Genomic DNA, 57,671 nt, shown 5'->3' with positions numbered 1-57,671 from the left:
TTCTATTGTATTTCGTGACCCGAAAGAGTATGATGAGGAACGTAGATTTCTAGAATCGAGGTATTCAAAATGAAAATAAGAGATTGGGATACAAATCTTAAAATACGATTATTTGGTGAAGCCTTGATGAACATAACATTTTGGATGTTCTTCCCGTTTCTAACGATTTATTTCGCTGATGAATTCGGCAAAGCACAAGCCGGCTTATTCCTTATTATATCGCAAGTTTTCTCAGTTATTGCCAATTTAATGGGGGGATATTGTGCTGATCGATTCGGAAGAAAAACCATGATGGTGATGGCTTCATTTGGTCAAGGTTTATCCTTCATGATATTTGCATTATCGAACTCTCCTTGGCTCGATTTGCCTATTCTCGGCTTTATCTGTTTTGCGTTCGCAGGAGTATTTGGTTCCTTTTACTGGCCAGCCTCTCAAGCAATGGTTGCTGACGTAGTTGAAGAAAAGCATCGTAGTAGCGTTTTTGCTATTTTTTATACATCTATTAATATCGCTGTTGTTATTGGACCTATTTTAGGTGCTATTTTTTATGTTCAGTATCCATTTGAAGTATTATTAGTTGCAGGATTCATTTGTATGTTGCTTTCTTTTTTATTAGCAAAACAAACAAGAGAAACTGCCCCTCCTTACAATGCTGGTTCAGCTGGTGAAAACCGTAGATGGTATAGCCCAATACTACAGCAAATCCAGGATTATCGAATAATCTTCCGTGACCAGACATTTTTGCTTTATATCATTGCGGGTGTTCTTGTTGCACTTACCTTTATGCAGCTAGATATGATTATTCCAGTCTATATGACAGACATGATTCAACAACAAGAAATGTTCCGCTTTGGTGATTGGTCCTTAACATTAAACGGTGAGCAAGCATTCGGCGTAATTCTTTCAGAAAATGGTCTACTTGTGGCTCTATTTACGATTTTCATTACAAAGTGGATGGGAACATTCAAAGAGAGGAATGTGTTTGTTCTTTCTTCTTTCATCTATGGAATCTCAATGGTTGTTTTCGGTTTTACAAGTTCTCTTTGGCTCTACATCCTAGCAATGGCAATTTTTACTTTTGCCGAGCTTATGACAGCTGGAATTCAACAAACGTTTGTTTCAAAACTTGCTCCTGACCATATGCGGGGTCAATATTTTGCCGCTGCTAGCTTGCGATATACAATCGGACGAACGATAGCACCAATAGCGATTCCAATGTCTTTATGGTTTGGATATCAAATTACCTTTGTGATCCTTGGAGCACTAGCAGTTGTAAGTGGATTCTTATATTATGTAATGTTTCAAAAAGCCGAATTAAAACAGGTTAAACATATAGAAGCTAGTTAAAAAAAGCTGTAAAACGAAGAGAAGTATCTCGTTTTACAGCTTTTTTGTATAAATATTTGGTAGTATCATGTTATGAATTTGTTTGTCTCAAATTCTCAGCCTTTACCGACGTTTCTTCCATTAATCGTGCAATTGTCTTGTTATCTTCTGTTAAATTTTCAACAGTTGCACTCATTTCCTGTAGACTTGCTGAAGATTGTTCAATAATTGCTGCTAGCTCATTCGTTGATAATTGGACATCATGTGACTGACCTTTCACAAGATCCGCAAACTTTGTAAATTGTTCAAACTGTGAAGATAGGTTTTCCAATGTTTTTTTCACATGTTGAATCGATGTACTTACCTTGTCCGATGACTTAACACTTCGGTCAATAAAAGAATAACTATTCTCCATCTTTGTAACGGCAGCTGCATTACTTTCATTTAAAGTATGAAGATTTTCATTTATTTTTTCTGTTGTTGCCCTTGTTACATCTGCTAACTTTCTAATTTCTGAAGCTACAACGGAAAACCCTTTGCCAGATTCACCTGCTCTTGCAGCTTCAATAGACGCATTTAAAGCAAGCAAACCTGTTTGGTCAGTAATCTCTTTTATTGAATTTGTTAACTGATTCATTTCAGTTATTGTGCCTGTTAATAATTTAAACGTCTGATCTAACTCAGTAATCATTGCTTTTAACTGATTCATATCTGAGTTTAATTCAAAAACCTGCTCGTTACCTTCAATGATAATGTTACTTGCACGGCTAGAATCTTCTTTCAAATCCTTTGAAATAGAATGGAGCTTCTCCATTGATTTCATCGTTAGCTTTGAATTTTCCGATATATCATTAATTTGCTCTGATTGATTTTGACTGCCGGCTGATACTTCCGTAATAGCCTGTTTCATTTCTTGTTGCGCTTCTAAACTTTCCTGAATTTGCTTGTTAACAATAGAAACGGCTTCAACAATTCCAGAAACATTAATTTCAAGATGTTGCTTTTGTTTCTCTTTCTCACTTGCTTCACTTTCAGCTTGATCAAGAAAGTGCTGTAGCTGACGGAATTGCCTGCTATTCAAATGAATAACAATTCCAAGAACTAACCCTGATAAAACATAGACAATCCCTGCTGAAGCAAAAATAGTTGATAAAGCTAGGTTATCTTCTTGTTTTAGGATAAATGATAAAACAAAAGCGATAAACCCTAGGGTATAGCCTAACGCAAAGATATTCCTCTTCATATGGATAGAAGAAATTAATGTTAAAAATAGAATAATAATAATAATTTCAGCATTTGGCCCCCATATAAAAAGAGCAGAAATTAAAAATAAATAGATTGAAATAATACTAGTGTATGGGAAAAATACAGGTTTTTTTAATAGTTTTTGAAAAATAAGATACAATAATGTAAACGCTACCAACTCTCCCCCATAAAAAATTCCCTTGGATATATCTTGAACTGCTATTGTTTTAGCCATAGCCAAGATCAAGGAAATGGAGAAACTAATAAACATTAATGTATTTTTCTTCGTCATATCAGTCATAACCATTTTTTCTATCGAATTCATACATATCCCCCTTATGTTTATCTCTTTTATAAAGAAAATATATCATGAATAGGCAAAATTTCCTATTATATTTTACGAAATAGTTCGACTCTTCCCTAAAAAATATAGTATTTGTCAATTTTTAATGCTTTTTATCATAAAATTTTTCTACGCTTTAAAAATCGCTCTACGGCAGTTTTTAAAGAAAAAAATGAAAAACCCCCCCTTTTCACACAGTTTTATAGATGTTACAATGACACCACAAAACTTAAAATGGCTTCTATTCTTATCGGAATAGAGGCTATTTTTGTTACGTTCTCTTGAACGATGCTCTATATATTCTAAAAAATTCAGCTGAAAGGGTGATTTCAATGCATTACGGAAGCAAAGGATGGTATGTTGAAGAACTTAAGAAATTAGGTGTTCGCCGTCATGAAGAGAGAAAACTCGAAAGCTACAAAAAACATTTTCTAGCTAATCTTCTTGAAAAACACAGCAAATAATTTTCTTTTAAGTAGAGATAGAGGCACACCTGTAATCCGTGTGCCCCTACTTAATCATATGGTAAAGCTTGATAAAAATAATTTGGTTTGATCACTTTATTTTCATAACTTTGATGAAAAACATGTGTTGTTGCAGGTGAGACTGGAGGAATCAACCACGTCCAGTCACCAGTAAGATCTCTGGAACTTTCACGTTCGTTTTGTTCGAATCGTTTGAATTGCTGAGCAGCTGTATGGTGGTCAACAATACTTACACCTTCATTTTTAAAGGAATGAAGAACTGCAACATTTAGTTCGATAAGCGCTCGATCTTTCCATAGATTCGCGTGACTTCTTGTATCTAAATTCATAACCGAAGCAATTTTAGGCAGAAGATTGTAGCGAAACGAATCAGCTAAATTTCTTGCACCGATTTCAGTTTCCATATACCAGCCGTTAAACGGGGCAGCTGTATACTCAATACCACCAATCTCCAGCTTCATATCGGAAATTATCGGTACACCGTACCATTTCAAATGAAGATCTGCGATAGCTTCTATTTCAGGGTGGACAATGGACACCTCTAGTACCTTGTCTTCTGGTATAGCAAATAACTTCGGATGTTGATTATTGACCTGAATAATGAGTGGCAGAACATCAAAATTCGTTCGCGCTCCCCGCCAACCTAGTTCCTCACATTGCTTTGTAAACGAGATAGAAGCTGGATCTCCTAGAAGTCCATGTTCTGTTTCATATCCTGCATAGCGAATTAACTGGTGATTCCATATTCGAACACCGTTTTCTTCTCCTAATGACGGTTTAAAAATGGTGATAGCTGGCCGGATTTTTCCAGCATTTGTTGCAAAGGAAAGATGATTTTGCAACGCATGAAAAATATCTTCTTCGGATTCTGCATGGCGTTGATCAAATACAGTTAATGTATTCCAAAATAGTCTCCCTATACATTTATTACTGTTTCTCCAAGCCATTTTAGCTCCATGCTCGAGTTCTTCAAATGTATGGTCGTAATAGCCTTTGTTTTTTATTTGAGACTTTACTTCCTTTATTCGTTCATCTATTTGTTTGCTTGACTTTCCAAGTTCTTTATAAGCGATTTTTATAAAATCAATTGCTTCATATTCTAGCTGCACGTTTGCAACCAATCTGGTCACCTCTTAAAAGTTCTTACATATTTTCTTATATTTTACTTCCTGTCCGTTCCCTGCGTCTAATAAAAACACTCATTAATTACTTTTCTTTCTTTGAATACTTAAGTTCCCAAAGTTGTTTTAATACTGGCATTTCAATCATTTCTTCCTCTGTAACATGATTCCACTCAACACCAATAGGTTTTTCATATGGAGAATTGGTTTTTGTTAGTCCCTTTTCAGTCGCAATCCAATCAACCGTTAAATCATATGTATCCCTAGGAATTTCATCACTAACTAATTGGGTACTATGGATAGTCGTTACAATTGGAACAGGTGGATTACCTAACTCACGGATAATGGCATATTCACGATCAGCATAGCCTTCCCCTTTTCCCAATCTTCTTCCGTCCGAATGAATCGCTACCGAACCAACTACCATTAAATCAATAGGCGGGATTTCTGTTAAAGGTATTTCTTTTCCATAGGATTTAATATGACTTAAGCTTGCAGCTTTACGCTCCTCTCCAGCTGGCACCCATTCCGGCTTCACTATAATAAACCCAGCCTTGAGACGTGGAGTGGGGACAAGCAATACCTTCCCATCTAACAGAATTTGTTTACGTAACGGAAGCTGTGGAGCATCAGGATTTACTTTTATCACTTTTGCTTCTTTATATTCCTGCAAGATTGTAATATGGGCTGCAGCAATTTCCGCTCCTTTAAAGTTAGGAATCCGATTTACGAGAGGAAAAGGAAATCGCCCGTTCTTCTCTTCCGTAAGCTGATTCCAAACCTTATGCCTAATTTCGTCCTTTGTTTTCATATCATATAGTACTCCATTCTATTAACGTTTGTTAACTGTATTATAAACAAGCTGAAAAGGATAGACACGTAATGAGGTTTATATGAAGTTTATGTTTTGAACGGGATTGTTTGATTGAATAGGGTGAACTATTTATTTTTAGAATGGAGTAGGGCGTGATTATTTGTACTTTTGACGGGACAACTGACAATTGACGTGATTCTTTGTTCTTTTGACGTGACCCATCTTTGTTTTGACTTAACGTCTTGTTATTTTGACTTGATGGGAGGGCATTTTGACGGGACAACTTACATTCGACCTGATTTTCCGCTCTTATGACGTGATCAATCCTCTTTTTGACTTAACATCTTATGATTTTGACTTGATAAGTGGGCATTTTGACGGGACAACTTGCAATCGACCTGATTTTACTCTCTTTTGACGGGACCCATTCTTGTTTCGACTTAACATTTCATGATTTTGACTTGATAAGTGGGCATTTTGACGGAACAACTTACAACCGACCTGATATTACCCTCTTTTGACGTGACAAACCCTTGTTTTGACTTAACGCCTCATGATTTTGACTTGATAAGTGGTCAAATTGATGGAACAACTTACAACCGACCTGATATTACCCTCTTTTGACGTGACAAACCCTTGTTTTGACTTATCGACTCATGATTTTGACTTGATCAGAGACAATATTGACGGGACAACCTGCATTCGACCTGATTTTCCGCTCTTTTGACGTGACCCATCCTTGTTTTGACTTAACATCTTGTAATTTTGACTTGATAAGTGGGCATATTGACGGAACAACTTACAACCGACCTGATATTACCCTCTTTTGACGTGACAAACCCTTGTTTTGACGTAACGCCTCATGATTTTGACTTGATAAGTGGGCATATTGACGGAACAACTTACAACCGACCTGATATTACCCTCTTTTGACGTGACAAACCCTTGTTTCAACTTAACGCCTCATGATTTTGACTTGATCAGAGGCCATATTGACGGGACAACTTACAGCCGACCTGATTCCCCGCCATTTTAACGTGACCAATCCTTGTTTCAAAATAACGCCTCACGATTTTGACTTAATCAGCTACAATATTGACGGGACAACGAAAAAACAACTCGATTTTCCGCACTAAACAAATGTTTAATTAAAAAAGACCTTACCCCTTTCAAAACAATACCCAAGAACCATCAAAAAGTAAAAAAGACTTAATACATTCCATAGGATGCACTAAGTCTTTTCCATTATTTACTCTGTTCAATTTCTTCAACTAGAAGCGATAATTCTTCCCAGCGTTCCATTGTTTCGTCCAATGTTTGGTCGACTTTCTCTTGCTCTTTATATAGCTCTTGTACTTTGCCGAGGTCACTTCCAGCTGCTGCAATTTCCTGTTCCAGCTGCTCTTTTCGTTCCTCCAGCTCAGCAATTTTATCCTCAATTCCTTCCCATTCCTGCTGTTCTTTATAGGAAAGGCGTCTTTTCTTATCTTTTTTGTATGAGGATTTCTCAGCTGTTGGTTCTACTTTTACTGCATTCATTTCCTGTAGTTTTTTCTCTTCCATGAATTCTGAATAACTGCCTTGGAATCGAGTAATAGTTCCATTGCTTTCAAAAACGATTAAATGATCCACAACACGATCAAGAAAATAGCGATCATGTGATACAGTTAGCACAACTCCTGGAAATTGATCCAGATAATCTTCTAGTACACTTAATGTTTGCGTATCAAGATCATTTGTTGGCTCATCAAGAAAGAGAACATTTGGCTCCTCCATTAAAACTTTTAATAAGTAGAGCCTTCTTCTTTCTCCACCTGATAGCTTCCGAATGTAGGTCCACTGAGCTGAACGAGGGAATAAGAAGCGTTCAAGCATCTGCTCAGCTGTTATGACTTGATTATCAATCGTATAAACTACTTCAGCTGTTTCTTTAATATATTCTATCACACGAAGGTTTTCGTCCATCTCTTCATGCTCTTGTGTATAAAAACCAATTTTAACTGTTGTGCCTACATCAATTGTTCCCTCATCAGCCCCAATACGGCCAGCCATAATATTCAAAAGAGTTGATTTTCCTGTTCCATTTGGACCGATGATGCCTAGCCTTTCACCAGGGGTAACTAAATAACTAAAATGATCAATAAGCTTTCTTCCGTCATAAGCTTTTGAGATATGTTCAAGCTCCAACACCTTTTTTCCTAGTCGAGTGGAGCCAATCGCAAAATCTAAATCTTGCTTTGCTGCAGGACCTTTTTGATCCTGTAGTTCCTCTACTCTACCAATTCTAGCCTTTTGTTTTGTTGTCCTTGCCTTTGCACCTCGTCTTAGCCAAGCTAATTCTCGTCTTAACAGGTTTTGACGTTTTTCTTCAGCAAGCTCTGCGTTACTTTCCCGGTCAGCCTTTTTCTCTAAGAACACCTCATAGTTACCTGAATAGGTATAAAGCTGACCTTGATCTAATTCAAATATTTGATTTGTTACACGGTTTAAAAAGTAACGATCATGCGTGATCAGAACAATAGAACCTTTATATTGTGCTAGAAAACCTTCAAGCCATTCAATTGTCTCATTATCAAGATGGTTGGTCGGCTCATCGAGGATGAGTATGTCTGCAGGCTGAATTAGAGCTTTAGCAATCGCAACCCGTTTCTTTTGCCCACCAGATAAATGGGTTACTGGCTTTTGGAAGTCAGTTATACCTAGTTTTGTTAATACTGTTTTAGCTACAGTGTTTGCTTCCCAAGCATCGTGCTGATCCATTTTCTGTTGCATATTCATAAGATGCTTGAGCTTTGTTTCATTTTCTGGATCCTGTTCAAGCTCACTTTGAGATAGTTCATACTCTCTCATTACCTGCATAATTGGGGCATCACCATAATAAATTTGTTCTAAGATTGTTAAGCCCTCAGTTAACTCTGGCTGCTGTGGTAAATATTCAATTCGAATCGTATTTGAATGTGTAATCTCACCAGAATCAGCTGATTCTAGTCCCGCAATCACCTTTAATAGTGTTGATTTTCCTGTTCCATTAACTCCTATTAATCCAATTCGCTGCTTTTCTGCAATGGTAAACGAAATATGGTCAAATAACACCTTTTCACCATATGTTTTATATAAATTTTCTACCTGTAATATGCTCATATTATCCAATCCTTCAACAGTTTTATCTATTGTATAGCATAACAGGTAGTTAATAGTAAGAAAAGTAGGAGAGAAGGAGGGAAAATGAGGGACTTCATTTTTTATCTATCAACTTCTTGAAAAAATCTATCAACTTTCAGCTTAAATCTATCAACTTCTCCCGATAATCTATCAACTTTGCCATATAATCTATCAATTGACAAAAATAGCCCGAGTAAGCATCTCAACAAAAAAGCAGCATTACGCGGCTTCTCCTACATTCTACTGTTGACCATCCTCAGCCTTCTCTAATAAAGAGTTAGCTAATACGGATAAACTGCTCGTTGTATGATTAATCTCTTTAATAGAAGAAACAATAGAATCTAGATCATGTTTGTTACGATCAAACATTGATAAATAGTTCTCCATTTCCATCTTTACAGTAAGTAGTCCGCCTTTTACCTGCTGAATTTTAGCTTGTGATGCGTGAGTTGAGTCATTCATAGCTTTCATATTTTCAACTAAATGTTTAGTTGAGTTATTATTTCTTTCAACTAATGTTTTTATTTCATTGCTCATCTTTTTAGAGTTTTCAGCTAGTTTCCTTACCTCTGATGCAACAACGGCAAAGCCTTTTCCTTCTTCACCAGCTCTAGCTGCTTCAATTGAGGCATTTAATGCTAATAAATTTGTTTGGTCCGCAATTTCTTCGATGCTTTTTGTCATAGCCAGGATCTTTTCTGAAGTATCTTTCAAATTCAGAATTCCCTTGATCGACTTGTCCATTCCACCGATAACATCATTAAAGGTACCAATCATTGAGCCCATTTGCACTTCATTTTCGTTAGTTAAGCTAACTAAATTTTGACTGCTTTTCTGAGTAATTTCTGTTTCCTGGCGAATTTGGTCAGCCTTCGTACTTGTTTCATAGATCGTTGCTTCCGTTTCTTCTACTGAAGCTGCGACTTCTTGACTAATGGCTACTAATTCTTTCTGTAGTAGCTCTTTGGTTGCATTTAATTGCTTTAGCTCATTCATTCTTGATCCAATATAGTTTTCTACTACTAGTTGTGAATCTAGGTTCGTTACATGTGTTATAGCTAGAAGAACTCTTGTTAGCGTTTCAGGATCTTTTTCAAACTTTTTCACAATTTGGGGAATTAGCAGTGTATTCAATGCCGAATAAGTAGCAATAAACCATGATGCTGGTAGATTAGCCCCATTATGTGTACTTCCGATTCTTTTTCTCATTTGAAAATATTCTTCATCAAGCTTTCCACTTAAAATACTTTTAAAATAATGGACAAATACCTGATACAAACGCTCTCTAGTTGAATGCTCTGTGGCAATCTTTGTTAGAAGTGGTTGCTTGAAAAGATGATTTAGTACTTTTTGTAGTACCTCATCAATAATCTCCAGTAAAAATGGTTGTGATTGTTGCAAAACTTCAAGATATTCAGCCTTAAAGCCCATATACTGAAGCCTTAAAGAAATTTCTTTATCAGAAACTACTGCAATTTCATGGTCTTCAGGAAAATTAATTATTGGTTGAAATGTATATAAATCTTCTATTGATTTCTTCTTTAATCCAAACATCAGTCTTCCACCCTCTCGGTTTAACGTATATCCTATTGTATAACATTTGTTGCATCTTTGTATATCTTTATACCTACACAATGACATAATTTTATCTAAATTTATATTGCATAATCTTCCTTAACACTTTACCATTAACTGTATTAAGAATATTAATACAGTTAAGACGAAGGGGGTTACGAATGTTTCAATTAGATGTAAGAAGCAGAAAGCCCATATATGAGCAATTAGTCGACAAAATCAAAGAACTGATCATTAATAGGATTCTAAAGCCTGATGAGCAATTACCTTCTGTTCGAATGCTCTCAAGTCAATTGACCATTAATCCAAATACGATACAAAGAGCTTATCGTGAACTTGAAAGTCAAGGATACATCTATTCAATTAAAGGGAAGGGAAATTTTGTCTCGGCAATAGAACATATGCCAAGTAATGAACAATTGAATGATCTAAAAAAAGACATCAGAAAACTCATTGCCGAAGCGATTTACTTAGGCTTAACAAAAGAAGATTTATACGTATTATTTGACGAAGCACATCACCAAACAAAGGGGGTCAAAAAACATAATGATTCAGGTAAATTCCATAAGTAAAAAATATAATGAACACCTTGCTGTAGATGACCTTACCCTACATGTTAAAAAAGGATCAATCTATGGATTGTTAGGCTCTAATGGAGCTGGTAAAACCTCACTTTTAAAAATAATCGCAGGCATTAATCGAGCTGATAAGGGTACGATACTGATTGATGATATCCCCTCATATGAACATGTTCAAGTAAAGGAACGGGTTATCTTTATCCCTGATGTTCTTTATTTTTTCCCACAAGCGACAGTGGCACAAATGGCATCTCAATATAGAGAGTACTATCCAAAATGGAACCAGAAACGTTTTGAGCAGCTAAGTTCAGCGTTTAATATCGGCTTAAATAAAAAGGTACATCGATTATCTAAAGGAATGAAGAGGCAAGTAGCTTTTTGGCTGGCTTTATCGGCAATGCCCGATGTTATGATTCTCGATGAACCAATTGACGGACTTGATCCTGTTATGAGGCAAAAAATTAAAAATCTATTATTTCAAGATGTAGCTGAAAGAGAAATGACGATCATTATTTCTTCTCATAACCTTCGAGAAATTGAGGACTTATGTGATCATGTGGGGATTATGCATAAGGGAAAAATTATGATCGAAAAAGAAATAGATGACTTAAAATCTGATACACACAAGGTTCAACTAGCTTTAGCTGATCCTACACATGAGGAGCATCTATTAAATCAGCTAAATATTTTACATTATGAAAAACGAGGAAGCGTTTCTCTTTTAATTGTTCGAGGTAGTGAAGAAAAAATCAGCAAAATCATTCATTCAACAGATGTTTTGCTTTATGATTTATTGCCACTAACTTTAGAGGAAATATTCATTTATGAAATGGAGGATGTGGGTTATGAAATCGAAAAAATCCTTCTATAAAAATGCTGTAATCAAGCAGGACTTCAGACAATTTGGATGGATTAGCCTTGTCTATTTAGTCAGTCTATTATTTACATTACCACTTGGCCTCCTTCAAATCGCATCTAGAAAATATGTCATTTTTACAGATTATAAAAATTATCTAATGGTGAATCCAGAGATACAAATTGTTCTATATTTTGCAGTCCCAGTTGCTGCCGGATTATTACTGTTCCGCTACATCCAAAACGAAGCTTCAGTAGATATGGTCCATAGTCTTCCAATTAGAAGAGAAACATTATACTTCAGTCATGTAATAAGCGGCCTACTTCTATTAATTGTACCTATTCTATTAACCGCTGTTATTACATACTTTGTAACAAATACAATTGAAGGGTTTTCGGGAATCTTAACCATTTTAGATCTATTGTCATGGTTTGGTGTAGTCACTTTATTAACATGCATGATGTTTTCTTTTTCCATTGCAGTTGGTTTTATCACAGGGATGTCAACTGTACAGGCAATTTTAACTTATATTTTTCTGTTTTTACCAATTGGTATGGTTACGATGGTTACTTATAATCTATCCTTTCTTCTCTTTGGTTTTACGACAGCCTTTATAGAAGAAAAGCTTATGTACCTATCTCCATTTCTACGATTTGTTGGAACTTGGGATGAACCTCAACCATATTCAACACTTGAAATAATGATTTATATTATTTTTACGGTGTTCTTTTTTGTTATTGGTTTAGTTTTATACAAATTAAGACAGCTAGAACGGGCAACCGATGTTATTGCCTTTCCTTTCTTAAAACCGATCTTTAAATATGGAGTAACCTTCTGCAGTATGATTTTAGGTGGTAGTTATTTTTCTGCTACAGGTGATCTAAATTGGAGTTGGATTATTTTTGGCTATATTATCGGAGCATTAATTGGCTACACAGTAGCTGAAATGGTTTTACTCAAAACATGGCGTATCCTTCGCCTCCATTTCTTTACAGGCATTATCATTTACAGTGTTGTTTTTATCGTCGTACTATTAGGGATTAAAACAGACTTAATCAATTATGAAGCGAATCTTCCTAGAATGGATCAAATCGAAGAAGTGTACTTCGGTAATAAATATGATATGCAGGAATTGATGAGGAATGAAATTGATCCATTTTCGGATAATAAGCTTTATATCCAAGACGTTAGAAACTTGCATGAAGAAATTATCAATCAAAAAGATTTTATAGAATCACAGAAGCATTCAGAAATAAACAAAGTACAAGGATTCATTACTTACCGAATGAAGAATGGTAAACAATTTACACGTGAGTATCAATTACCTGCTGATGCATTCCAAAAACAACTTACACCAGTTCTGGAATCGGATAGTTATCTTGTTAACCAACCCCATTACTTCCAGTTACAAAGAAATGATATTTTGAACATGAGAATTAATCCAGTTGGTCCTAGCCATCGTTCTAGTTCGATTACGATTTCAGACGAAAAAGAAATTGAAGAGTTTAGAAGAGTTTTAGAAAAGGATATTCTCACTCAATCTATTGAAGATATTGTTAGTCCAGCTTCTCCTTGGGCTTATATCGACATAGAATTCAAGCGTAGTAACAACGAAGAATATATTTTTGATGGCTACTCAATTGAGTGGAAAAAATCCTATGAAAATGTTACGAAATGGTTAGAGGAGCATGATTATTTAGAAGATGCACGCATTGATGCTAACGATATTAAAGAAGCCGAAATGACAAGTGTAAACCCCCAAAATCCAGCTGAAGAAATGCTCTCAGCAGAAGAGTATTATCAAACAGGGCAAAAGCATGCAACAATAACTGATCAAGAGTCTCTAACAACAATTATTCGCCACTTTACTGAGTATTCATCAGATCATACTTATTATGTGAAACTCATTTTAAAAGACGGGAATGAGTGGTATGGTTCTATTCCTGATCAGTACATGACAGATGAGATGAAAGAAAAATTGAAATAGGAACCAAAGAAGCAGCTAACTATTTAATTAGCTGCTTCTTTATCATTTCAATTTATTTTTTATTTACCTGTATACCACTTTTCTTTTGGCTCTGGTGCTGACTATTTCCTATCTGAACATCTGTACCAAATTCAATATCATTTTTTCCTTGTTGCTTTGCAATTTGCTTACTTGATTGTTCTGAATTCTGTCTGCCTTCTTTAGACATAAGTGTAACCCTCCTTACAGCAATATCATTTTTAATATGTACAATTAGCTTATTTTAATTCGACAAATTCCGAGAAGTGCCAGGCACCAAAAAAGGCTAACCAAATGGTTAGCCTTTTCCTCACGACGCTTGATCTTGATCCTTCTTGTATTCAGTTTCCCAATAGTCAGCATTCTTAATGCCTAATGCTTTCGGATCGAAAACAGGGTCTTTTCCTTGTTTTTTCTGTTGTTCATAATCTTTAAGCGCTAGTAATGCTGGTTTTGCAAGAATTAATATTGCAATAACGTTTAGCCATACCATAATTCCTAATCCAACATCACCTAGAGCCCAAGCTAAGCTTGCTGTTTTAACTGCTCCGTAGAAAGTAGCTCCTAAAATAATAACTTTTAAAAGAAACATTGGAATTTTGTTATTTTTACCACGGATTAGGTATGCAATATTTGTTTCAGCAATATAGTAGTAAGCCATAATGGTTGTAAAAGCAAAGAAGAACAATGCAATCGCTACAAACCCTGCTCCAAATCCTGGAATAACACTATCAATTGCTGCTTGTGTATAGCCAGGACCTGCCTCAATTCCCTCTAGATTGTTAACGATAAACGAACCATCAGGTGCTTCTGTATTATACATACCAGTAAATAAAATCATAAATGCTGTTGCTGAACATACAAATAACGTGTCAATATAAACAGAAAAAGCTTGAACTAAGCCTTGCTTAGCAGGGTGTGAAACTTCTGCTGCAGCTGCCATATGAGGACCAGTACCTTGACCAGCTTCATTAGAGTAAATACCACGTTTTACTCCCCAAGCAATAGCCATACCAATTAGTCCACCAAAAGCAGAATCTAACGCAAAAGCGCTTCGGAAAATAAGAGAAATAACTGCAGGTAACTCTGTAATATTCATAAGAATAATAATAAGTGATAAAACGATATAACCAATCGCCATAAATGGCACAATTATTTGAGCCGCATTGGCAATTCTTTTAACTCCACCGAAGATAATAACCGCTAGAAGTACAACAACTGCAAGACCAGTAACTGCTTTAGGAATTCCAAATGCATTTTCCATACCAAGTGCGATTGAGTTAGATTGTACACCAGGCATTAAAATCGCCATTGCAATTAATGCTGCAAATGCAAATAGAACAGCAAACCATTTCCAGCCAATTCCTTTTTCTATGAAATAAGCAGGACCCCCACGATATTGACCATCTTGTTTCACTTTGTAAATCTGAGCTAGCGTTGATTCAATAAATGCACTTGATGCCCCGATAAAAGCGATTGCCCACATCCAAAATACTGCTCCAGGACCACCAAAGGCAATTGCAGTAGCTACCCCGGCAATATTTCCTGTTCCTACACGTCCAGAAAGTGCGATCGCAAGTGCCTGGAATGAGGATACCCCGGCTTCAGAGCTTTTACCTTGAAACATAAGCCTAACCATTTCCTTAATGTGTCTTACCTGTAGAAAACGAGTTAAAATGGAAAACAACAATCCCACACCTAGTAAAATATAAATGACTGGTGTGCTCCACAAGACACTGTTTAAGGCAGAAACAAATCCCTCCATAAACAAAACCCCCTTTTTTATAAAAAGCTGAATTTTCTATCTTTTAAAATTATAATCAATATCTCCATATAACACAATAGCAATGTTAGGTAATCTCACATTTTATTTTATTATAATAAAGTAATTTAAAATACCATGAGTTATAACATGAAGTTGAGCTAGGAAATATATGATGATGGACACTATTAAAATAGCATAACCAAAATAACATCAACTAGTTTAACACAAGTAATACTAAAAAAACTATCGAGAAAATGCCAATAAATATGATATACCAAAATAATAACTTTACTTTTCTTACCATAAGAATAAAAATAATTAAATTTTTGTAATAAATTTCTCACAATAGTAATAGACTACAAGAATACCATACCCTCAGAATGAGAGAAACATCTGAGGGAAATCAGTCATAACAACGGAAGCACAGGTATTCTCTAGCGAATGAAAATCCTCTAAAGTATTTATTGTATAGACTCTCATTGGATAACCTGCTAAGCTTGCTTTTCTCCCTAAAATTGATTGCGCAAATACCGCTTCACAATGAAGAGCTTGTACATGGAGGTTTTTGGCTATATTTAACACATCAGTTGGTACACCTTGAAATAGTAGAGCTGTTTCTATTTTATGATCAATCTCATAGATCTTTTTTAAGCTATCTCTGTTAAATGAAGATATGATGCATTGTTGGTCGAGATTCAGCTCATGAATTAAACGTACCACCTTTTCCTCAAGATTTTCATATTTAATTCGATCATTTTTCAATTCGATGTTCACAATCAATTTATATGAAAGTGTTTTTACCCACTCTAACACTTCATTCAGTGTAGGAATTCTTTCATTTTGAAAGTCTACATGAAACCAGCTTCCTGCATCGTATTGTTTTAATCTATTTAATGGTAAATCCTTTACATATCCCACCCCATTTGTTGTCCGTTCAATTCTTTCGTCATGAATGACAACAAGCTCTCCATCTTGTGATATTTGTACATCTAATTCTATACCATGTGCTCCTATTTCAGCCGCTGCTTTAAATGCAGCCATTGTGTTTTCCGGGTACAGTCCACTTATCCCACGGTGCGCAAAGATTTCTACTTTATTACTCATATCCGATCTCCTATACTAGTAATCTCTAAAAAAAGACCCCGGAAGAAAAGATCCTTCAAGGGCCGAAAGAGGTGGTAAATAACATTCTACTCTTACTTTAAAATACCTAAAGTTCATTAGTTTCCTTGCTTTTTATTGGCAACCTCTAATGCACGATTTGTTTCTTCAGCAGCTTGATCAAGAGCTTCCTTTGGATCCATTCCTTGGTATAAGTTCTCCATTGCTGTAACAACTTTTTGTCTTGATTCAGGGAATACAGAAATCAGTGCTCCTTGTGTAGCCGTGTTAGCCTTTGTATCGCGTAATTGATCAACTGTTACTTTAAGTTGTGGGTATATTTCCCATTCCTCTTTTACAACGTCTTGTTCATAGGCAGCAGGATTAATTGCAAAATAACCAGTTTTCACATGCCAGTCTGCTTGAACCTCAGGAGTAGTTAGATACTTCATAAATTCCCAAGCAGCCTTTTGTTTCTTTTCATCAATGCCACTTGACATCCACACTGATGCTCCACCAATAATAACTCCATTTCTTTCAGCATCATCAGGAATTGGAAGATATGAAACGCCAACTTCAAAATCAGCATTATCTACAATTGCTTTTACACCAGCTGAAGAATCTAAATACATCGCCATTTTCCCTGATTGGAATGCTGCACGCATATCATCCCAGTTTTGTCCTACATTATAAAATGTTCCTTCATTATACATATCTGAAATTAAGTTAAATACATTTAACCCTAATTCATCATTAAATGTAGCCTTTGTTGCAGTTCCGGAACGGCCGTTTTCATTATCAACATAATGACCACCTTGCTCTGCTAGCATCTCTTCAAAGAACCAACCATAATTAAGAATAGAGAATCCATATTGACTTGTATCTCCACCTTCTGCTTTTGTTAATTGTTTCGCAGCATCTTTTAGTTCACTATATGTCATCGGTGCTTTCTCAGGATCTAATCCAGCTTCTTTAAACGCATCTTTATTATAAATTAAGACTGGTGTTGATGAATTAAATGGCATAGAATATTGCTCGCCATCTACTGTATAGTAATTTGAAATGTTTTTATCCCATTGTGATGTATCATAATCTTCTTCATCAATAAATTTTTGTACAGGCTGAACGTGACCACTATCAATCATATACTTTGTTCCAACCTCAAATGTCTGCATGATTGTTGGAGCGTCCTCAGTACCCGCAACAGTGTTGAACTTTGTTAGTGCCTCTTCGTATGTACCTTGGAAAACCGGTTTCACTTCAATATTATCTTGAGATTCATTAAAATCAGCAACTATATCATTTAATACTGTTTCAAGATCTCCACTCATCGCGTGCCAAAACACAACTTCTTGTTTTCCTGCAGTTCCCTCAGTTTCTGTCCCTTCAGCATCTGATTTTGTACCAGAAGAATTCGTGCTTGAACTTGAACAAGCTCCTACTAACAATAAAAGCAAAGCAGATAGAATCATTAGAAATTTTTTCTTCATGAATAAGTCCTCCTTATTTTTCATTACTTAATTGCACCTTGAGTAAGTCCACTTTGAAGACGTTTTTGACCGATAAACAATAATATGAGTGTTGGAAGAATAACTACAACGACTGCTGCCATCACCACCCCCCATTCGGTAGAAATTTCTTGTGACTGCAGCTGTTTTAAACCGATTTGTACCGTTCGAACACTTTCGTTGTTTGTGACAAGCAACGGCCATAGGTACATATTCCAGGTGGTTAAAAAGCTATAGATTCCTAATGTAATTAAACTTGTTTTTGAAACTGGTAAAACAACATTCCAAAAGAAGCGAAAGCGACTTATTCCAGCAACCTGTGAGGCTTCATACAACTCCTTAGGTATTGTTTTGAATTGTTGTCTTAACAAAAACGTTCCGAATGCTAATGCGAAAAAAGGTATGGTAAGACTAGAATAGGAATTCAACCATCCTAGTTTTTGGATGGTTATAAAATTCGGCACCATCGTTGCTTCCCAAGGAATCATCATTGTTGAAATAAATAAGAAAAAGATAAGCTCTCTTCCCTTAAAAGATATAAACACAAAGGCAAATGCCGCCAAGCTGGATACAATTATTTGGCCTACCATAACAACAGTTGATACATAAAAGCTATTCCAGAGATATTGAAGAAGAGGAACCTTTTCAAAAGCAGATTTATAGTTTTCCAATGTAAAACTATTAGGGATTAGATTACCTTTGAGTACCTCTCCTCCTTGCATAAAACTGATCATGAATGCATAAAAAATTGGAAACATCATAAAAATGACTGAAACAATTAACAATATATATAAGACAATCTTTTTCAAACTCCTCATTGATAATGCACCTTCCGTTCCCCAAGCTTAAATTGAAGAATGGTAATAAATAAAATACAGAAGAAAAGAATGGTTGCTTGAGCACTAGCAGATCCAACATTATAGTTTATAAAGGCATCTTTATAGATGGAATACACAATAACATTTGTGGACTCCACTGGTCCTCCCTTTGTTAAAATATCGATCTGACCAAAGGTTTGAAATGCATTGATTAACGATACGGTAATAATGAAAAATAGAGTGGGAGATAACATCGGAATTGTTATTTTTCTAAGTTTATACCAATAGCTTACTCCTGCTATTTCAGCATTCTCGTACAAGTAATCATCAATATTTTGCAACCCACCTAACAAAATAAGAAAAGCAAATCCTGTATTCATCCAAATTGTTGACACTGCAACAGAGAACAGGGCATATTTCGGGTCTAGTAACCACTGAATTTCAGAGCCACCAATTGCAGTGACCAATTTATTTAATATTCCTATTGCCGGGTTATACATAAACATCCAAATTACCGAAGAAGCCGCAACACTCATTCCCATCGTGGAAGAAAACATCGTTCGAAAAAAGCCTATTCCCTTCACCTTTTCATTCGCAATGACAGCTAAAAATAAGGCAATCACCACCCCTAGCGGAACTGTGTACAATACGAAGAGTACCGTTGCTTTAAGACTTTGTTGAAAGCTCTTAGACTGTAAAAGGTAAGTGAAATTTTCAAGGCCTACAAATGTAATCGGCACTCCCTGTCCATCTGTCAAAAAAAAGCTTAGATATAACGTACGTATCATTGGATAAAAAAGAAATAATCCAAACAAGATAATAGATGGTGCCAGATAGAGTAGTCCTATTAAAAGGTTTGGCAACGTGCTTTTCTTGACTCTAGAGTTTGTTTTTATTTTAAGTGAAGGTGACGATATATCAGGCAAGCTACTCATAAAACTGCCTCCTTGAGAGAGTGTTGATCGAATCTATTAGATTGATGCCACAAACACTCCCCACTAGCAGCATCAAACATATAAAGATCTGAAGGTGTGATGTACAAAGGTATTCTTTCTCCAATATCAACGTTCCATTGCCCGTTCCATTTCGCTATCCACTGTTTATGACCAACCTCAAATGTAATTAATGTTTCTGTACCGAGCACCTCTACATTCACAGCCTCAGCGAAAAAACTCACCTTGCCGTCTTTAGCAAGCTTTACATCCTCAGAACGAACTCCTACCATTAGCTTCTTATCTTTAGGTAATAGACTAGCAACCTCATTAGCTAGTAAAATCGAGCGATTATCATCAAACAGTAAACAATTGTCCCTAACTGATACTTCTGAGAGATTCATCGGAGGTGCGCCGATAAAGGATGCTACAAACGTGTTTGCTGGGCTATTATAGATATCAATTGGTCTACCAATTTGCTGAATTTTCCCGCTATGTAAAATCATCATGCGGTCAGCCATTGTCATTGCTTCTGTTTGATCATGTGTAACATAGACCATCGTAATTCCTAGCTTTCTTTGAATCTGCCTAATTTCGGATCTCATTTTCGCCCTTAGCTTTGCATCTAAGTTAGATAGAGGCTCGTCCATTAAACAAATCGGTGCATGTGTCACAATCGCACGTGCTAATGCCACCCTTTGTCGTTGTCCACCTGATAATTGCCGCGGTTTACGATCTAATAGATCAGACAACCCTAGCATTTTAGCCGTCTCTAGGCACCTTCTCTTTTGTTCAGATTTTGAAATTTTCTTCGTATGTAAGCCAAACGTAATATTTTGTTCAACATTTAGATGTGGATATAATGCATAGTTTTGGAACACCATTGAAAGGTTCCGCTGACTTGGTGGTAGTTGATTGGAAAGAACGTCACCAATAAATAGCTCCCCTTTTGATATATCCTCAAGCCCAGCAATCATGCGAAGCATTGTGCTTTTCCCACATCCAGATGGACCTACTAACACAAAGAATTCACCCGGTTCAATCGTGACATCAATTTCTTTTATCACATCTGATTTCCCATCATAGGATTTTGTCACATTTTTCAGCTCTATACGCTTCATTCTGTTAACCTCCTCATTTGAATTTAGATACGAAGCTTCTCCTCTTTACGGGTCTTCCAAAGCCAAGGTCTTCCAGTTGAAACAGCCACTGCTCCACTACCTAATGCCGCTTCAATTTGTAGCTGATTTTGTATAAGTCCACCTGTAATAATAGGAAGATTTGTTTCTCTTTTTAGCTTGCTAATCATTTCTGGAATAAGAGCAGGCATAACCTCAAGAGCATCCGGTTTAATGTCATTGACTGTTTGCAAGCCATTTTTCACCGCATCTGTATCAACTAAAAAGAGTCTTTGGATCGTTAACAACCCTTCTTTTTTTGCTAATTGGATAAGTGAGCTTTTTGTTGTTATAATTCCAGTTGGCTTTACATACTTTGCTATAAATTTCAATCCTTCACGGTCATAACTAATTCCGGGAATTTTTTCGATGTGTAAAAAAACAAATCGGTTGTTTTTCTTTAGTAAGTCAACATATCTCTTTATCACACTAATGTTTCCTGTTAATAAAAAGGCCGATTGTATATTTGTGTTTAAAAACTGATCCAGACTTTTTGGATCTTTGATAGATGAAATCACTTGATCTTCTTCCAATCTTCTTGTAAATTCCTGTAGCATGTCCATCCTACCCACTCCTTCATATTGACTTGAAGGTCGAATAGCAAAATAAAGAAACCATAAAAAAACACAGGGGTTACGATAACGTAATTCTCCTATTTCTTTTTATGGTTTCTCATTTTCACAACCTAATCTATTCACTTGTCCTTCACAACTTTATAGTATCAATGAATTATAAAGTTGGTTTAAAGATAATGTATATTTTTGTAAATGGATTATTGAGTTTATGTAAACATTACCAATGTAAACAAAAAAACCAATAGAAAAACCTTCTTAGCATTAGTAAGAAGGTTTTTCAATAACTCCCGTTTCACTTTGACTTTGCATATCAGAGTAAAATCCTCGTTCTTCTAGTAATTGTTTATGTGTTCCTTTTTCAATAATTTTCCCATCTTTTAAAACGATAATTTGATCAGCCATTTTGATTGTGTTTAATCGATGAGCAATGACAAAGGTTGTTCTTCCCTCCATCAACCTCGATAACGCTTCTTGAATTCGTAGTTCTGTAATCGTATCAATACTGCTCGTCGCCTCATCTAGAATTAATATTTTCGGGTCAGCAAGCATTGCTCTAGCAATAGCCAGTAGTTGTTTCTGACCATGACTAATTCCATTTCCGTCATGTTGAATGAGTGAATGATATTGCTTCGGCAGCCTCTTTATAAATGATTCTGCATTAGCAAGCTTTGCTGCTTCCATAACTTCCTCATCAGATGCATCCATTCTCCCATACCTAATGTTGTCTAAAATTGTCCCTTTAAAAAGAAAGGTATCCTGCAGAACGAACGCCATTTGACTTCTTAAGCTGTCCCTGCTTATTTGGTTTATATTTTTCCCATCAATGTATATCGAACCTTGGTCAGCATCATAAAAACGGGCTATTAAATTAATAATAGTTGTCTTCCCGGCACCTGTTGGCCCTACTAGAGCAACGGTGTCTCCAGGATGTGCAAGAATATTCACATCCTCTATTGTTTGCTTATCCTCTCCTTGTTCGTACGAGAAGCAAACAGCTTTAAAGCGGACCTCTCCATTTAAATCGGTAACAGTCATTGAAGAGCTTGAATCCTTTTCTTTTTCCTCATCAAGAATATCAAACACTCTTTCAGCTCCCGCTATTGCTGATAATAACGTATTAAATTGGTTTGCCAAGTCATTTAATGGTCGCGTGAATTGTCTTGCGTATTCTGCAAAAATGACAATCGTACCTATAGTAATCATACCATTCAGAGCAAACAGCCCACCAACTCCCGCTATGATAGCAAAGCTAAGGTTATTGAGCATATTCATAACCTTAGGAATAAAACCTGAAATCGTTTGAGCCCAAAACCCTGATTTTCTTAAGTTATTACTCTTGTCTATAAAGCTTTCGATTACCTTTTGTTCTTGCGAATAGGCTTTGATCATCTTCTGCCCTGATATTACTTCCTCAATATAACCATTAAGTTCACCTAAACGTTGTTGCTGCTGCTTAAAAAGACTTCCGGTACGTCTAGTAATCCACTTCATACCGATAACCATAAGAGGGATAATCAATAAAGTAATAAGCGTTAATAAGGGACTTAACCATAACATAACTGTCACTGTTCCAATTAAGGTCAATAGACTTGAAAAGATTTGAATAACTGAGCTATTTAAGGTTGAGCTAACATTTTCAATATCATTTGTCACTCGACTCATTAGTTCCCCATGCTGTCGTTTATCGAAAAATGAAATAGGAAGGTAATGGAGATGGTTAAACAAATTTGACCTCATTTTATTTACTGTATATTGTGAGATACCAATCATCCAGTAATTTTGCAGGAATAAGGATATTGAATGGAGTATGAAAACGGCTATAAGCCCCATAACCATGAAAGTCAAACCATCAGTTGCTAATGTAACAATATGTTCATCAATTGTTTTTCCAATTAAATATGGCCCTAACAACCCTAAGACTGAGCTTAAAATAACCATAACCAGCACAAGGAAAAACTGACCCTTTTTTTCGGATAAATATCTCCAAATCCTAAAGACCGTTTGCAACCCCTCTTTAAACCCGACTTTTCGCTTTTTCATTTGCGGATTGTGGTTATCCAGGGACATTCTCTCATACTTAAATGGGCTAGTTAGATGCTTCAACATTGGGCACCTCCTCCATCATTTGCGAACGATAGATTTTTTGATAGAGAGGGGAGCTTTCTAATAACTCATGATGATGTCCATAAGCTACTACCTTCCCTTCATCCAACAATAGAATATGATCAGCCTCTTGTGCTGTACTAATTTTTTGGGTAATAAGTAAAGTCGTGCAGGTATAGTTCTTTAAAGCATTCAGTAATTTCTTTTCTGTTTTCACATCAAGGGCGCTCGTACTGTCATCTAACAAAAGAATTTTTGGTCTGCGGACAAAAGCTCTTGCGACAGATAATCTTTGTTTTTGTCCACCTGAAAGGTTGACCCCTTTTTGCCCTATTTTTGTTTCATACTGATTAGGTAGCTTGATAATTGTTTCGTGAATTTGTGCCGCTTTTGCTGCTTCAATGATCTCTTCGTATGAAGCATGCTCTTTCCCCCACGCTATATTGTCCTTTACTGACCCAGAGAATAGTACGGCTTCCTGAGGAACTAAGCCTATCTGATTACGCAAACACTCAATATCCATGCTTTCAGCTGAAACTTCATCGATTAAGATCTTCCCAGAGTCTACTTCATATAATCTTGGAATTAACTGAAAAAGAGATGACTTCCCAGACCCAGTGCCACCCATTACCGCAACCGTGTCACCTGCTTCCACATGAAAAGAAATATCTTTTAATACTCTTTCACTAGTTCCAGGATAAACAAATGAAACATGACTAAAATAGATACTTCCGTCTTGGAGTAAAACCTGTTTCCCCACAGACTCTTCTTCCCCTCCATCTGTTTCTAAAACTTCCATCACACGTGAAGCTGAAGCACGAGAGCGTGAAAGAAACATAACAATAAAGGAAAACATCGATAAAGCTGCTGTTGTTCTTAGTCCATAGTTGACAATTGCAACCACTTCACCTACCTGAACATTTCCACTTGCAACCTGTACTTGACCGTTCCATAAAATGTAGATAATCCCGATATTCATAATAAGAAGCAAGATCGGCATTGCCATTTCAATCATTCGCAATGCTTTTGTTGTTGAATTCCTTAATGAATCAGTGGCTTTTGTAAAACGTTCAATTTCGTGACCTCTACGAACATAAGCCTTAATTAACCTCATCCCCATTAGATTCTCTCTTAACACATCATTCACAGCATCTAATTTAGCTTGAACCTTTTTAAATAAACCACTACCTTTTTTCATAATCCAAATAAGTAGAATAATAACAAATGGAATAACAAACGCAAAGACTGTTGCTAAAGCAGTGTTTACAAAAAAGGACATAATTACTGAGCCAATAACAAGAAGTGGGGCTCTTAACATGATTCTAAGTCCCATAAACAGCGTATTTTGTAGCTGTGTAATATCATTAGTCATTCTTGTAATAAGAGATGATGCTGGAAACTTACTTAGCTTCTCAAAAGTAAAGGATTGAACCTTTACAAACAACTGTTTTCTTATATCAAAACCAAAGCCTTGACTAACGTGTGCAGCATAAAAAGAATTAATAATGCCTGAAGCAAACGCGAGGAAAGACAAAGCCAACATCACGGCGCCCCAAAATGTAACGACCGAATAGTCCTCTTTAAGTATTCCATCATCAATAATTTTTGCCATTAACAAAGGTTGTAACAACTCCACTGTTAACTCAGCTAACATTAATAGCAATGCAACGACCATTGGTATTTTGTATGGATGTAGAAATGATTTTAATTTTATCATTGTATGTAGTGCCCCCAGATAATAGTAAGAGATCAATAATGAATCCAGCTTACTTTAAGTATATTGTCTACACTTTGGATAACGAGCAATAAGTTTCATATCATTTTATGTTTCATCACTACTATTTATTAGAATAATAATCAATAGTGTTAAGTATCTTTAAATGCGTTAGTGATAATTTTACCTTGAAACAAGATTACATGAAAAAAATAATAGGATGATTGAAGATAGATTCTTATCTCAAATTAACATTGTTTCAACTAGCACTCATAATATTCAGCAAAATACCTATAATAAGTAACAACATTTTACATTGTGAGGTATGAGATGAGTCCAAGCATAACTGATATTATGGAAACTCAGGAGAAACTTTCAAAAATGCGTTGGGAATATTACCAACATGATATTATTTTTAGCTTTCAATGGTGGTTCCTTATTGTTACGTTCATTATTTTATTTATTGTATGGATACGTTTATTAGACAAAAGCAGACTGCTAACGATTCTTTTGTTTGGGTTCATCACATTAAATATCGTAACCTTTTTGGACACTCTTGGAGGGGAGCTACAAATTTGGGAATATCCAAAAATGATTCTACCTTGGGGTCCAAGAATCTTATGCATTGACCTAATGATTTCCATTTATTTTATGCTACTTTATCAATTTTTCACCAAATGGAGATCCTACATTTTCGCCTCTATCGTCCTAGCTGCAGTCTTCTCATTTATTTTCGAACCAATAGCTAAGCTTCTAGGTATCTATATACCAATAAGTTGGTCTCATTTATACTCATTTCCCATCTATATCCTCTTAGCCATTAGCATTAGATATCTTATTGAAAAGTTAATCACAATAAATAACCTCACAAAAGGCTGACTCATTATTCGAATCAGCCTTTCACGATTAGTGGGATTTTTATCTTTATATTTATGGTATTTTCAATATATTGAATGGATAATCGACCATTATGTGACTTTACTAAATTAGAGATAATAAAGGTCCCTAAACCTTGATGACCTTTCCCCTTTGATGTTGTACCGAACTTTTCAAATAAATCATCTATTTCGTTCTTATTAGTAAAGATAGCATGATTCATGATTTCAAGAATATAAATTCCACCATGACTTTCTGTTTTAAAAGTAACAGAGGAGTGATTATAGATAGCGTGATAACTCTGTGAAGCCTCAACAGCATTTTCTAAGAGATTTGTAATCAATTGAACCTGGTAAACTGACTCCATAGGTAATGATGAGACTGGTACATTAAATTTATATTCAATATCTGTTCCTGCTTGTTCTGCTAATTGTTTATATTTTAATAAAATGGAAGAAATATGAGCATCCTCCCCTTTTATTACCTGGTTGACCCCATCATATTCACCAAGCAGGGTGCGAAAGTATTCCTTTGCTTTATGATTCTTATCATGTTCTATAAGAAAATCTAAAGCACTAACATGCTTTAGAAAATCATGTCGTTGTGATCTTACGGTTAAAAAATGTTGATTCATCTCTTCCAATTTTTTTGACAACTGCTGAAGCTCATACTGTCCTTTTACTTCTAAAGGCAGCTTCCTTAACCTAACAACTTCACAAACAAACATCCCGATTACGGAAATGATTTGAGAAGTTTCCTGTACCGTTGTTATGATAACTGCTAAAAATAATACTTGAAGAACGATTAAGTAACTAGTCTTTTTAAAAGATAAAGTGGATAGAGAAAACGGAAGCAATTTGATTTCTTTACGATGTAACATGATAACCGCTAGATGAATCCCAAACAAAAGTATCACCATTAGATGATGTTGAGTTATGAATAGTTTTAAATATGCAATTAAATATAAACTGCATAGAAACACGATATATAAAATAGAATTCACAAGCTTACTCCTAGTTATAAAATTGATCTTGTAGTTTATCGAGACTTGATTTTGTAATAATAGCTGTATTCTTTGTTTTTTGAAAATGAACGGTGTAGGAGTTTTTTGTATATAATGAAAAGTTCTTCACATAATGAATATTAATAATAAACCCTCTATGAGAACGAACAAAATGTGAACCCGCTAGCTCTTCTTCCAACTCATTTAATGTTTGATAGGTAGAAAACTCGCCTTCATGTGTATAAATGGTTGTCGATCTTCCCGTCCTTTCAATATAAATAATTCCTTTCTTATCAATAAAAAAAATGTCAGATTTATTTTTAAGCACCAGCTTTGTTTTATCAGCTACCTCTTTTTTCTTTTGCAATCGTTTAATTCCTCTAAGCAATCTTTCTTTAGAAAATGGTTTCATAATATAATCCAAAACATCTAACTCAAAGGCATGTACCGCATATCCACTATGACCGGTTACAAATATCACCTTTATATCCATTGCGTAGCTGTGTATAAAATCGGCTAATTCATATCCTGATAACTCCGGCATTTCAATGTCAGTAATAAGTAAATCAATATCCTCACTTTTAATTAATTTGTAGGCTTCCTCTGAGTTATTCGTCGAAAAGACAATATCAATATCAGCTTCCTTCGAAAGCGTGATCTGCAATTTCTCTAAATCATATTTTTGGTCATCAACTAAACCAACTTTTATCATATGCGCACTCTTCCATAGAATTTTTTACCAATATTTTATCATGTTCATGAAAGAAATTGGCATTTTCACGACAAAAAAAGGAAGTTTCACGACAGGATGGATGTTTTTACTATGCTGAACTCTTATGATTGTAATAGATTAAGGGAATCAAGGAGGAAAAAGGATGATCAGGATAAATCATGTTTCAAGATCCTTTAAAGATAAAAAGAAATCCATACAGGCAGTAAATAATATTACGTGTGAAATCCGTAAAGGAGATGTAGTTGGGTTACTTGGGGAAAACGGTGCAGGAAAAACAACTCTCCTTAGGATGATATCGACTATGTTAGAGCCAACAGAGGGCAGCATTATGATTGACGGAATTGATATTCATAAAGAACCTATGAAAATTAAAGGGCGGATTGGTGTTCTATTCGGAAGTGAGACTGGACTTTATGATCGTTTATCAGCCCGTGAAAATCTTGCCTATTTTGCAAAGCTCCACGGGTTAAGTAAAAATGAAACCGAAAATCGAATTCATCAGCTTGCCGTTCGATTTGGTATGAAGGAATATATAGATCGAAAGGTTGGAGGCTTTTCAAAAGGCATGCGTCAAAAAGTCACGATAGCTAGAACCCTTATCCACAACCCGGAGATCATTTTATTAGACGAACCCACAACAGGATTAGATATTACCTCAGCAAATATGTTTCGAGAACTTATTCATCAGCTTAGACGTGAGGGGAAAACCATTATTTTCTCCAGTCACATTATGGAAGAGGTAAAACAGCTTTGCCAATCTATTATTATGATTCATAAAGGAGAAATGATTTATAACGGATCTACCGAGGACTTATACAAGCAAGAAGAAAGTGATGATTTAAACTACATTTTTATGTCTCGTATTATTAGGGGGAATGAATAATGACTTGGCATGTTTTTATAAAAGAACTGAAAGATTCAATGAGAGATCGTAAAACCATTATGCTCAGCGTCATGCTACCAATATTATTTAACATTGGGTTATTGTTTTTTATGGAAAAGATCATTATGGATGATTCTGTTGAACAAGTAAACGTTGCAGTGGAGCAGAATACGGATAAACTCGTTTTAGATTGGCTGGAGGAATTAGACGAAATCGAAATCGTTTCTACGGATAATCCTGTTCATTTAGTAGAAGAGGGCGAAGCATTAGTTGCTATTTCTGCCGATGAAAATTTCAGTCTGAAGTTAGAAAACAATGAAATTCCTGAAGTAATTGTTCAAGCTGATCCAACTAGCACAAAAGGAGGAAGCACCCAGGATTTAATTGCAAATACGCTAGCTTTAAAACAACAAGAGTATATTCAGCAATACCTAGTTGAAAGTAATATTGATCCAACATCTTTAGAGCCTTTTAAAATCAACATCAAAAGCATGAGTGAAGGCGATGATACGTCACTTTACTTAATTTCGATCTTTGCTCAGCTTATTATCGTATTAGCCGTTTTAATGGGAGGACTACCAGCAGCAAATGATTTATTTGCAGGAGAGAAAGAACGTAAAACAATGGAAGCTTTACTAATGACTCCAGTTAATCGTCTTCATATTATCATTGGTAAATGGCTAGCTATAAGCACATTAAGTATGGTGAGTGGAATTTTCTCTGTCATTACCTTCATTATTGGGGTAAATGTCTTTACAGAAAACCTTGCAGATGCATTACAATTGGATGAAAATATAGGATTTTTCACGATCAGCTTATTAGTCGGTATTATCTTCTTTGCATTATTAATCTCAAGTTTACAAATGCTTATCAGCTTAATGGCAAACAACTTAAAAGAAGCTCAAAATTATATCTCACCGATTACAACTCTGGCGATGGTTCCATACTTCATCTTAATCGGTGTCTCGGCTAATGAATTATCAACCATGCATTTTCTTATTCCATTTCTCAATATCTATGCATTAATAAAACAGTTAATTTACGGTATTTATGATACAACAAGCATATTATTAGTAGCTGGAAGCTCAGCAGCATTCATTTGTTTAACATTCTTTATAGCATATGCCATGTTCATGAAAAGCAAATGGGTGCTTGGTAAATCATAAACCACATTTTTATCGGGTGCTTCAAATATTTGAAGTGCCCTTCTTAACTTTCCCTTGAATTTTTTCCAAGTGATGACAATAATATGACTATTAGAGTCTTTTCGTACTTCGAAACAATTTATGTAAGGGAGAAAAAAACATGTCTACTGCTTCGATTCCCAAAAAGCCTGCTTCTTATCAAAAAGATTCAGGAACTGTTTATAACATTTTATTTATCATTGGTCTTTGCCATCTTTTAAACGATAGCATTCAGTCAGTTATTCCGGCAATGTTCCCTATTTTAGAGAAATCAATGGGGCTTACATTTACTCAACTAGGTCTTATTGCTTTTTCATTAAATATGGTATCGTCTGTTATGCAGCCAGTTGTAGGATTTTATACAGATAAACGCCCTATGCCCTATGCATTACCAATTGGACTAACAAGCAGTATGCTCGGTGTTCTTGGATTAGCTTTTGCTCCTTCGTTTATCACAATTCTTCTATCGGTTATTTTTATAGGCCTCGGTTCAGCTATTTTTCATCCTGAAGGTTCGAGGGTTGCTTATATGGCAGCCGGAAACCGCAGAGGGTTGGCTCAGTCTATCTACCAGGTTGGTGGAAATAGCGGTCAGGCACTTGCACCAGTTATTACAGCATTAATTCTAGTGCCATTAGGTCAGTTTGGCGCAATTTGGTTTACAGTTGTTGCCGCCCTAGCCGTTTGCTTTCTAATCTATATTGCAAAATGGTATTCTACTAAGCTATCAATTATGAAAGCTGAAAGAAAGGCAAAGCCACAAGTAGAACATAAAAGTAAATCATTATCAAAAGCAATTCGTAATGCTCTCATTATCATTATTTTCATCATTTTTGCTCGTTCTTGGTACGGAAGTGCGATCTCTAACTTCTACGCCTTTTATGCCATTGAAAAATACGACTTAACAATTGCTACCTCACAGCTATACATTTTTACTTTCCTTGTAATGGGTGCAGTTGGAACATTTCTTGGTGGTCCACTAGCAGACCGTTTCGGTAAACGTAATGTGATCCTTGTTTCTCTACTAGCTACAGTGCCGTTTACATTATTGCTGCCTTTTGTTGGCCCTACCGCTTCTCTGATCCTGCTTGGTTGCATCGGAATTATCTTGATGTCAAGCTTTTCAGTTACAGTTGTGTATGCTCAAGAGCTTGTTCCTGGGAAAATTGGAACAATGTCCGGTTTAACTGTCGGGTTAGCATTTGGTATGGGAGCAATTGGTTCAGTTGCTCTAGGGGCAATTATTGATACATTAGGATTAACAACAACAATGATTGGAGTAGCTTTACTACCTGTATTAGGTATTTTAGCTTTCTTGCTCCCTTCCGATCGTAAATTACTAGAATGGCAGCAACAATAATTAATACTTCACGAGAAGAACATCCCGAATGTTCTTCTTTTTTGCTCTCTTTAAGGACATGTTTCATATTCTTTCTTTGGTGAAGACCATTCCCCTCTTATTTTTATGCCGTTTTGGTCTTCATTACACGGATGAAGACCATTTCCCTTATTTCCCTATGCCGTTTTGGTCCTCATCCCCCTTATGAAAACCATTCTCCTCCTTTTCCCACGCTGTTTTGGTCTTCATCCCACTGATGAAGACCATTTCTCTTATTTCCATATGCCGTTTTGGTCTTCATGTTCTCCACATAACCATTTCCATCATTAAAAAATAGGATAATACTAGATTGAGTGGAAGTAATTACCTAAACTTTTAATCTAATTGTAACCTACGAAATCTTTTTCTATGTTATAACTAGATAGACGAGAAAGGGGTTGCTATATGCGAGCTTTTAAGCAAACTATTGCCACAATTGGTATCCTTTTATTATCCTTACCTATTTCTTACGTGGCAAACGCAGAATCAACAAAGGCATCTTTAGATCGTGCCAATGAACAGCTAGAGCAGAGTCAACAAACCATTCTTCAAAAAGAAAAAGAGCAACAAGCGATAAATGAAGAAGTTAAAGACATTCAAGAAAATGTACAAGCCTTAGAAAATCAGATTTCTACTAACGAAAAAAGTTTAGCTGAAGTAGAAGCCAAAATATCAGAAACACAGAAGATAATTGAAAAAAAGAAAGAGGAAATTGTCCTTTTACTTGATAAAGTATATGCACGTGAAGGAATTATGGAAAAGCGTTTAGTCGCTCTGCAACATAGTGATCGCACGACAATTGTTATTGAAACTTTAATTAACTCAGAAAGCATTGGTAATTTCTTTGAACGTGTTGGTGCAGTTGCCACTTTACTAGATGCTGATCAAAAAATAATCGATCAACAAGAAGCTGATTTAAAACAGATTGAAGAAGATAAAAAAGAAATTGATCGTCAACAACAACTTCTTCATACACAACAAAATGATCTTGAAGCTAAGAAAGCTGAACTAGAAGAAAACCGTGTAAAGAGAAATGAAGCATTAGCTATTATGCAGGAAAAATATCAGAAGCTTTCAGCAGAAATTAATCTCGCTGAAAAAGAAAAATCAACAATACAATCACAAATCACCTCTATTTCAGCTAAATTAGAAAAGGAGCAAGCTGCAGCTAAAGCAAGAGCTGTTGAATTAGCAAAGGCGAAAAAAGCTCAAGAAGAAGCACAGGCTCAGCAAACTGTTGCTCCTCCAACAAATAATAAAGACACTTCCACTGTTTCCGGAAAAGAAATGTATGTGTCTGCAACAGCCTATAGTCATGAAGATACTAAAAACGATGTTACTTATTTAGGCTATAATATAAAGAAGAATCCTAACATGAAATTAATTGCAGTAGACCCAGGCGTTATCCCACTTGGTTCAAAAGTGTGGGTTGAGGGATATGGTGTTGCAATCGCTGGTGACACAGGCGGTGCCATTATTGGTCACAAAATTGATGTTCTGATGCCATCAAGTGCAAAAGCATTACAATGGGGTCGTAAAACGGTGAAAATCGTTGTTCTAGACTAATTCTAAGTGTTAGTCCACGAAAGGATAGATAAACCAGATAGGATCTGGCTTATCTATCCTTTTGTAGTTTACAATTGAAACTTCTTTTTAAAAATTATATGATATGAATAGAAACTTGGAGATGCTCCATTTTCTTTTTTCAATTATTCTTTCAAACGACAATAAGCTCTTTATATCCCCATTTTTGAATTTAATAGAGCTCATCATATAGGTTATGTTTTTCTAGTTAATAGCTGAAATTTAAAGCCAAAGTAAGAAGTAGTTATGATCACTACTCTTATTTTGGCTTTTTTTGTTTACTTACTACTATAATAAAAGATTTCTGAAAGGTCGTGAACTATGTTTTGCTAGCATCAACAACAAGTAGTATGGGACAGGTGTTATTCAACCTCTTGATCGTGCTATCCCCCATCTATTTTTATAATTTGATCTTTACTCATTCAACTAAAAAAAGAACCGAGTTCCTAGCTGGACTAGCTTTCGGTTTAGTGTCTATTTTGAGTATGAATTTCCCTATTATATCAGGGGAAATTCAATGGAACTTAAGCTGGGTTCCGCTTGTTATCTGTGCACTATATACGGGAGGAAAATCAATACTAATATGTGGTGTGTTAGTGGTTGGATACAGTTACTATTTAGGTAAGTTTATTTTATCGGTAAATGCTTTAGTTGTTGCACTTATTCTTTTAATTCTCATAATGCTTATTAAAAAGAAATATCATCATACAAATAATAATAAAAAATTTATAGCTATACTTTGTATCTCAATCGTTACTTTTTTTATTGTGATTACTGCTAGTGAGTTACATTATTTATATATGAATCAAGTAGACCTTTTCTATCAACAAGGATTTGAGTTGTACTTACTGATGGGAGTAACCTATGTAATTGGTATACTGATTAATGCATATTTCATCGAAAGTATCTTGTCTAATCTTAAACTAGTCGAACAGGTTCATAATGCAGAGAAAATGAATACGATGAGTGAACTTGCTGCTTCTATTGCCCATGAAATACAAAATCCATTAACAGCTGTCAGGGGATTTATCCAACTCACAAAGGTAAAAGTTGATAAAGATCTTCATCATTATATCGACACTGCAATTGATGAACTTGACAAAACCGAATTAATTATTTCAGATTATCTAAACTTAGCTATACCCAAGCAAAATTCAGAGATGAAAGAATTCAACATTAACAAAGCTCTTAAAGAAGTTATTCTACTTGTACAATCATACGCTAATATAAAAGGTATAAAATTAGACCATTTTATTGAAAAGAATATTTATATAACAGTAGATCCAATTACATTTAAACAAGCAATATTAAATTTAGTAAAAAACGCAATCACAGCTACAGACGACGGAAGCGTGAAAATAGTTACTTCTTATTGTAAAAAAACGGACAAAATAAACATAAAAATTATAGATACAGGTGCAGGCATGGATACAGAGCAACTACAAATATTAGGAAAGCCATATATTACGACCAAAACGTACGGAACAGGGTTAGGTTTATTAGTGACATTTCGTTTAATTGATTCAATGGGTGGCAACCTTACTTTTGAGAGCTCAGTTAATAAAGGTACAACTGCTTGTATTGAACTTAAAGGTATAAAAAAGCCATAAAGAATAAGTCCGCTTCAAATTATACTTTTAGAGCTTACTATCCGACCTAAATGGATATAGAAAGTTCACATAAAGAAACAACAACGTGAACTTTTCTATCCATTTTATATAAACTTAGGAATTTAAGACAAACACCATAAATGACTTATCTTCTTTGAAATTCCAATCCATAAAGATATCTTTAACAGGAGATTGGAAGATATCACCGAACTTTCCATATCTATGGAAATAACTTTTCTCCAATTCATCTTTTGTAATTTTTAACTCCTCCATAAATCCTTTTTGAACAAGTGATTTTTCAATCGGTATCAGTATCCCCTTTCTCTCGATTAAATAAATCGAATCTGATAGGGGATATACATGAATTTGATCAGGAACCTTCTGAACAAGATAGCTAATTCGCGAGACTTCTTTCTCTAATTTGTTTAGATTTACATCTTGTCTTAAGGAGTATTCCTCTGTTACCTTCTCATCTAAAATGAAAATAATCACTCCAGAATTGTTGGGAAAATTCCAATCATGGTAATAATCCTCAACATCACGATCTAAAGAGACTTTCACTACTCCTTTTAATTCCTCAAGAATATGATTTATGATAACTGTTCTAGCCTTTTCAACATGATTTCTTTGCCCTTGTTGAACAAGCACCTCCTCCATAGGTGATATAAAGCCACGGATATATGTAACAAGGTATTTATCACAAAGTGTTGACTGACATGATTGCGGCCCTCTGCCGAAATTTTTCCTTAAAGCCTTACTTGTAAAGCTACTAATAGTATTCAATATATCTTGATCCATATCATCACCATACCTTCTATTCAATATCAATTTGTTTAAAACTATGTTTATTAGGTTCAGTAGGATTAAGAATAAAAAGAATGACACTTTTATCTAAGTCGAAATCCCAATCCACAAACGATTCAATAATTTGTTTATTGAGATTAGCTTCAAATTGGCTGTTGTTATGTAAAAATCCTTTTTCTAAATTTCTTTTTACTCTTTTTAAAAGATCACCATTGCCAAGTCGAATGAGTTCTTTTTCAATTCTAACAAGAATTCCATTGCGAATAACAAGTAGGGTTCTATCATTTATTTCACAGGAATAAATTTCTTCAGGTATTTTCTGGGCTTGCTTACTAATTTGAATCACTTCATAATCAATTTTTTCCTTGCCTAAATAATTCTCCTTTAATGAATCTTTAGGTGTAAATGACTCAGAGCTTATACAAGTAATCATCCCGGATTTGTTATGTAAATTCCAATCATAATAAATCTCTCGTATTTTCTTACTAGTTGATATTTCAATAAAAGCCTTTAATTCCGGAATAAGTGTATCCATTAATTTATCTCTCATTTGCATGATCGTCATGACCTGATCTTGTTCTAACAAGACACGTTCAGAAGGGGTAAGAAAATTCCTTAAGTAAATCGTGATATATGTATAACCTACTGAAGTATAAACAGATTGTGGCCCCTTACCAAAACTCTCCCGAAACATCTTACCAACATAACCACTTATATCCTTTTGTAAGCTTACTATCTCATTATCATCCATTTTTATAACTCCTCTCTCCTTCTTCGTTTAAATGTAGTATTAACGATTATTTGCTTTTCAATAAGAAAGCAGCATTGAAAATAATAAAAAAACACACTGCATCTTAGGCAGTATGTCTCAATGTATAATAATAAGTTCTGTCAGTAAGCAGCTTAAATAATCTAATTGATAATTTATATGTAATTTAAAAGAGTCAGTGGTAGCCATTCTCTCTAGTAACACTTTGGCATCCTCAATATCCCTCAGCATTTCACATATTAATTCTGTGAGCGAGGCAACCATATCAATGAATAGCTGTTTTTCAATATGTTCTAGTTTCATCAAGGCTGATGTTTGCTTCATAACATTAATAATATCTGAATGAGTATTTGCTATAGGATGTATAAAATTAGAAAGTTCTTTCTCCTGTTGACACACAATCTGCTTCATATCTCCAATAAGCTGAGCTACTTCACATAACATGACAGTTGTCATTTTGTTTATGGCTTTTAGAGATTGTAAATATTCAAAGTTATGATGATTATCTTGCTTTATCATGTTGTAACGAACTCCTATTCCAAAAAAACTAACACAAACATAAAAAGCCAAAATAGCAAAAAGAAATATTCTTTTTGCTATTTTGGCTTATGCTTAGCTTATTTTCTAAATCATTTCTACCAAATTATATTAAATTATCTTAATTTATAGTTGAATAATATTGTAATAATTTCGTATAAAGAAAAGCATTATTCTCTTTTCTTCTTAATTTAATAATATAAAATAATCAAATGAAAGTAAACAACTTACTGCAAATAAAAGAAAATATAGCTTGTATCATCCTTATAGTCCCAAATCATAAATATATCCTCTATAACTGTAGAAAAAATTGATTCAAAAACCTCCTTTTGTTTAATAAAGGAGTTCTTAATATCATTGGAGCGCTCGTGTAGCAACTCTATATGGCCTTTGCGGTACAAAACTTTCTCAATTTGAATTAATGACCCTCGACATTCTACAGCATACATATTTTGATTCATTCTAATGATTTCTACCCTACTTGGTACTTTATATATTTCCTCGCTCACCGAAATTATTCCGTTAAAAAGCTTCTCCTTTAGTGTTGGAGGTACTGTTGTCTCGGACCATTTTTTAGATTCACTATTCTCCAAAATCATTATTCCCGTGTTTCTTTCAAAATTCCAATCCTCATAATAAGAATCAAAAGAAATACCAAGGCAATCATGTGCTTCTTTGGAAAATTCAAAGAATACTTCTTCCATAACAGCTGACCTGAATCTCTGTAATAGGCTTACATTGTTATTCTTTAACAAAACATCTTCAGCAGGAGTTCTATATTTTTTTATAAAGATGACTAATCTGTTTGAATGCAATGTAACGTAACAAGTTTCAGGTCCTTTTCCAAACCTTTGCTTTAAAAGCTTACTTAATGTACTACTAAGAAGAAGGAGGTCTTCTTGATAGTAATTATTAACTTTTTTCATTTTATGTCCTCCTTAGAATGATATTTAAAGCGCTAATCAACATTCAATACAATTTATTCCATATAAACATAAAAAGGCCTAACTTCAATATAGAAGTTAGGCCATGGACAGACAGCTATTGTGAGATAGATTCTCCCATTTACCACTTAGGGATTATTTATATGATTGTATGTAAGAATGGTCATGTTCATTTAATCAAAAACTAATAACAGCAAGAAATTAGTCTTATAAAGACTAACACTATTCTCTATATGTTGCAACAGTTTCTATTATTTTCACTGTAATTCTGAAGTAAGTAATAACACCTATTCTATTTTCAATACAAAACAAAATTTTGAATAGAATTTCCCTCCATTTGATATCTTAAGACCAAAGTTAAATTTTTTTGAGGTGATAAGATGGATAGGCGTAATCAGAATTCAGAGGTAACTCCACATCGAGATGGAGCAAGGGAATCAATTATTAATGATCCTTTATCAACAGAAGGTTCTCAGATGGGGATAAGACTTGATGCTGATCCTGAATTTTCCCAAGAAACAAACCCTTTTGATCATGAAATAAAACGAGATCCTTCCATGGATACTTTTGAAAAACTAATGAGAGGGAAGAAAGTTGAAGAATAGCAAAAGGAGGTTAAGTTTACATGTCTGATTGGAATGAACAAGCAGCTCCAAATAATAATACACCTGCCAGTATACTTAGATCTCGTCATTTAAAACTTACAAAGCAAAACAAGTATAGAGCAAGCTCTTCTAGAAATTCATCTAACAATGAAAAGCTTGAGAGGCTGAATTAGCCCTCAAGCTTTTTATTGGCCTTTTATAAATGCATAAATTTGCTCTTTAGTCGGTATAGCTGAAATTGCTCCTTTGCCAGTTGTGGTTAAAGCACCACTTGCATTGGCATAAGAAAGGATTGCTTTACTTTCATCTTTTAGAAGAGAACTCAACTGATGTGTATTGACATTCTTCTCAAGTAGCTTGTAAAGAAAACCCCCAATAAAGGCATCTCCCGCCCCTGTTGTATCCTGAACAGAAACATTGTATCCAGGTGAATCAATGTAAAATTCCCCATTTACATAAAGGTCGGCTCCTTCTGATCCTTTTGTGTAGATAACCGCTTTCACATCTCCAACAAATAATGATTGAATAGCCTCTTCTACATCTTTTACTCCTGTAATAAACTCTAATTCCTCATCTGAGATTTTTACAAGATGGGCTTCAGGTAGAAAGCTCAAGATGGTCTTTCTACAGTCCTGAGGATCATCCCATAACGGTAGACGCACATTAGGATCAAAGCTGATTAAAGCACCTTTTTCCTTAGCAGACATTATTGCTTTAGTATGAGCTTTTTTCATTGGACTTTCTACTAAATCAACTGAGCAAAAATGAAGGATATCTCCTTTATTAAAAATTTCTCCATTAATCTCATCCTCGTTCAATAATAGATCTGCTGAGGGATTACGGTAAAAGGAAAAATCTCGTTCTCCATCCTCCTTAAGAGATACGAATGCCAAGGCAGTATTTGCTTCTTTTGTTCTAAGAACATGTTCAGTATTTACCCCAACATTGTTTAATGTTTCAATCAGAAAATCACCAAAAGCATCAACACCTAGTTTTGTAATCATTGAAGCGTTTCCACCTGACTTCGCAACAGCTGCTGCAACATTAGCAGGTGCTCCTCCTGGTGCTCTCTCAAATGAAACAACATCTTTTAATGCAATACCTTTTTGCTCCGGAATAAAATCAATTAGTACTTCTCCAATCGAAAATAATCTACCCATTTTTTCACCTTCTTTTATATGTATAAGTGTTAACTGTTTAAGTATATACCATAGAGGATTCTAATAATAAGTTAAGTTAGCTCGATTAAATAAAAAAGGAGTCTCACAACATGGCAAGTTAATAAGCGGAGAAATACCTCTTATTGAGGAATTAGCACGAAAAATAGATTAAATAGACGGATAGATTCCGCCAATTTAATCGAAAAATATGAAAATGGACCATTTTACTTTGCTTAACCGGACAAACTCCGCTTATATCCCCCAAACCAAGTTCCATTCTTCAGTCTAACCGGGCAAACTCCGCTTATTTAACTATCTCAATTAAGGATAAGCAAGCAGGTCCGCTTTATTTATCCGCCCCCCCCTGATAGTTAAAATCATTTTGAGCACAATGAGCTTGCGAATTTCCATGCTGACAAAACCTTATGTCACGATGTAAAATCAGTACGTATTTACCGTCCATTGAATTAAACACTATATATAACAATAAAAAAAGAAGCAGCCTTATTCAGTTGCGAATAGGACTGCTAATTGGTGTGCTACTTTAGTTTTGTATTGTGAAATTGACGGAGTAACCCAACGCCTTTTTTTATACTGGTACAGCTACAAAAAACTCATTATACAATGCTTGCACAGCGCGTTTTTCTTGTGGTTCCTTCACACCAAACATCATACTTACCTCAGAAGATCCTTGGTTAATCATTTCAATATTTACCCCTGCATCTGCAAGAGCTTTTGACGCTCGGGCAGTTGTACCAACATTATGGCGCATACCTTCACCAACGACCATAATCAATACAAGATCGTGTTCAATAATAACCTCATCTGCATGTAATTCAGTCATAATTCGTTCCGTGATCTTTTCTTCAAGACCTTCATCCATTTGACCTTGCCTTAAAATAACTGTTACATCATCTATACCCGAAGGCACATGCTCATATGTTAAACCGTAATCCTCTAGAATTTGTAGAAGCTTACGACCAAACCCGATTTCACGATTCATTAAGTATTTACTAACATAAATGCTGCAAAAGCCTTTATCACTTGCAATACCAATAACTGGTCCATTTGTATTTGATCTTTCATTCACAATTTTTGTACCAGGAGCAGAAGGATTATTAGTATTTTTAACATTTACTGGAATACCAGCCCTGAATGCCGGGATTAGTGCCTCATCATGAAAAACAGAAAAACCTGCATATGATAGCTCTCGCATTTCACGGTAAGTGAGCTCACTAATTTCCTTTGGATCTTGAACAATATTCGGATTAACAGAATACACAGCATCAACATCTGTAAAGTTTTCGTATAAATCTGCTTTAATTCCATTAGCAAGAATTGAGCCTGTAATATCTGAGCCACTTCTTGAGAATGTTAGCACCTCTCCAGTTTTGCTGTATCCGAAAAAGCCTGGGAAGACAATAATTCCTTCTCTTTCACGAAGCTTATATAAATTTTCATATGATTCAGGTAATACCTGCGCATTACCTGGTTCATCCGATACAAGTAATCCTGCATCTTTCGGATTTACGTATTGTGCATTTAAACCACTATGTTGGAAATAGGCAGCAATTAGCTTTGCATTATTATCCTCACCACTTGCCTTTACTGCATCTAGATAGCTATCCGGCTTACTTTTATCTCCATCAAGTAAATTCTTTAAGTCCTCTGAAATCGTAGTGATAATGTCAGAAGGAATAGATAACTCTTTTACAATGCTCTCATATCTTTCAATAATTGTTTGAAAAACAGAGTCTGCATTTTCATTTGCTAAATGCTTTTCTGCGCATTCAATAAGTAAATCTGTTACTTTAATGTCATCTGAATAACGTTTTCCAGGTGCAGATACAACAACCACCTTACGATCAGGATCTGATACGACAATATTCAATACTTTTTTTAGCTGTTCACCTGATGCTAAGGAAGAACCACCAAACTTAACAACCTTCATTTCCACAACTCCTACTATTTAAAATTTTCAGTCAAATTTTATTTTCCTATTATCTCTTTTTTCATCTAAATAATCAAGAGTTTTCTTCCTTATAAGGACAATTGTCTTTCTTACAAACACACAAATACCTATCTCCCATAAAAATATCCACTAAATTACTTGAGTGGTCAACACAAAAAGGAGACCAAACATGTCTCCCTTTACTCTATTTTCTAGAGTATACATTTATACTATTATCATACAGAATTACAATACCTTACTTAAGAAGGATTTCGTTCTTTCATGCTGTGGATCATTAAATAAAGGCTCTGGCATATTTTCTTCTATAATATAACCACCATCCATGAAAATCACACGATCACCTACCTCTTTTGCAAACCCCATTTCATGAGTAACAACGACCATTGTCATTCCTTCTCGAGCTAATTGCTTCATAACCTCAAGAACCTCTCCAACCATTTCTGGATCTAAGGCAGAAGTTGGTTCATCAAACAACATAATTTTCGGCTCCATCGCCAATGCTCTAGCAATCGCAACACGTTGTTTTTGACCACCTGACAAAGAATTTGGATAAGCATTTGCTTTTTCAGCTAACCCTACCTTTTGAAGGAGCTGAAATGCCTTTTCTTTCGCTACCTCCTCCTTCATTTTTTTCACTGTTATTGGTGCCATTGTAATATTTTCCATAACTGTTTTATGGGGAAAAAGATTGAATTGCTGAAAAACCATTCCTACATCTTCACGAACTTTGTTTATATCTGTTTTTTTATCCGTTAAATCAATACCATCTATCATAACTTGTCCGCCCGAAACCGATTCGAGCAAGTTAAGGCATCGTAAGAAGGTAGATTTTCCTGAACCAGAAGGACCTATTACAACAACCACTTCTTGTGGCTTAATCGTGACATTAATATCTTTAAGTACATGGTTTGCGCCAAATGATTTCTTTAATTTTTTTACAGTAATCATTCTGTCGTCAACCTTCTTTCAAGTATATTTAGTAAGAAGCTAAGAGTTAAGGTTAAAATTAAGTAAATAACAGCTACTGTTAAGTATGGTTCCCATACCCGATAATATTGAGATGACATTGCCCGACCCCAATACATAATCTCTGGGGCAGCAACAACTGCCGCAAGAGATGATTCTTTTATTAACACAATAAATTCATTTCCAAACGGAGGAATCATTCGCTTAAAAGCCTGCGGCAGAATAACATGTCTCATAGCTTGAACATGATTCATTCCTAATGAACGTGCTGCCTCCATCTGTCCTCGATCGATTGATTGAATTCCACCTCTAAAAATTTCGGCAATATATGCAGCAGCATTTAATGAAAGTGCAATAATTGCAGCTGCAATTCCATTTGTTTCACCTGTGAAAAATGGCACTACCCCAAAGTGAACTAATAGTATTTGAACAAATAATGGCGTTCCACGGAAAAAGGTAATGTACCATTTAAAAGGAAGCGCTAGCAATTTGTTATTCATCATTTTACCTAAGCCAATCGCAAGTCCAAGAACAGTTCCTAGAAGAATACCAGCTAAAGACAAGCCAATTGTTAACAATGTTCCCTTTAATAAAAATGGACCATATTCAGCGATAATATCAAAACGAAAATCCATATTTTTCTTCCTCCCCTATAAAGGCAAAAATTGCGTATCACCTTTTATAAGGTGGTACGCAATAATTTTTGACCTTTATTGCTGTGCCTTTAAGTTTTCAACATCTGGATCTGAACCGAACCATTCGTTATAGATTTCAGCATATTTCCCGCTGTCTAGCACTTTGTTAATCGCTTCGTCAAATTCAGCTTTAAGTTCGCTACCTTTCGGGAACATTAACCCATAGTATTCAGAAGCAAAGCTTTCTGTATCTTCAACCACCGTTAACTTTTGATCTGGATTATTTTTCACATATTCTTCAACAACTGTATTATCAGCAACTACTGCGTCAGCACCACCGCTAGTAAGCTCCATAATCGCTAAGTTATTGTTTTCAAATTGTTTCATGTTTTTATTGTTTTTCCCCATAATTCCTTCAACTGCTTCTTGACCAGTTGTTCCTGCTTGAACAGCTACCACTTTACCTTCTAAGTCTGCAGCAGATGCAATGTCACTGCCTTCAGGAACTAAGATTTTGTTTGTTGATAAAAAGTATGGTACAGAGAAGTCATATGTTTGTTTACGATCATCGTTTATTGTAATAGCAGATATCCCAAAATCCGCAATCTCATCTTTAATCTCAACGAATAAAGGATCCCAGCCAACATGTTCAATTTCAATTTCATAACCTGCTTCTTCAGCTACTGCTTCAATAAAATCAACATCAAATCCAACAATTTCACCTTTATCTTGATACTCAAATGGTGCATATGCAGCATCAGTAACAACTCTTAATGTTTTCTTCTCTTCCGTTTCACCTGATTCGCTTCCTTCACCACTAGTTGTTTCCTGACTAGTCCCACAAGCTGCTAACAAAAACAAAAATGAAAGCATAAGGACAGATATAAATAACCCTTTTTTCATTTCTAGCTCCCCCTTATTTCTCTTAATCTCTTAACTATTTAAATGACTATGTAAGATACATAGTTTTTAGCATTTATAATATATATGCATGTATGAAGTATATCAGTATATGTATTTAAATACAATACTTCGTATAAAAATCTTTTATTAGAATAGGTTTTATTTTCAAAATACTTGTAACAAATTACTATTTCTTCCTTTAATTTTAAGACTAAATAAAATACTGTCAATTCCTTTGTAAGATATTATGACAAAAAAAGATATTAGGTTTATGAAGAATCATTTATAAATTTACTTATAAATATACAGTTGAAGGGGTGCCTGTCACCACCCGATATTTATAGAAGGATGTCGATTGAAGATGCTCAGAGCCAATAACAAAAAGGCTACTGAAAGCTCCAGTAACCTTTTTACATTCTTATTTTTGTTTATAGTAAGTTAGTGCAAGGGCAAATGCAAGAACTGTTCCCTTTACAATATCCATTGCATAATAAGGAACTGACATCATTACAAGCCCATTTTGAAGGATTCCAATTAAAACAGCTCCGACAAATGTTCCAAATGCATTTGGCTTTCCTGCTCCTAAAACGGAGAACCCGATAAATGCTGCCGCAACAGAGTCCATTAAGTAGGGAGAACCCGCATTTATTTCAGCAGTCATGACTCTTGAAGCCAAAACAATACCACCAATTGCTGCAAAAAGTGCTGAAAGAAGATAGGCTACAACTTTATATTTATTAACAGGTATTCCTGATAGTCTCGCAGCTTCTATATTTCCCCCAATCACATACATATAGCGCCCATGTTTTGTATAGGTTAGAAAAACATGTACCACAACAACCACGATGATCATGATGATAATAATCCATGGTACTTGGCCAATCTTTTCAAAAACAGGACTGATCATACCTGTTGCAAAGGTCCCATCAGGCATAACCATGTTTTGCGAAACGGTCGCACCCTTTGTATATGTTAATGCAATACCTTGAACAATAAACATAGTGGCCAGAGTTAGTAACATATCCGGCACCTTTAACTTTACGATAATAAATGAGTTCAAAATACCAACTATTAAAGATGCAATAATAGCAGAAAGTATTGCAATGAATGTGTTTTGTGAAAACCAAACAAACATTGAAATAACAATTGCATTTGATAAAGAAGCAACAGATCCCACAGATAAATCAAAACCATTAACAGAAAGAGAAATCGTGATACCAATTGCAATAATTGTCACAATGGATATGGATCTTAAGATATTAATTATGTTATTTCCTTGAATAAATGTTGGGTTGGATACAGCAAAAACAGCTATTAAGATAAATATTGTTAAAATGGTTCCATACTTATATAAAAACTGAAAAAGATCAAATGATTTCTTTGAATTGGTTGATTGTACAGGATTTACATCTGCCATCCTAGTTGCCTCCTGTTGAATAATATAATAGTTCTTCTTCATTCGTTGCATCTGTTGCTAATTCCTTAGCAACTTGACCATCATATAGGACATATAATCTGTTTGTAATACCTATAATCTCGGCCAATTCAGAAGATGCATAAATAATCGCTTTTCCTCTACTCGCAAGCTCACTGATTAGGTCAAAGATATCTTTTTTAGCACCAACATCAACACCCTTAGTTGGTTCATCAAAAATATAGACATCCGCGTCGGTTATTAGCCATTTACCTATTGCGATTTTTTGTTGATTACCTCCAGATAAGTTTTGCACTTTTGTTTCCTCTGAAGGCGTTTTTATCCCTAAACTTTTTATTAACTCAACTGCCTTTTGCTTTTCTGCTTTTCGATTCAAAAAGCTAAATGGCTTGGTAAATGCCCCCAGATTCGCTGCAGTTAAATTGGTCACAACAGACTCTTGAACAAGAATGCCTTCTTTTCGCCTTTCTTCGGGTACTAAGGCAATTCCAGATTTTACAGCTTGGTATGGGTTGGAGATTGACAATTTCTTTCCTTTAAGTTTTAACTCACCGGATTTTACTTTTGTCTCCCCAAATAATGCCTTGCACAATTCTGTCTTCCCTGCACCTACAAGACCTGCGATCCCGACAATCTCACCATGACGAATCTGTAATGAAACAGAATTCAGCTTGTCAAAATCACTTAAATGATTTACTTCAAAGAGCAATTCTCCTGGATGAATTGCTTTTATAGGAAATTGCTCCTCTAGCTCTTTTCCTAGCATGCTTTCCACTACTCGATTAGGTGTTGTTTCACTTATCTTTTCGTGAGTTACAAGCTTTCCATTTCTCATAATTGAAATGTCATCACATATTTCAAAAATTTCAGGAAGACGATGGGATATAAAGATAATCCCAACATTCTTCTCTTTTAGTTCACGAACTATGCGGAACAATTCCACTGTTTCAGAGTGACTTAATGGTGCAGTTGGTTCATCTAAAATCAAAAATTTACAATCCGAAGAAACTGTTCTTGCAATAAGAACCATTTGCTTCTCAGCCAAAGTTAATTCGCTAACAAGTTTCGTGGAGGATACTTTTATATTCAAGCTGTTTAATATTGTTGTTGCTTGTTCATGCAGCTTTTTCCATTGAATAAATTGTTTCTTTCCCATTTCATTCACAGTCTTTGTCAGCATAATATTTTCTCCAACTGTTAAATAAGGGATAAGGGCAGTGTCTACTTCTTGATGGACAATTTGTATACCATTTCTTTGAGCATCTCTAGGTGATTTGATGATCGTATTGATCTGATCGATTAAAATATCCCCGGTATAGTGAGAATACGAACCAGATAGCACCTTCATTAGTGTTGATTTTCCAGCACCGTTCGCTCCAATTAAAGCATGTGTTGTTCCACTTTTCATAATAAAGTCAACCTCATCTAATGCTTTTACACCAGGAAATTCAATTGAAATTTTCTTCATTTCTAATACGGAGTGATTCATCAATTTGCCTCCTTTCTACTACTTTACACTTCTATGGGATTTAATGTATGTGAGGTAATCAGAGGAAAACGAACACTCTCAACCTTAGAGAGTGTTCGTTAAGTCTAACGCATTATTTCTTATAATATTCTTTTAATGTTTTCATCCACTCTTCTTCAAATGCAGTAGATTGGCCCCAGCCTTCCACAGTATCTGCTAGATTCACCATATTAATTGGCTCACTTGATTGTAACAATGCTTCCTGTGAAATAAGTGAAGCTTCAAGATTATACGTTTCTGGTGTTTCTTCTCCTGCAAGCTTTTTCGCTAACAGTCTCATATCAACTGCACCAATTAATTTCGGATCAACAGCTGCTGTGTACTTCCAAGAGCTTCCTTCATTTTGCATTTCTTGAAGATCAGCATTTGAAACATCAATTCCATAAATCTTAATTTCATCTCTTCCTGCTTCTTTAATCGCACGCGCTGCACCTATTGCAAAAGCATCCCATGTTGCAAGAATTGCATCAATTTCACCTTTTGGATGTTTGTTCAACATTGCTGCTACAGCATTTTGTGTTTGAACAGATGTATCTGGTGCTGCAACTCCAAAACGTTCTACTTCTTTAATACCTGGATTGTTAGCAAGAATATCTTGGTACACTGCGTTTCTTCTCACCATTGGTGGGAATCCGTCAACCCATAGGTAAACAATGTTTGCTTCTCCGTTTGTATCTTGAACTAATTGATCTAACGCGAGCTTTGCTAACGCCTCATCATCTTGTGAAGTTAATGTTACCCCACCAATTTCAGCTAATCCTTCATTTGAATCAAATGTAACAACACTTTTTCCTGCATCAACAAGCTTTTGTACAGCATCAACAGTTGCTTCATCATCTCCATGTGAAATGATAAAACCGTCATAATCCTCCTCTAAGCCCTGTGCAATAGCATCGTGGAATTTAGCTGTATCACCGTTTGCGGTAAATACATCAACTGTAAAACCTAAAGCTTCCCCTTCTTCTTTAGCTCCTGCTAAAAATTGAGCTGTATGATCATCTCCGCCGATTTTGCGGATAACTTTGATTTTAGCACCTTCACCACTTGCAAAACGCTCTGGCACATTCTCTAATGATACTTCTGGATTTCCTTTTGCTTGTGTTGATTCAGTTTCTCCACTATTTGAAGAACAACCTGTAACAAGTAAAGTCAGCACAATTGTCAAAAGAAATGCTGCATTAAAAAATCTGTTTTTCATCGTTGCATTGCCCCCTCATTTTCTCTAAAACTTTTTAATTATGTCTAGTAATACTAGGCAACAAAAAAACCTCTCTAAAGATAGAGAGGTTTCACCACAATTTTAGGAGTCTCCTCTCTTATCTTTCAAAGCTGTATAGCTTTGCAGGATTTAGCACCAATTCTAATTGAACGGTTGCCGGGCGTCATCGGGCCAGTCCCTCTGCCACTCTTGATAAGAGATCTTTTTATGCGATTAAGTAAAATAAACAATAAATATACTTTAATACTCTACAGGATAGATGTCAATCATTAATTGAATATTTCTAATAGTTATTATAAAAAATCAATTGAATCAATTTCATAATCTATCATTTGTTACCAAAAAACGCATAAATTTCATATTTAATAATGTTCTTATCTGTGTATTGTTTGTTAACATGTTCAAAGTGAAGAAAGATGTTCGTTTTTTGATTTAAGAGTAATAATTATGAAAGTAACTCAATTAAATACATTTGATACTTGCAAATGTATTAAGCGTTTATTAATCTCTGATTCAAAAGTTACTTTTGTTGCTAAATAGTCAAAAATTCCACTATCAATAAGTAGTTTCGTATTTTCAGAGTTTCTAATTCCATCTGAGGTTTTCTGTATATACTCTCCGATTCCCTTTATTAATTCAACAAGATATTTTGTATCTAATTCTTCCAATTTATAATCTTCTCTTCTAGAAATTGTTCTGGCTGTATAATCAACTAACACTCTTTCATATGTGAAAAAATCAATGACTTTCCAATCCTCTTTAGATAATGCCATTCTACTATTCTCCTTATTTTTATACCTGTTATCATTATAAAAACAAGAGGATTCCAAAATAAACATTTTTCCTTCGTAAAATTCAGACATAGTCTACACTTTATCGACAAGAACTATTATTTTGGGTCAATTTAAAAAAGGTAAGCACCCGCTTAGCTTACCTCTCAAAAAACTATTTTCTTTTCTGTGCCTTCATTTTGTTGTTTTCTAATTCTGCTGCATATTCCTCTTGTGATTTCCCTTGTTTTTGACTTTCTGATTGGATCTTTCTAAATTTATTATCATTTAAGTTGGGCATATTCCTTTCACCTCCTGTAGACTTCGTTATTTTATACAAAAGGGGGCAATCTATTCGCTTGAACAATGTTTCATCATGAAGTTTGTATACAGACTGAGAAAATCTGTCATGATATATACTATTACCAGAAAAATGACCAAGTAAATTAACCTTTTTCAATTCTATTGGTATAATGACAAATAGGACTTATTTATACATATAAAAGAAAGGTTTGATCTGATTTGGAACAAAATTCCTCAAACTTTATTAAGAGCATAATTAAAGAGGATCTTGAAACGGGAAAACGTGACTATGTATACACTCGCTTCCCACCAGAGCCGAATGGATATCTACATATTGGTCATGCAAAATCAATTGTCATAAATTTTGGATTGGCAGATGAATTTAACGGGAAAACAAATTTGCGATTTGACGATACGAACCCTTTAAAGGAAGATACTGAGTTTGTTGAATCCATAAAAGAAGATGTTGCATGGCTTGGCTATGAATGGGACGGTATGTTTTTTGCGTCAGATTACTTTGAAGAAATGTACAATCGTGCTGTCCTTCTTATTAACAAAGGTAAAGCATACGTTGATGACTTAACCGCAGATGAAATAAGAGAATATCGTGGTACATTAACTGCACCTGGTAAGGAAAGTCCTTACCGCAATCGCTCAATTGAAGAAAATCTAGACCTGTTTGATCGCATGCGTAAAGGTGAGTTTGGAAACGGCGAAAAAGTACTTCGTGCCAAAATTGATATGTCATCACCAAATATTAACTTACGTGATCCTGTTATTTATCGTGTTTCACATGCTACACATCATAATACTGGTGACGCTTGGTGTATTTATCCGATGTATGCTTTTGCTCATCCATTAGAGGATGCAATCGAAGGAATTACACACTCACTATGTACAACTGAATTCGAGGATCAACGCCCTCTTTATAATTGGGTTATTGAAGAATGTGAAATGGAACATAAGCCACAGCAGATCGAATTTGGCCGCCTTGGCATTACAAACACTGTGATGAGTAAGCGTAAGTTAAAGCAGCTTGTTGACGAAAAGTTTGTTGATGGTTGGGATGATCCTCGTATGCCAACGATTTCCGGCTTACGTAGAAAAGGCTACACTCCTAAAGCAATCCGTGAATTTGTAAAAGAAACGGGTGTTTCAAAAGGTGTTGCAACGGTTGATGAAGCAATGCTTGAACATTTTGTTCGAGAAGATTTAAAGCTACAGTCACCACGTACTATGGGTGTTTTAAAGCCACTAAAGGTGGTCATTACTAACTACCCTGAAGATCAAGTAGAAATGCTTGATGCAGAAATTAACCCTGAGGTCCCTAAAATGGGAACAAGACAAATTCCATTTTCACGTGAAATATATATTGAACAAGAGGACTTTATGGAGGATCCTCCTAAGAAGTATTTCCGCTTGTTTCCAGGCAATGAAGTTCGCCTTAAGCATGCCTACTTTATTAAATGTGAAGATGTTATCAAAGATGAGGATGGTAACATTGTGGAAATCCATTGTACCTACGACCCTGAAACAAAGAGTGGAACTGGGTTTACAGGTCGTAAAGTAAAAGGAACTCTTCACTGGGTGGATGCAAAGCATTCATTACCGGCAGAGTTTCGCTTATACGAACCACTTATACTTGATAAAGATAAAGAAGAAACTGAGGTTCAAGAAGATCCATCAGAGGAAAAAACATTCCTTGATTATGTGAATCAACAATCTCTTGAGGTGCTACAAGGATTCATAGAGCCAAATATGAAAGATGTTCAGCCACATGATAAGTTTCAGTTTTTCCGTCACGGCTACTTTAATGTGGACCCGAAACATACTTCCGAAGAAAAAGCTGTGTTTAACCGAATTGTTTCTTTAAAGAGTTCATTTAAGTTAAAGTAAAATAAAAAGGCTGACCACGAAAGTCAGCCTTTTTTATTTATTTAGAGGAAGATCTAATACAAAGATCGTTCCATCTGCAGAGCTTTCCTGGATAAAGATCATACCCTGATGATTTTCCACAATTCTCCTAACAATCATCAATCCTAGACCTGTTCCATTTTCTTTTGAGCTTACAAACGGATCAAATATTGTTTTTTGCATATCCAATGGGATGCCAGATCCACTATCCTTTAGATAAATTCGATATGAACTTTCAGTTAGCTCCGAATATATATGAATAGCACCTTTACCACCCATTGCTTCAATACTGTTCCGAATAAGATTATGAAAAACCTGCTTAATCTGTTTTGGATCAACGGATAGTTGAATTGGATGTAAGTCAATGATAAATTCAATATCTTCAGAAGATTGGATGATAAGAGGTAAAAATTCTTCCATAACATTTTGAAGATAAATTTTTCTTCTTATTGGTGCACCTGGCTTAGAAAGAAGAAGCATTTCCTCAATAATACTGTTTATTCGTTCAATCTCTTTCATAATTAGCGGCATATGATACTGATCTTTTACCTTTTCCGAAAACGACTGATTCATTAATGATAAAAATCCATGTACCACTGCTAAAGGATTTCGAATCTCATGTGCAGCACCAGCAGCAATTTCTCCTACTGCAGCTAATTTTTCAGATTGATTTATTCTTTTTTCCAACTCTTCAGTTTCAGTAATATCAACGAAGTTTTTAACTCTGCCTATAATTTGTTGTTGTTGATTCAGCATTTCTGCTTGTGAAACCAGTAGCAGCTTCGTCCCTTCACTCGTGATAAAAGGAACCTTCGTAAGTTTATAAACCGTTTTTGAAGATAGTATCTCCCAAAACGATTCATTCCTCATATCACCTTGTGTGACAAATTGCTGTTTTAGTTGTTGCTCGTCCATACCTAATATTTTCGTTGCAGTCTTATTGACTGAAATTTCAGTAGAATTGTCATTTATTGTAATAATTCCAACAGGTAATGAATTTAGTATTTGCTCCCTGTACAATTTGTCATTCAGAATTGTGTTAAAGGAATCCTTCAACTTTATAGACATTTGATTAATCGAATTTGTAAGCTGTTCAAATTCAGCTTGTTCTGAAGAGTTTAAAGTTAGCCCATATTGACCATTGGCAATACGATCCACTTTGTTTATCATTGATTCTACAGGCTTTGTCAGATTTGAACTTATTCGATAAGCAGCAATGATAGATAAGCAAATAGCCACTATCGTAACAAAGATTAATAACCATAATGAGCTTTTTATGATCGTTGAAAACTCATTTGAATGACCATCTAATTTTGAATAAGTATTTTCCTTAGCCTTTTTAATCTCTTCTTTTAATAAATTATATTGTGGTAAATAGTTCGATTTAATAAATTCCTTTGCGCCATTTTGATCATGATAATCTAACAAACCTTGTACATTATTAACAATCATAAAATCTAGTAGTTCCATTCTCTTGTTTATTTGATTAAGAGAACTTGGAATTTTTGGAGATCTATAACTAGATTCACTTTCTTCTATGTTTTCAAACGACTGATACTTAACGGCGAGCTCACAGCACTTGTTTTCTTCCAAGAAATCGTTGACTACTATTCCCTTAACACTTAACTCTTCATCCCACTTTGAGAGCCAATACAATTCAGGGATATTCTTCTGTTTTATTTTGTTACTAACTTGATTTACCTCATCTATCGATTGGACAAGAATTAGTGAAAAGCCACTTAACACAAAGGTTAGTATGAGAAGGGTTGAGAGAATTTTTGTGCGAAAAGACATATTCATTAAAATTTTTTTCAACACAACCCCTCCCCTCAGATTTTAAGGAAAAACTAGCTTTCCTTTCTCATACTTTTCCATCTCTTTTTTAATCATTTCTTTTTCTTCTTCAGTCAACATCGGCCCAAAGGGAGCTAAGCCATATACACCATGATTTGCCCCTAACATCACTTTACCATGTGGTATTCCATCTTCACTGAAATAATCTTCCATAATCGCAACATACGCTTGTGAAACATCATTCAAAACACTCGTTACGACATGGTCTTTCCCCATATATGATTGATCATCAAGATAACCTATCACATGGATATTTTCTTTTTTAGCCAAATTTATAATTTCCCTATTATAAGAGTTTCCTTTGCTGTAGACCACGTCCACGCCCTCATTAATTAATTCACGAAAGATTTGCACAGCTTTTTCTCCGTCGTCACGACTATCCACATATCGATAATAAAACGTTGCTTCCGGCTTGTAATACTTCAATCCATTTTCAAACTCAGGATTTTTTTCTCTAGCATCAAAAGCATCTATTAAAGCAATTTTGTTACTTTTTGTGACTAAACTAGAAGCTAAAGCAGCAAAATATTCAATTTCTCCTTGATCAAAAGTATAGACAGATTGATTAGGATATTTTGATTCTCCATGTATCGTTATAAAGTGTATGTCTGGATTTTGTTCAGCAACCTCGGTAAAAACGTCTGAAAACTCACGACCATGTCCGATAATTAGCTTTGAACCCTCTTTTACTGCTGTTTCAATCGTTTTTTTCATGCGTTTTTCTGTATCTATCTCACTATAAAGTGTTACATCAACAGGAAACATCTCTTCAATCTTCAGTTTTCCTTTATACGCCAAACTTCCCCAACTTTGATCTACGAGAACATCCGATGTTATAATGGATACTTTTGTGTTGCCAACAAAATAATTTGCAGCAGCATCAGAAATAATTCCCTTTGTTTTAAATAAAATAGTCCCTATAATGATGATTCCAACAATCAATGTTAATATGCCTATCATCTTAAGTTGTTTCGATTGTTGCATTGTATACCTCTCCCTAAAGATACATTCTCAATATATCATTATAGCGAACATTTGTGTTATACGCTAGAAATTTATCTAAAAAATCTACATATTTCGACAAAATTCTTTCACTCTCACAACCACTAGTATCAATCCCATTAAAACTTTTAATTTTTAAAAGAGTTTTTCTACTAGTAATTCTTTAATAAGAACAAGAAAACCTCAGTGCTAGATATCCACTGAGGCGCTTCTTATTCTATAAATATTGCTCCGTTACCCAATTTCCCAACTCTATTTTTAATTGTGGGTGAATAGGGTCTTTTGCTTCTTGTTTGTATTGCTTCATTAAGTTTAAAACTGTTTTTTCTCCTTTAAACTCCTTTAGCATATGATCCATATTCTTTATAACAACGGTCTTTGCATTAGGTTTTTCAAGTTGTTTAATTCTGTTTAAATCATTGCAATCCGCCTGAACATCTTTATCACCAGTTATGGCTAAGATTGGACACTCACACTCACCTAATATTTCCACTATTGCTTCACTTGAATATGAAAAATGCTCTCTAAACCACCTAGCAGGAGTTTTTTTCAGTTTATATCTTAGTGTATCTCCTTCTGACATTGTCATTTTCTGAAAGAGATCATCTAACTGTTTTCTCAATTTTTCTTCAGTTAATAAATACCTTAACAAAGTTCCTTTTAAACCTTTTAACTTTTGTATTTCATCAAGAATGATAAGATTTTGATACATCATTGGCTCCTTTATACTGGTAGCAGCCCCTGCTATTAAAACCATTCCGGCAACAGGGGTTTCTTGCTGGGCAATTGTTGCTAAAATACACCCCTCACTGTGTCCGAGTAAAATGACCTTTGTTGGATCAACTTTAGGATGTGATTTTAGGAATTGAACCATCCTTCTGACATCTTTAACTAAGTCCATCATTCCTGACTTAATTGGGTCCCCCTCACTTTCACCAACAGACCTTTTATCATATCTTAGCGAAATAAACCCTAGCTGTGTTAAATAATGTGCCAAATCTTTATATAAGTTTGCTCTAATTGCAGGTTTTTTCATGTTCCCATCACGATCAGCCCCGCCAGAGCCATTTATTATAACGATCGCTGGATATTTCTCTTCACTTGCTTCTGGAATAGCTAAAGTACCTCTTAAAGTAACATCGGTTGTAACACTAAAATTTTCTTCATATATAGAAAGCATCTACTTTTCGCTCCCTTTGTACTTTTGTTTTCATTATCAATAATGATAACATTAATCCGATAAAAAGTCTCCCTTATTTTTCTATATTTTTAATCCTCATCTTTTACATCTATATCTTCTGGTATTGGTTCTTTTAAGTATTCTTCAATTAGAGCTTTATATTTTTCCAACTGCTCAAAATGAGTTTTAAATTGATCTTTATTGATTAGATATTGTTCACCATCAAAAAGCGCTCTTATCTTCTTTTCAAGTATCAGATTTTCAATTTGATCTTCAGACAATGAGAGATACTCTGCTGTTTCTTTTAATGTTAAGTACATATAATCAATCTTCCTCATTCATTTATAGTTGATACAATCTTAAAGAATTATGATCAACTATTCAATATAAATATTTATTTATTAGTATCTATAGACAAAATGATCATCATCACATAAAATACGATTAATCATATGTAAATACTCAGAAAAATACAAATAGTCCTTCACTTTACATAAAATCACGATGTAATTCCGACTAAACTCATATGATTAATATATATTCATTTTAGAACTGGAGGGTAAATAATGAGAAAACTACTTATCTTTGCGATCGTCGGTTTTTTTGCACAATTAATTGATGGTGCTCTTGGAATGGCTTATGGACTAACATCAACTTCACTTTTATTAGCTTTTGGGGTTGCCCCTGCAGTAGCATCAGCATCCATTCATATGTCTGAAATCGCTACAACTGCTGTTTCAGGTATATCTCATTATAAGTTTGGAAATGTAGATAAAAAAATGGCCATAACTTTAATGATTCCTGGAGCAATCAGTGCTTTTATCGGTGCTGCATTTTTAAGTAGCCTTCCGGGTCATCTAATAAAACCTTATATTTCAATCTTCTTAATGATTATGGGGATTTATGTATTAAGTCGTTTTCTATTCAAGTGGAACCCAAAACAGGAGAAGCAAAAAACATCTGCGTGGTATTTAATTCCTCTTGGTGCTATCGCTGGCTTCTTTGATTCTGTAGGAGGTGGCGGTTGGGGTCCAATAAACACCCCAGCATTATTATCTAGAAAAGGTGCAGTTCCAAGCAAAGTAATTGGGACTGTAGATACTAGTGAATTTGCTGTTACTACTGCATCCACTTTGGGTTTTATCATTTTTCTAGGCTGGGAACAATTTAACTATGTGTGGGTTGCTGCTTTTGTAATTGGAGGTGTGATCGCTGCTCCTATTGCAGCCTATCTAGTCCGTATTATCCCTTCATACTTACTAGGAGTAGTTGTAGGTGGATTTATCATTTTAACAAACCTAAATACTGTACTGGATACATTTGGCACTACAGGTAGCCTAAAGATTGTTGTTTATTCAATTCTTTTCATTGCTTGGATAGTAGCTATCGTGCGGAGTTTTCAAAGAAATAGTCGTTTAGACAAATTACACAAGGTATCTTAAATTTTACCTTAAATAAAATATAAAAAGGCATATTTTTAACTGTAATTAGACTAGGGTTGATCTCAAATGAAATCAACCCTAGTCTATTTTAAAAAGTAAAAAATATCTTCTACGATACAAGCAAAAGCATCAATGGAACTGTTATGATGCTTAATACAGTTGTCACTAATGTACTAAATGACACAAAATCCGGATCGGTATTGAATTGTAAAGCAAACATCGTTGTATTCGCGGCAGTAGGCATGGCAGAAAGTACAATTAATATCTTCTCTAATTGCCCTTCTATTGGAAGGAACATAACAATGATATAGGCCAATATAGGCGATATCACAACTCTCAAGATAATAATCCCACTAATACTTCTTAATTTGACAGCTGAGCGACTTAGCGATGCTAATTGCATACCCAATACGAGCATAATGGTTGGAATAGTTGCATCTGCTATCATATCAACAGATCTCATTAGAAATTCAGGAACCTTAAAAGTACTTAGTTGTACAATTATCCCTATTAGTGCTCCATAAAGAATCGGCATCTTAACAATTCTCATCAATGAATCCTTCATACCACTTGTTTCCGCACTGCCTTTCGCAGCATAGTAGAGGCCAATTGTATTCATCAATATCGATTGAATAACCATCATAATAACGGCATAATCAAAGCCTACACTTCCAAAGGCAAACAAAATGATCGGTGTTCCATAGTTCCCGCTATTCATAAATACACCTGATAAAATGACAGCAGATGTTTTCGTTTGTCCTAACTTTCTTAGCCTTGATACGGTTAATACTATAATTAACAAACTAAAGCAAAGCGAAAGACAAAACAAGAGAATATAAAGGTATTCCACTGTTAGTTCATTTGTATAAAATGTTCGAAATGCTAAAAAAGGGTACATTAAATAGAGGGCAGTAACCGAAACAGACTTGCGGTCAATTTTTATCTTTTTTTGCCCAATATATCCTATTGCTAGAATAATAAAGGCTGGCAACACAACCAAGATAAATTCCATATAAATCTTCACCATACTTTATACAGTATCTATTTTAATACCTTGAACATCGGTCGTTTTGAAAAATAGAAAGCATTGGGATACGTCCCAATGCTTTAGATTCTATTATTCTACTATACAAGAAGTGGAATAATTAAGCCAGAAAGTAGTAATATCAAAGCCCCACCTAATCTAGAAGAGATTTGTGCAAACGGCATTAATTCCATACGTTTTGCTGCTGACAATACAGCCACATCGCCTGTTCCACCCATATTTGCCATAC

General features: G+C 35.0%; 52 protein-coding genes and 1 riboswitch (1 of these 53 only partly in view). Of the genes, 15 read left to right on the top strand and 37 right to left on the bottom strand.

All coding sequences use genetic code 11. The features are described from left to right. Window positions 1–69 precede the first annotated feature (69 nt). Entirely contained in the window at window positions 70–1,347 is a 1,278-nt protein-coding gene (locus D9842_RS22605; RefSeq protein WP_121664426.1) for an MDR family MFS transporter, read from the top strand. 70 nt (window positions 1,348–1,417) lie between these two features. On the opposite strand, the gene D9842_RS22600 is transcribed toward D9842_RS22605, so the two are convergent. Then, complete coding sequence (locus tag D9842_RS22600) at window positions 1,418–2,896, bottom strand: methyl-accepting chemotaxis protein (RefSeq protein ID WP_121664425.1); 1,479 nt, start codon at window positions 2,894–2,896, stop codon at window positions 1,418–1,420. 350 nt (window positions 2,897–3,246) lie between these two features. Here D9842_RS22600 and D9842_RS22595 point away from each other — a divergent pair, with 350 nt between their 5' ends. Further along, window positions 3,247–3,378 (top strand): YflJ family protein, encoded by a 132-nt coding sequence (locus D9842_RS22595; protein WP_098799252.1) that lies wholly within the window; start codon window positions 3,247–3,249, stop codon window positions 3,376–3,378. Between the two features lie 50 nt (window positions 3,379–3,428). Here the strand turns inward: D9842_RS22595 and D9842_RS22590 are convergent, their stop codons facing one another. From D9842_RS22590 to D9842_RS22575, 4 genes are all read right to left on the bottom strand, one after another. Next, window positions 3,429–4,520, bottom strand: a complete 1,092-nt coding sequence (locus tag D9842_RS22590; RefSeq protein WP_121664424.1) for a nitric oxide synthase oxygenase — start codon at window positions 4,518–4,520, stop codon at window positions 3,429–3,431. A gap of 85 nt (window positions 4,521–4,605) precedes the next feature. Then, window positions 4,606–5,331, bottom strand: coding sequence for a 5-formyltetrahydrofolate cyclo-ligase (locus D9842_RS22585; protein WP_121664423.1), 726 nt, complete (start codon window positions 5,329–5,331; stop codon window positions 4,606–4,608). A 1,248-nt stretch (window positions 5,332–6,579) separates the two neighbouring features. Beyond that, the gene (locus D9842_RS22580; RefSeq protein ID WP_121664422.1) at window positions 6,580–8,475 is read right to left on the bottom strand and encodes an ABC-F family ATP-binding cassette domain-containing protein; all 1,896 of its coding nucleotides are present in this window, start codon (window positions 8,473–8,475) and stop codon (window positions 6,580–6,582) included. A 261-nt stretch (window positions 8,476–8,736) separates the two neighbouring features. After that, window positions 8,737–10,050, bottom strand: a complete 1,314-nt coding sequence (locus D9842_RS22575) for a globin-coupled sensor protein (RefSeq protein ID WP_162987530.1) — start codon at window positions 10,048–10,050, stop codon at window positions 8,737–8,739. A gap of 182 nt (window positions 10,051–10,232) precedes the next feature. Here D9842_RS22575 and D9842_RS22570 point away from each other — a divergent pair, with 182 nt between their 5' ends. Genes D9842_RS22570 through D9842_RS22560 form a run of 3 tightly spaced genes read left to right on the top strand, consistent with a single transcriptional unit; the run spans window position 10,233 to window position 13,492 of the window. Beyond that, on the top strand, window positions 10,233–10,643 hold the full coding sequence (locus D9842_RS22570) for a GntR family transcriptional regulator (RefSeq protein ID WP_121664420.1): 411 nt from the start codon (window positions 10,233–10,235) through the stop codon (window positions 10,641–10,643). Beyond that, window positions 10,618–11,520, top strand: a complete 903-nt coding sequence (locus tag D9842_RS22565) for an ABC transporter ATP-binding protein (protein ID WP_121664419.1) — start codon at window positions 10,618–10,620, stop codon at window positions 11,518–11,520. The genes D9842_RS22570 and D9842_RS22565 overlap by 26 nt, the downstream gene beginning before the upstream one ends. Beyond that, window positions 11,495–13,492: an alpha-crystallin domain-containing protein gene (locus D9842_RS22560; RefSeq protein ID WP_121664418.1), complete on the top strand. Its 1,998-nt coding sequence runs from the start codon at window positions 11,495–11,497 to the stop codon at window positions 13,490–13,492. Before D9842_RS22565 ends, D9842_RS22560 begins: the two co-directional genes overlap by 26 nt. Before the next feature lie 52 nt (window positions 13,493–13,544). On the opposite strand, the gene D9842_RS26080 is transcribed toward D9842_RS22560, so the two are convergent. The 10 genes from D9842_RS26080 to D9842_RS22515 all read right to left on the bottom strand — a co-directional run bounded on the left by D9842_RS26080 (window position 13,545) and on the right by D9842_RS22515 (window position 25,207). After that, complete coding sequence (locus tag D9842_RS26080; RefSeq protein WP_162987529.1) at window positions 13,545–13,700, bottom strand: hypothetical protein; 156 nt, start codon at window positions 13,698–13,700, stop codon at window positions 13,545–13,547. Between the two features lie 120 nt (window positions 13,701–13,820). Then, window positions 13,821–15,275 (bottom strand): alanine/glycine:cation symporter family protein, encoded by a 1,455-nt coding sequence (locus tag D9842_RS22555; RefSeq protein WP_121664417.1) that lies wholly within the window; start codon window positions 15,273–15,275, stop codon window positions 13,821–13,823. A gap of 375 nt (window positions 15,276–15,650) precedes the next feature. Beyond that, a complete protein-coding gene (locus tag D9842_RS22550; RefSeq protein ID WP_121664416.1) occupies window positions 15,651–16,379 on the bottom strand; it encodes a glycerophosphodiester phosphodiesterase in 729 nt (242 codons plus the stop codon). Window positions 16,380–16,495: 116 nt separating this feature from the next. Then, a complete protein-coding gene (locus tag D9842_RS22545; RefSeq protein WP_121664415.1) occupies window positions 16,496–17,866 on the bottom strand; it encodes an ABC transporter substrate-binding protein in 1,371 nt (456 codons plus the stop codon). Between the two features lie 23 nt (window positions 17,867–17,889). Beyond that, window positions 17,890–18,702, bottom strand: a complete 813-nt coding sequence (locus D9842_RS22540; RefSeq protein ID WP_121664414.1) for a carbohydrate ABC transporter permease — start codon at window positions 18,700–18,702, stop codon at window positions 17,890–17,892. Next, window positions 18,699–19,637 (bottom strand): carbohydrate ABC transporter permease, encoded by a 939-nt coding sequence (locus D9842_RS22535; protein WP_121664413.1) that lies wholly within the window; start codon window positions 19,635–19,637, stop codon window positions 18,699–18,701. Before D9842_RS22535 ends, D9842_RS22540 begins: the two co-directional genes overlap by 4 nt. After that, window positions 19,634–20,755, bottom strand: coding sequence for an ABC transporter ATP-binding protein (locus tag D9842_RS22530; protein WP_121664412.1), 1,122 nt, complete (start codon window positions 20,753–20,755; stop codon window positions 19,634–19,636). The genes D9842_RS22535 and D9842_RS22530 overlap by 4 nt, the downstream gene beginning before the upstream one ends. A gap of 23 nt (window positions 20,756–20,778) precedes the next feature. Then, window positions 20,779–21,375: a glycerol-3-phosphate responsive antiterminator gene (locus D9842_RS22525; RefSeq protein WP_121664411.1), complete on the bottom strand. Its 597-nt coding sequence runs from the start codon at window positions 21,373–21,375 to the stop codon at window positions 20,779–20,781. 273 nt (window positions 21,376–21,648) lie between these two features. Beyond that, window positions 21,649–23,493 (bottom strand): ABC transporter ATP-binding protein, encoded by a 1,845-nt coding sequence (locus tag D9842_RS22520; protein WP_121664410.1) that lies wholly within the window; start codon window positions 23,491–23,493, stop codon window positions 21,649–21,651. Continuing rightward, window positions 23,474–25,207: an ABC transporter ATP-binding protein gene (locus D9842_RS22515; protein WP_121664409.1), complete on the bottom strand. Its 1,734-nt coding sequence runs from the start codon at window positions 25,205–25,207 to the stop codon at window positions 23,474–23,476. Before D9842_RS22515 ends, D9842_RS22520 begins: the two co-directional genes overlap by 20 nt. A 327-nt stretch (window positions 25,208–25,534) precedes the next feature. On the opposite strand from D9842_RS22515, the gene D9842_RS22510 reads away from it, so the two are divergent. Further along, window positions 25,535–26,083, top strand: coding sequence for a CBO0543 family protein (locus D9842_RS22510; RefSeq protein ID WP_121664408.1), 549 nt, complete (start codon window positions 25,535–25,537; stop codon window positions 26,081–26,083). Window positions 26,084–26,096: 13 nt separating this feature from the next. On the opposite strand, the gene D9842_RS22505 is transcribed toward D9842_RS22510, so the two are convergent. After that, the gene (locus D9842_RS22505; RefSeq protein ID WP_121664407.1) at window positions 26,097–27,083 is read right to left on the bottom strand and encodes a sensor histidine kinase; all 987 of its coding nucleotides are present in this window, start codon (window positions 27,081–27,083) and stop codon (window positions 26,097–26,099) included. 10 nt (window positions 27,084–27,093) lie between these two features. Next, entirely contained in the window at window positions 27,094–27,795 is a 702-nt protein-coding gene (locus D9842_RS22500; RefSeq protein WP_121664406.1) for a LytR/AlgR family response regulator transcription factor, read from the bottom strand. A 163-nt stretch (window positions 27,796–27,958) separates the two neighbouring features. On the opposite strand from D9842_RS22500, the gene D9842_RS22495 reads away from it, so the two are divergent. The 5 genes from D9842_RS22495 (at window position 27,959) to D9842_RS22475 (ending at window position 34,455) form a co-directional block, all read left to right on the top strand. Next, window positions 27,959–28,699 (top strand): ATP-binding cassette domain-containing protein, encoded by a 741-nt coding sequence (locus D9842_RS22495; protein WP_121664405.1) that lies wholly within the window; start codon window positions 27,959–27,961, stop codon window positions 28,697–28,699. Beyond that, window positions 28,699–29,865: an ABC transporter permease gene (locus D9842_RS22490; protein WP_121664404.1), complete on the top strand. Its 1,167-nt coding sequence runs from the start codon at window positions 28,699–28,701 to the stop codon at window positions 29,863–29,865. The genes D9842_RS22495 and D9842_RS22490 overlap by 1 nt, the downstream gene beginning before the upstream one ends. A gap of 139 nt (window positions 29,866–30,004) precedes the next feature. Next, window positions 30,005–31,243 carry an MFS transporter gene (locus tag D9842_RS22485; protein WP_121664403.1) on the top strand — a complete coding sequence of 413 codons (1,239 nt, stop codon included), beginning with the start codon at window positions 30,005–30,007 and terminating at the stop codon, window positions 31,241–31,243. A gap of 423 nt (window positions 31,244–31,666) precedes the next feature. After that, window positions 31,667–32,827, top strand: coding sequence for a 3D domain-containing protein (locus tag D9842_RS22480; protein ID WP_121664402.1), 1,161 nt, complete (start codon window positions 31,667–31,669; stop codon window positions 32,825–32,827). A gap of 503 nt (window positions 32,828–33,330) precedes the next feature. After that, entirely contained in the window at window positions 33,331–34,455 is a 1,125-nt protein-coding gene (locus D9842_RS22475) for a sensor histidine kinase (protein ID WP_257535936.1), read from the top strand. Window positions 34,456–34,569: 114 nt separating this feature from the next. Here the strand turns inward: D9842_RS22475 and D9842_RS22470 are convergent, their stop codons facing one another. The 4 genes from D9842_RS22470 to D9842_RS22455 all read right to left on the bottom strand — a co-directional run bounded on the left by D9842_RS22470 (window position 34,570) and on the right by D9842_RS22455 (window position 37,491). Next, a complete protein-coding gene (locus D9842_RS22470) occupies window positions 34,570–35,253 on the bottom strand; it encodes a Na-translocating system protein MpsC family protein (protein ID WP_121664400.1) in 684 nt (227 codons plus the stop codon). A gap of 16 nt (window positions 35,254–35,269) precedes the next feature. Continuing rightward, window positions 35,270–36,010 carry a Na-translocating system protein MpsC family protein gene (locus D9842_RS22465; protein ID WP_121664399.1) on the bottom strand — a complete coding sequence of 247 codons (741 nt, stop codon included), beginning with the start codon at window positions 36,008–36,010 and terminating at the stop codon, window positions 35,270–35,272. Between the two features lie 117 nt (window positions 36,011–36,127). After that, entirely contained in the window at window positions 36,128–36,547 is a 420-nt protein-coding gene (locus D9842_RS22460) for a hypothetical protein (protein WP_121664398.1), read from the bottom strand. 245 nt (window positions 36,548–36,792) lie between these two features. After that, a complete protein-coding gene (locus tag D9842_RS22455) occupies window positions 36,793–37,491 on the bottom strand; it encodes a Na-translocating system protein MpsC family protein (RefSeq protein ID WP_121664397.1) in 699 nt (232 codons plus the stop codon). A 398-nt stretch (window positions 37,492–37,889) separates the two neighbouring features. Here D9842_RS22455 and D9842_RS22450 point away from each other — a divergent pair, with 398 nt between their 5' ends. Next, a complete protein-coding gene (locus D9842_RS22450) occupies window positions 37,890–38,114 on the top strand; it encodes a hypothetical protein (RefSeq protein ID WP_121664396.1) in 225 nt (74 codons plus the stop codon). Between the two features lie 20 nt (window positions 38,115–38,134). Next, window positions 38,135–38,287 (top strand): hypothetical protein, encoded by a 153-nt coding sequence (locus tag D9842_RS26075; protein ID WP_162987528.1) that lies wholly within the window; start codon window positions 38,135–38,137, stop codon window positions 38,285–38,287. A 12-nt stretch (window positions 38,288–38,299) separates the two neighbouring features. Here D9842_RS26075 and D9842_RS22445 read toward each other — a convergent pair whose 3' ends face one another. From D9842_RS22445 to D9842_RS26420, 10 genes are all read right to left on the bottom strand, one after another. Continuing rightward, a complete protein-coding gene (locus tag D9842_RS22445; RefSeq protein WP_121664395.1) occupies window positions 38,300–39,274 on the bottom strand; it encodes a carbohydrate kinase family protein in 975 nt (324 codons plus the stop codon). 589 nt (window positions 39,275–39,863) lie between these two features. Then, a complete protein-coding gene (locus D9842_RS22440) occupies window positions 39,864–41,225 on the bottom strand; it encodes an aspartate kinase (RefSeq protein ID WP_121664394.1) in 1,362 nt (453 codons plus the stop codon). 246 nt (window positions 41,226–41,471) lie between these two features. Then, a complete protein-coding gene (locus D9842_RS22435; protein ID WP_121664393.1) occupies window positions 41,472–42,194 on the bottom strand; it encodes an amino acid ABC transporter ATP-binding protein in 723 nt (240 codons plus the stop codon). Next, window positions 42,191–42,847 (bottom strand): amino acid ABC transporter permease, encoded by a 657-nt coding sequence (locus D9842_RS22430; RefSeq protein ID WP_121664392.1) that lies wholly within the window; start codon window positions 42,845–42,847, stop codon window positions 42,191–42,193. Before D9842_RS22430 ends, D9842_RS22435 begins: the two co-directional genes overlap by 4 nt. Before the next feature lie 75 nt (window positions 42,848–42,922). Next, window positions 42,923–43,750, bottom strand: coding sequence for a basic amino acid ABC transporter substrate-binding protein (locus tag D9842_RS22425; protein WP_121664391.1), 828 nt, complete (start codon window positions 43,748–43,750; stop codon window positions 42,923–42,925). Window positions 43,751–44,168: 418 nt separating this feature from the next. After that, window positions 44,169–45,167: an ABC transporter permease gene (locus D9842_RS22420; protein ID WP_121664390.1), complete on the bottom strand. Its 999-nt coding sequence runs from the start codon at window positions 45,165–45,167 to the stop codon at window positions 44,169–44,171. 1 nt (window position 45,168) lies between these two features. Next, on the bottom strand, window positions 45,169–46,674 hold the full coding sequence (locus D9842_RS22415) for a sugar ABC transporter ATP-binding protein (protein ID WP_121664389.1): 1,506 nt from the start codon (window positions 46,672–46,674) through the stop codon (window positions 45,169–45,171). Between the two features lie 112 nt (window positions 46,675–46,786). Beyond that, window positions 46,787–47,911, bottom strand: a complete 1,125-nt coding sequence (locus D9842_RS22410; protein ID WP_121664388.1) for a sugar ABC transporter substrate-binding protein — start codon at window positions 47,909–47,911, stop codon at window positions 46,787–46,789. Between the two features lie 115 nt (window positions 47,912–48,026). Then, window positions 48,027–48,131, bottom strand: a riboswitch (SAM riboswitch). A 259-nt stretch (window positions 48,132–48,390) separates the two neighbouring features. Next, a complete protein-coding gene (locus tag D9842_RS22405; RefSeq protein ID WP_121664387.1) occupies window positions 48,391–48,705 on the bottom strand; it encodes a hypothetical protein in 315 nt (104 codons plus the stop codon). A gap of 172 nt (window positions 48,706–48,877) precedes the next feature. Next, complete coding sequence (locus tag D9842_RS26420) at window positions 48,878–49,003, bottom strand: hypothetical protein (protein WP_255301632.1); 126 nt, start codon at window positions 49,001–49,003, stop codon at window positions 48,878–48,880. Between the two features lie 221 nt (window positions 49,004–49,224). On the opposite strand from D9842_RS26420, the gene D9842_RS22400 reads away from it, so the two are divergent. Then, window positions 49,225–50,901 carry a glutamine--tRNA ligase/YqeY domain fusion protein gene (locus tag D9842_RS22400; protein WP_121664386.1) on the top strand — a complete coding sequence of 559 codons (1,677 nt, stop codon included), beginning with the start codon at window positions 49,225–49,227 and terminating at the stop codon, window positions 50,899–50,901. Window positions 50,902–50,934: 33 nt separating this feature from the next. Here the strand turns inward: D9842_RS22400 and D9842_RS22395 are convergent, their stop codons facing one another. The 4 genes from D9842_RS22395 to D9842_RS22380 all read right to left on the bottom strand — a co-directional run bounded on the left by D9842_RS22395 (window position 50,935) and on the right by D9842_RS22380 (window position 55,275). Beyond that, window positions 50,935–52,737: a sensor histidine kinase gene (locus D9842_RS22395; protein ID WP_257535935.1), complete on the bottom strand. Its 1,803-nt coding sequence runs from the start codon at window positions 52,735–52,737 to the stop codon at window positions 50,935–50,937. 18 nt (window positions 52,738–52,755) lie between these two features. Continuing rightward, window positions 52,756–53,757 (bottom strand): BMP family ABC transporter substrate-binding protein, encoded by a 1,002-nt coding sequence (locus D9842_RS22390; RefSeq protein WP_121664384.1) that lies wholly within the window; start codon window positions 53,755–53,757, stop codon window positions 52,756–52,758. Between the two features lie 235 nt (window positions 53,758–53,992). After that, window positions 53,993–54,955 (bottom strand): alpha/beta hydrolase, encoded by a 963-nt coding sequence (locus tag D9842_RS22385; RefSeq protein WP_121664383.1) that lies wholly within the window; start codon window positions 54,953–54,955, stop codon window positions 53,993–53,995. A gap of 89 nt (window positions 54,956–55,044) precedes the next feature. Beyond that, window positions 55,045–55,275, bottom strand: coding sequence for an excisionase family DNA-binding protein (locus D9842_RS22380; protein WP_121664382.1), 231 nt, complete (start codon window positions 55,273–55,275; stop codon window positions 55,045–55,047). Window positions 55,276–55,521: 246 nt separating this feature from the next. Between D9842_RS22380 and D9842_RS22375 the strand changes: the two genes are divergently transcribed. Next, window positions 55,522–56,397 carry a sulfite exporter TauE/SafE family protein gene (locus tag D9842_RS22375; protein ID WP_121664381.1) on the top strand — a complete coding sequence of 292 codons (876 nt, stop codon included), beginning with the start codon at window positions 55,522–55,524 and terminating at the stop codon, window positions 56,395–56,397. A 109-nt stretch (window positions 56,398–56,506) separates the two neighbouring features. Here D9842_RS22375 and D9842_RS22370 read toward each other — a convergent pair whose 3' ends face one another. Together D9842_RS22370 and D9842_RS22365 are read right to left on the bottom strand one after the other, a co-directional pair. Further along, the gene (locus D9842_RS22370) at window positions 56,507–57,409 is read right to left on the bottom strand and encodes an AEC family transporter (protein ID WP_121664380.1); all 903 of its coding nucleotides are present in this window, start codon (window positions 57,407–57,409) and stop codon (window positions 56,507–56,509) included. Between the two features lie 113 nt (window positions 57,410–57,522). After that, on the bottom strand, window positions 57,523–57,671 hold the final stretch of the coding sequence (locus tag D9842_RS22365) for a 2-hydroxycarboxylate transporter family protein (RefSeq protein WP_121664379.1). It continues 1,165 nt past the right edge of the window; 149 of the gene's 1,314 nt are visible here — the last part of the coding sequence; its start codon lies off the right edge, out of view; its stop codon occupies window positions 57,523–57,525.

It is taken from the genome of Metabacillus litoralis, from assembly GCF_003667825.1.
GTDB lineage: Bacteria > Bacillota > Bacilli > Bacillales > Bacillaceae > Metabacillus > Metabacillus litoralis_B.
Note: the sequence above shows the minus strand (reverse complement) of the source record. Positions and strands in the feature narration are given on the sequence as shown.

Coding starts and splice junctions, on each gene's coding strand:
- D9842_RS22605 (WP_121664426.1), top strand. CDS start 70: ATGAAAATAAGAGATTGGGATACAAATCTTAAAATACGATTATTTGGT.
- D9842_RS22600 (WP_121664425.1), bottom strand. CDS start 2,896: ATGAATTCGATAGAAAAAATGGTTATGACTGATATGACGAAGAAAAAT.
- D9842_RS22595 (WP_098799252.1), top strand. CDS start 3,247: ATGCATTACGGAAGCAAAGGATGGTATGTTGAAGAACTTAAGAAATTA.
- D9842_RS22585 (WP_121664423.1), bottom strand. CDS start 5,331: ATGAAAACAAAGGACGAAATTAGGCATAAGGTTTGGAATCAGCTTACG.
- D9842_RS22580 (WP_121664422.1), bottom strand. CDS start 8,475: ATGAGCATATTACAGGTAGAAAATTTATATAAAACATATGGTGAAAAG.
- D9842_RS22575 (WP_162987530.1), bottom strand. CDS start 10,050: ATGTTTGGATTAAAGAAGAAATCAATAGAAGATTTATATACATTTCAA.
- D9842_RS22570 (WP_121664420.1), top strand. CDS start 10,233: ATGTTTCAATTAGATGTAAGAAGCAGAAAGCCCATATATGAGCAATTA.
- D9842_RS22565 (WP_121664419.1), top strand. CDS start 10,618: ATGATTCAGGTAAATTCCATAAGTAAAAAATATAATGAACACCTTGCT.
- D9842_RS22560 (WP_121664418.1), top strand. CDS start 11,495: ATGAAATCGAAAAAATCCTTCTATAAAAATGCTGTAATCAAGCAGGAC.
- D9842_RS26080 (WP_162987529.1), bottom strand. CDS start 13,700: ATGTCTAAAGAAGGCAGACAGAATTCAGAACAATCAAGTAAGCAAATT.
- D9842_RS22555 (WP_121664417.1), bottom strand. CDS start 15,275: ATGGAGGGATTTGTTTCTGCCTTAAACAGTGTCTTGTGGAGCACACCA.
- D9842_RS22550 (WP_121664416.1), bottom strand. CDS start 16,379: ATGAGTAATAAAGTAGAAATCTTTGCGCACCGTGGGATAAGTGGACTG.
- D9842_RS22545 (WP_121664415.1), bottom strand. CDS start 17,866: ATGAAGAAAAAATTTCTAATGATTCTATCTGCTTTGCTTTTATTGTTA.
- D9842_RS22540 (WP_121664414.1), bottom strand. CDS start 18,702: ATGAGGAGTTTGAAAAAGATTGTCTTATATATATTGTTAATTGTTTCA.
- D9842_RS22535 (WP_121664413.1), bottom strand. CDS start 19,637: ATGAGTAGCTTGCCTGATATATCGTCACCTTCACTTAAAATAAAAACA.
- D9842_RS22530 (WP_121664412.1), bottom strand. CDS start 20,755: ATGAAGCGTATAGAGCTGAAAAATGTGACAAAATCCTATGATGGGAAA.
- D9842_RS22525 (WP_121664411.1), bottom strand. CDS start 21,375: ATGGACATGCTACAGGAATTTACAAGAAGATTGGAAGAAGATCAAGTG.
- D9842_RS22520 (WP_121664410.1), bottom strand. CDS start 23,493: ATGTTGAAGCATCTAACTAGCCCATTTAAGTATGAGAGAATGTCCCTG.
- D9842_RS22515 (WP_121664409.1), bottom strand. CDS start 25,207: ATGATAAAATTAAAATCATTTCTACATCCATACAAAATACCAATGGTC.
- D9842_RS22510 (WP_121664408.1), top strand. CDS start 25,535: ATGAGTCCAAGCATAACTGATATTATGGAAACTCAGGAGAAACTTTCA.
- D9842_RS22500 (WP_121664406.1), bottom strand. CDS start 27,795: ATGATAAAAGTTGGTTTAGTTGATGACCAAAAATATGATTTAGAGAAA.
- D9842_RS22495 (WP_121664405.1), top strand. CDS start 27,959: ATGATCAGGATAAATCATGTTTCAAGATCCTTTAAAGATAAAAAGAAA.
- D9842_RS22490 (WP_121664404.1), top strand. CDS start 28,699: ATGACTTGGCATGTTTTTATAAAAGAACTGAAAGATTCAATGAGAGAT.
- D9842_RS22485 (WP_121664403.1), top strand. CDS start 30,005: ATGTCTACTGCTTCGATTCCCAAAAAGCCTGCTTCTTATCAAAAAGAT.
- D9842_RS22480 (WP_121664402.1), top strand. CDS start 31,667: ATGCGAGCTTTTAAGCAAACTATTGCCACAATTGGTATCCTTTTATTA.
- D9842_RS22475 (WP_257535936.1), top strand. CDS start 33,331: ATGAATTTCCCTATTATATCAGGGGAAATTCAATGGAACTTAAGCTGG.
- D9842_RS22470 (WP_121664400.1), bottom strand. CDS start 35,253: ATGGATCAAGATATATTGAATACTATTAGTAGCTTTACAAGTAAGGCT.
- D9842_RS22465 (WP_121664399.1), bottom strand. CDS start 36,010: ATGGATGATAATGAGATAGTAAGCTTACAAAAGGATATAAGTGGTTAT.
- D9842_RS22460 (WP_121664398.1), bottom strand. CDS start 36,547: ATGATAAAGCAAGATAATCATCATAACTTTGAATATTTACAATCTCTA.
- D9842_RS22455 (WP_121664397.1), bottom strand. CDS start 37,491: ATGAAAAAAGTTAATAATTACTATCAAGAAGACCTCCTTCTTCTTAGT.
- D9842_RS22450 (WP_121664396.1), top strand. CDS start 37,890: ATGGATAGGCGTAATCAGAATTCAGAGGTAACTCCACATCGAGATGGA.
- D9842_RS26075 (WP_162987528.1), top strand. CDS start 38,135: ATGTCTGATTGGAATGAACAAGCAGCTCCAAATAATAATACACCTGCC.
- D9842_RS22445 (WP_121664395.1), bottom strand. CDS start 39,274: ATGGGTAGATTATTTTCGATTGGAGAAGTACTAATTGATTTTATTCCG.
- D9842_RS22440 (WP_121664394.1), bottom strand. CDS start 41,225: ATGAAGGTTGTTAAGTTTGGTGGTTCTTCCTTAGCATCAGGTGAACAG.
- D9842_RS22435 (WP_121664393.1), bottom strand. CDS start 42,194: ATGATTACTGTAAAAAAATTAAAGAAATCATTTGGCGCAAACCATGTA.
- D9842_RS22430 (WP_121664392.1), bottom strand. CDS start 42,847: ATGGATTTTCGTTTTGATATTATCGCTGAATATGGTCCATTTTTATTA.
- D9842_RS22425 (WP_121664391.1), bottom strand. CDS start 43,750: ATGAAAAAAGGGTTATTTATATCTGTCCTTATGCTTTCATTTTTGTTT.
- D9842_RS22420 (WP_121664390.1), bottom strand. CDS start 45,167: ATGGCAGATGTAAATCCTGTACAATCAACCAATTCAAAGAAATCATTT.
- D9842_RS22415 (WP_121664389.1), bottom strand. CDS start 46,674: ATGAATCACTCCGTATTAGAAATGAAGAAAATTTCAATTGAATTTCCT.
- D9842_RS22410 (WP_121664388.1), bottom strand. CDS start 47,911: ATGAAAAACAGATTTTTTAATGCAGCATTTCTTTTGACAATTGTGCTG.
- D9842_RS22405 (WP_121664387.1), bottom strand. CDS start 48,705: ATGGCATTATCTAAAGAGGATTGGAAAGTCATTGATTTTTTCACATAT.
- D9842_RS26420 (WP_255301632.1), bottom strand. CDS start 49,003: ATGCCCAACTTAAATGATAATAAATTTAGAAAGATCCAATCAGAAAGT.
- D9842_RS22390 (WP_121664384.1), bottom strand. CDS start 53,757: ATGCAACAATCGAAACAACTTAAGATGATAGGCATATTAACATTGATT.
- D9842_RS22385 (WP_121664383.1), bottom strand. CDS start 54,955: ATGCTTTCTATATATGAAGAAAATTTTAGTGTTACAACCGATGTTACT.
- D9842_RS22380 (WP_121664382.1), bottom strand. CDS start 55,275: ATGTACTTAACATTAAAAGAAACAGCAGAGTATCTCTCATTGTCTGAA.
- D9842_RS22375 (WP_121664381.1), top strand. CDS start 55,522: ATGAGAAAACTACTTATCTTTGCGATCGTCGGTTTTTTTGCACAATTA.
- D9842_RS22370 (WP_121664380.1), bottom strand. CDS start 57,409: ATGGAATTTATCTTGGTTGTGTTGCCAGCCTTTATTATTCTAGCAATA.